This window comes from Streptomyces sp. PsTaAH-124, from assembly GCF_000373685.1.
Classification (GTDB): Bacteria; Actinomycetota; Actinomycetes; order Streptomycetales; family Streptomycetaceae; genus Streptomyces; species Streptomyces andamanensis.
In genome coordinates this window covers 171,533-229,203 of record NZ_KB892161.1, presented here as the reverse complement: position 1 = coordinate 229,203, position 57,671 = coordinate 171,533, and the positions used below count along the sequence as shown (strand labels likewise).

Genomic DNA, 57,671 nt, shown 5'->3' with positions numbered 1-57,671 from the left:
CGGACCAGCCCTGTCCGGAGGCTGCCGGGGAGCGCCGGTCCCGCGCCGGCCTGGACCGCTTCCCGGTCGCCGCCCCGCTCTACTTCATCCGCCTGCTCACCGAGGAGGGCGAGCACGTCGTGGACCCCTTCGCGGGGATCGGCTCCACCGCTCTGGCGGCCGAGAAGTCCCGCCGCAGGTGGTCCTGCAACGACATCTCGGCAGCGGCGATCAGCATCGCGAAGCAGCGCATCGACACCTTCCGGAAGTGATGGCGATGGACTTACAGGCACGTGAACCAGCGGCCGCGGCGGACGCCGCCGCGGCACCACCGCTTCCCCCGGGACTGCGGGAACGCTCCTTCGACATCGCGGGGAAGCGGGTCCGGGTCGTCCTGGGCGAGCACATCGGGGCGGAGATGGCCGCCGCGCTGGCCGAACTGGACGCCGACCGGTTCGTGGTGGTGACCGACGCCACGGTGGCGGAGCTGGCCGCCGGGGCGCTGGTGGAACGGCTGGAGCGCACCACCCCGACCCTGCTCCTCTCGCACCCGCCCGGTGAGGAGTTCAAGAACCTGGCCACCCTCTCCCGGTTCGTCGACCTGGCCCTGGACTTCGGGGTGACCCGGCGTTCGGTGGTGGTGGCGGTCGGCGGCGGTATCCCGGGGAACATCGCCGGTGTACTGGCCGGACTCCTCTTCCGGGGGCTGCGGCTGGTCCATGTGCCGACCACCGTGATCGCCGCCTGCGACTCGGTGCTCTCGGTCAAGCAGGCCGTGAACACCGGGCACGCCAAGAACACCGTCGGCCTCTACCACATCCCCGAGGCCGTCCTGGTCGATCTCGCCGTGGTGGCCACCGGCTCACCGCGCGACCTGCGGTCGGGGACGTGCGAGACGGTGAAGAACGCGCTCGCCATCGAGCCCGCGCAGATTCCCCGGCTGCGGCGCCTGCTGCGCCGGGAGGCCGACTACTCCCCCGCCGACCTGGGCGAGATCTTCGAGCTGAGCCTGGCCGTGAAGGGCCGGCTGCTGCGGGAGGACCCGTACGAGAAACACGCGGGCGTCCTGCTGGAGTACGGGCACACCGTCGGCCACGCCCTGGAGCTGGCCGGGGCCGGGCGCGGGCCCGGCGGCGCCGACATGGTCAAGCACGGTGAGGCGGTGGCCCTCGGCATGACCGCCGCCGCGGACGTCGCCCACCGGGCCGGGCTGCTGGACGCGGAGGGCCTCGCCGTCCACGAGGAGCTGGTCGACCGGATCGGGATCTGCCGCTGTCTGACGGTGGGCATCGCGCCCGAGACCGTGCTGCACCACATCGCGTACGACAACAAGCGCGGCTACCGGTCGTGCGACGGGTCCGAGGTGGCCATGGTGCTGCTGCGGGCGGTCGGGGCTCCGCTCAACGCCGAGCAGCGGTATCTGACCCCGGTGCCGCAGACCCTGGTGACCGCCGCCGTGCACGACCTGCTGCGCCGGGGCAAGGAGTGCACCGCCGGGCACGGTCCGTCATGACCGGCCTCACGTCCCGGCTGCCGGAGCCGGCCCTCGCGGCGTCGGCGGCCCACCCGCCGGACGGACCGGCCGTGGTGACGGTCCGCTCGCCGCTGCGCATCTCGCTGGCGGGCGGCGGCACCGATCTGCCGAGCTACTCCTCCCGGTACGGCGGGCTGGTCGTCGGCTGCGCCATCGACCGCTACGTGGGGGTGACGCTCTTCCCGCGTGACTTCCGGGGCCGGCTGCGGACCGCGGTCGACACCACCGTCGAGTGCGACCGCGCCGGGAGCCACCCCCATCCCATGGTCCGGGCCTGTCTGCTGCGGGCCGGGCTGGACGAGGGCTGCCAGCTCGCCTCCTTCAGCGACGCGCCCAGCGGCAGCGGGCTCGGTGGTTCGGCCGCCTTCGCCGTCTCGGTGCTGCACGCGGCGGCCCCCGGGGCGTCCGCGCGGACGCTCGCCGAGACGGCCGCCGCGGTGGAGATCGACGACCTCGGGCGGGCGGTGGGCAAGCAGGACCACTATCTGGCGGCGTACGGCGGCATACGGCTGCTGCGCTTCCACCGCTCCGGACGCGTCGACCCCCAGCCGCTGGAGCTGCCCGCGGCGGTACGGGCCGGCCTGGAGGCCCGGCTGCTGCTCTTCTACTCCGGCACCAGCCGGGACGCGGGTGCGGTGCTGGCCGAGCAGAACGAGCGCACCCGCAGCGGCAACGACGACGCGCTGCGGCGGCTGCACGCCATCCGGTCGATCGCCGACGAGATGGTGAGCGCGCTGGAGCGGCGCGACCTGTCGGCGATCGGACACCTGGTCAACGAGCACTGGTCGCTGAAGTCCGGACTCGGTTCGCGCATCAGCAGCCCGCGTCTCCAGGCGCTGCACGACCGGGCGCGGGAGGCGGGGGCGAGCGGGGCCAAGCTGCTCGGGTCGGGCGGCGGCGGCTTCCTGCTGCTGGTGTGCCCGCCGGAGCGGCATGCGGAGGTACGCCGGTCGATGGCCGCGGCGGGCCTGCGGGAGCTGCCGTTCCGGCTGGCCGAGGGCGGTACCCGGGCGATCCGGATGCCGCTGTGAGCGCCGCCGGAGCCCCGCGCCCGGCGGCGGAGCACGGGCCTGGGGCACCTGATGCGGGTGCGGGTGCGGTGGCCGGGCCCGCGGGGGCCGCGGCGGTGGCTCCCGGGCGGCGTACGCCTGTGGCGGTCACCGTGGTCACCCTCACCCGCACCCGGCCGGCGCTGCTGGCGCGGGCGCTGGCCAGCGCGCAGACCCAGTCCCCGCCCGGCGGCTTCGAGCACCTCGTGGTGGCGGACGACTGCGACGAGACCCACGCCCTGCTGCGCGGCCGCGAACTACCGGGGAACGTCCGCTGGTTGCTGGCCGGACGGGGGCCCGGCGAGGTCTCCGGTCCGGGCCGCTCCTCGCGGCTGCGCAACATGGCCGTCCGGATCAGCGAGAGTCCCTGGATCGCTTTCCTGGACGACGACAACGAGTGGGAGCCGGACCATCTGACGAGCCTGCTGGAGTGCGCCCGCCGGACCGGGCACCGCGCGGTCCACTCCCAGCTCAGGATGTTCCACCCGGACGGCACGCCCTACCTGGAGCAGCTCGACCCGTGGACGGCCGACGAGGAGGCCGCCCGCGCCGAGTACGCGCGGATGCGGGCCAGGGGCGTGGTGGCGCCCGGCACCTGCGTCCGCCGGGACCGGCTCGACCCCCTGGACACGCCGGACCCGGTGGTCTCGGTGGACACCGGCGAGTGGCTGCTCGCCCGGGAGCTGCTGCTGCGGCTGCCGTTCCGGGACGACTTCGACGCGGCCGACGAGGCCACCAGGACCGGCGAGGACGACAAGCTCGCCGCCGATCTGCGCAGCGCCCGGGAGCCGGTCTCCTGCACCGGCCTGCCCACACTCCGCTACTACCTGGGGGGCTACTCCAACAACTTCGCCTCCGCTTTCGACCCGACGTTCTCCTGGCAGGCATGAGGTACCTCCGATGAGTTATGAACTCGTCGACGGAAAGGTCGTCAGCCCCGAGGGCTGCGAGCTGAACGTCGCACACCACTGCAACCTCGGCTGCGCGTCGTGCAGTCATCTCTCGCCGGTCTTCCGCCGGTCGCTGATCGCGACGGAGACCGCCGCGCGCGATCTGTCCCTGCTGGCCCGCTCGTTCCGCGCCCGGTTCGTCAAGGTGCTGGGCGGCGAGCCGCTGCTCCATCCCGAACTGGTGCCGCTGCTCGGCCTGGTGCGCGACTCCGGGATCGCCCCGCACACCACGGTCTGCACCAACGGGCTGCTGCTGCCGAGGATGCGGGACGACTTCTGGGCGGCGGTGGACGAGGTGGAGATCTCGGTCTACCCCGACCGGGAGCTGCCGGAGGAGAAGATGGCCGGGGTGCGGGCGTACGCCGACAAGCACGGCGTCCGGCTCACCCTGGCGTACTACTCCCACTTCCGGTACTCGTACGCGGAGCGCGGCACCGAGGACGACGGGCTGGTCCGGCACATCTACGACACCTGTCAGATCGCCCATGTCTGGCGCTGTCACACGCTGTACGAGGGCCACTTCTTCAAGTGCCCGCAGTCGGTCTTCCTGCCGCAGGTGCTGGCGGCGGGGGCCGGGGACCCGATGGCGGACGGGCTGCGGCTCAGCGACGCACCGGACTTCCCCGGACGGCTGCTCGCCTACCTGCGCTCGCCGAAGCCGCTGCGGGCCTGCCGCAACTGCCTGGGCAGCGCCGGGATGCGCATGCCGCACCAGCAGCGCAACCGCCGCACCTTCCGGGAGCTCCAGGACCACAGCTCGGAGGAGCTGACCGACCGTCAGTTCCTGCGGCTGCTGGACGAACGGCCGGACGCCGACGACGGATGCGCCGTCGAGGACCGGGACGCGTGGCGGGAGCGGCTGGCCGAACAGCCGCCCGCGGCGGTGGCCGCGTCCGCGCACACCGGGGACGGCCGGTCCGCCCCGTCCGACGCGTCGGGCCGCCGTGTCCGGCCCGCCCGCCACGCCCAGGAAGAGAGGTTCTGATGCGCTGTCTGGTCACCGGCGGCTCAGGGTTCATCGGCCGCCATGTCGCCCGCCGTTTCCACGAGGACGGCCACGAGGTCCTGGTGCTGGACACCCGGTGGACGCCGGGCGATCCGTTTCCCGGGGAAGCCGCCAGCGTCACCGACGAGCACCGGCTGCGCGAGCTGTTCGCCGACTGGCGCCCCGACGTCGTGGCGCACCTGGCGGGCATGGCGGACGCCCGTGCGGTGCTGGACCGGCCGGTGGCGGCCATGGACGCCAATGTCACCGGCACCGCCGCGGTGCTCGCGGCCGCCGCGGCGTCCGGAGTGTCCCGGGTGGTGATCGCCGGAAGCTGCTGGGTCTACAACGCCATGCCGGTCAACGCCGTGGACGAGGACGAGCCCTTCCTCCCCACGGGTGCGGGCCACTTCTACACCACCACCATGATCGCCAAGGAGCTGCTCGCCCGGGACTTCGCCCGGCTGCACGGACTGGAGTCCACGGTGCTGCGCTACAGCCCCGTCTACGGTCCGGGCATGTGGCCGGGCCTGGTCGTCTCCGCGTTCCTCCGGGCGGCGGCGGCCGGCGGGCCGCTCACCGTCTTCGGGGACGGCGAGGAGCGGCGGGCCTTCCTGCACGTGCACGACCTGGCCGAGGCCTTCCTCCGGGCCACCGCGCCGGTCGCGGCCGGCCAGGTCTACAACCTGGAGGGCCCCGAGATCATCACCACCGGTGAACTGGCCCGCAAGGTGTCCGAGTTGTTCGGTGGCGTGCCGGTGGAACACCGCGAGGAGCCGACGCGCCGGGGCGAACTGGTCTACTCCCAGCGGTTCGTCTCCACCGACAAGGTCCGCAGGGACCTCGGCTGGACCCCGGGAATCGGGATCGACGAGGGGCTGCGCACCCAACTGGCCGCGATGCGCGAGGAGGTGGCGGCCGGATGAGCGCCCCGCGTGTGGTTCCGGTCCGGCCGGACTTCTCGGCCGGGGACGTCGAGGAGATCCTCGGCGCGATCCGCACCAGCCTGGAGACCGGCATGCTCGCCCAGGGCGAGCAGGTGGCGGCCTTCGAGCGGGAGACCGCCGCCGCCACCGGGGCGCGCCACGCGGTGGCGACCGGCACCGGCACCGGCGCCCTGGTCTGCGGGCTGCGGGCACTGGCGGCCCGGGGCGAGGGCGAGGTGCTGGTACCGGCCAACTCCTTCTACTCCTCGGCCGCCGCGCCGCTGCTCGCCGGGCTGCGCACCCGGCTGGTGGACGTGGAGCCGGACACCCTGGCGCCCTCCGTCCGGACGCTGCGGGAGGCCGTCACTCCCGGCACGGTGGGGGTACTCACGGTGCACCTGGGCGGTCTGATCAGCCCGGAGCTGCCGGAGGTGGCCGCCTGGTGCGCCGAGCGGGGGCTGTGGCTGTACGAGGACTGCGCGCACGCCCACGGCAGCCGGCTGGACGGCAGGCACGCCGGCCGCTTCGGGGTGGCGGGCGCCTTCTCGTACTTCGCCACCAAGGTCATCACGGCCGCCGAGGGCGGCATGGTCGTCACCGACGACGACGAACTGGCCGCCGCGGTACGGCTCCACCGCAATCTCGGCAAGCCCGAGGAGTGGCGCAGCCATCACACCGTGCTGGGGGAGAACGCCCGGATGAGCGAGCTGCACGCGGCCGTCGGCCGGGCCCAGCTCCGCCGGCTGGACGAGTTCCTCGCGGTGCGCGACCGGCTGGCCCGGCGGTACACGGCGGGGCTCGCGCACCTCCCGGGGCTGACCCCGGTGCTGCCCCGGCAGACGGCGGCGAGCTGGTACAAGTACGTCGTCCTGCTCGACCCCGGCACCGACCGGGCCGCGCTGCGCGCCGCGCTGGCCGAGGCGGGTGTGCGGCTGGGCGGCGAGATCTACGAGAAGCCGCTGGACGCCCAGCCGGTCTTCGCGTCCCTGCTGCCGCCCGGCCGCCATCCGGTGGCGGACGACCTGTGCGCCCGGCACATCTGTCTGCCGCTGCACACCCGGATGACGGAGGAGGACGTCGACCTGGTGCTCTCCGTGCTCCCGGACGCGCTGAAGGCGGCCACCGGCTGACGCCGGTCCCGTCCGGCCCCGCGCCACCGGGCCGGACGGGCACCCGGCGGTGCCGCAGGTGGCGTGCCCGGCGGGGCCACCGCCCGGCCGCCGGGCCACCGTCGCCCCGTATCCCGTATCCCGTACTCCGTACTCCGTACTCCGTACCCCGTACCCCGTGCCTCGTGCCTCGTCCGCCGATCCGATCGATCCCCCGCCTCGCCGGGCCGTCCGGCCGGGGCCCGACGCCTCCGAGAGGTGACTGACGTGCCCGCGCTCACCCATGAGCAGCTGTACATCTTCGACACCACCGGGTTCCTGGTGATTCCCGGGGTCTTCGGCTCCGGGGAGGTGGAGTCCTTCCGCTCCGAGCTGGAGCGGCTGGACACCGTGGACCCCGGCTTCCCGCGCACCCGCCGCTATCCGGATCTGCCGGCCGCCAGCCCGGTCTTCGCGCGACTGGCCCTGGACGACCGGCTGCTGGCCCCGGTGCGGGACGTGGTCAACCAGCCGCTGCGGCTGCTGGAGGGGTACGGACTGCGCCGTACCAAGGACAGCGTGCTCTATCTGCACGGCGGCAACGCGGAGCTGCTGGACCTCGGTGACCGGCAGGTGGGCCGGGACCTGTCGATCACCCACACGTACCACGACGGCAGGCTCTACTGCCCCTACGTCAAGGCCCTCGTCTACCTCAGCGACATCCGGTCACCGGAGGACGGCTCCTTCTGCTACGTGCAGGGCTCGCACAAGGCCAACTTCCCACTGCTGCGGGAGCGCGCCGAGCGGGGGGAGGACACCTCCCTGGTGGACTCCGGATTCCCCACCCTCACCGATGTGTTCGTCCGCTCCGGGGACGTCCTGCTGCTCAACGAGGCGCTGATGCACGGCACCCGGCGCAAGCTCACCGAGGGAGACCGGCTGCTGACCGCCTTCGGCTACGGTCCCACCTTCTTCACCCAATGGCGCGAACTGGACGGAGAGACGGCGGACCTCCGGGGCTCGGGCTACGTCGACCACGACGTGGAGGAGGACTTCGTCCCCTGAGTCTCCTCCCGGCTCCCGTCCGTCCCTTCCCAGCTCTCGTCCGTCCCTTCCCAGCTCTCGTCCGTCCCTTCCCGGCTTCCGTCCGCGCCCACCGAACCCACCAGAACAGGTCTGGGGAACACACCGATGACACAGGATTCCTTCGCCCCCGCCGTCCGCCCCGGACGGGACGTGTGGGACGAGTACCTCGCCACCGCGGGACCGCTGCTCGGCTCGATGGGCGCCCAGGTGCGGTCGCTCATCAGCGAACTCGACGCGGTGCGCCACGAGGGCTCGACCGTCTACCTGGCCGGCAACGGCGGCAGCGCGTCCGCCGCCTCGCACCTGGCCCAGGACCTGCTGAAGGGCGCCTACGACGGCGGCCGGCCGCTGCGGTCGGTCGCCCTCACCGACAACCTCTCCATGCTCACGGCGTACGCCAACGACTGCGGCTACGACCGGGTGTTCGTGGAGCCCCTGGCACATCTGGCCGCCCCCGCGGACCGGTTGCTGGTGATCAGCTGCTCCGGCACCAGCGCCAATGTGGTCGCCGCCGCCGAGTGGGCCCGCCGGGCGGGGCTGCGGGTCATCGCCGTCACCGCGGGCGACGGCGGGCGGCTGCGCGAGCTCGCCGACGTGGAGGTCAACGCGCCGACCAAGGACGTGGGGCTGGCGGAGGCGATGCACAGCCTCGTCTTCCACTTCGTCACCCAGTGTCTGCGGGACGGCACGGGCGAGCGGTGAACCGGCCGGACCGCGAAGGGACGGGACGGGACGCCCCCGGGTGTCCCCGTCCCACGAACGGCCCGGGTCAGCCCACGAGGAAAGGCAGGCACAGCCCATGCGCGCTGCGGTACTGAACGGACCGCGGGACATCACCGTGACGGAGGTGCCCGGACCCCGGCTGCCCGAGGGCTGGGCGCTGGTCCGGGTCGCCTACAACTCGATCTGCGGCAGCGACGTCTCGCTCTACAACAACGCCTGGCACGGCACCGCCTTCCCGGCCGTGCCGGGCCACGAGTGGAGCGGTGTGGTCGAGCAGGCGCCGCCCGGCCAGGTGGTGCCGGGCGACCGGGTGGTGGCCGATCTCACGCTGAGCTGCGGGCAGTGCCGTTGGTGCCGGCGCTCCCAGCCGGTGATGTGCCCGGGGCTGCGCGAGTTCGGCTTCACCGACCCGGGCGGCTGCGCCGAGTACGTCGCGGTCCCGGCCGCCAACCTGGTGCGGCTGCCGCCGGACGCCGACCTGCTGGCCGCCACCCAGGCGGAGCCGCTCGCGGTGGCCCTGCACGCGCTCTCCCGGGTGCGTCTCGCGCCCGGGGAGACCGTGGCGGTGCTGGGCTGCGGCGGGATCGGGCTGACCCTGCTCCAGGCCGCCCAGGCGGCCGGGGCGCAGGTGGTACTGGCGGTGGACCCGCTGCCCGGCCGGGCCAAGACGGCCGGGCTGCTCGGGGCCGGTGCCGCGCTCGGCACCCCCGAGGAGGTGGCCGACTGGATCGCGGACGCCGGGCCGGACGGGCTGCCCGACGTCGTGCTGGAGGCGAGCGGCGAGCCCGACGCGATCCGTACGGCCACGGCACTCGTCGCCCCGGGAGGGCGGGTGGCCCTGGTCGGCTACCGGGTGGGACGGCAGGTGGAACTGGAGTCGGCCCGCTGGCCGCTGAAACTCATGGAGACGGTCGGGACGATGGGGCCGGGCCGCTTCATGGGCACGGCCGCCGCACTGGTCGCCCGCGGTGTCCTGCGCACCGACCTGGTCGTCACCGACGTGCTGGACCTGGCGGCGGCGGACGAGGCGTTCCGGCTGGCCGACGCGCCGGGGCCGGACACGATCCGGGTCGCGGTGCGGGCGGACGGGGCCTAGCCGGTGGAGACGGTCCGCACCCGGGTGGACCCGCTGACCGGGGCCCGGGTGGTGGTGGCCGGGCACCGGCAGCGGCGCCCCCGCACCCGGTCCGAGGACTGCCCGTTCTGCCCCGGCGGTCTGGAGGCGCCCGAGCCCTACCGGGTGCGGCGCTTTCCCAACCGGTGGCCCGCCCTGGGCGAGGGGCGGTGCGAGGTGCTGCTGTACTCGCCGGAACACCGGGCCTCCTGGGCGACCATGGACCAGGCGCAGGCGGAGCGGGTGGTGGAGCTGTGGCGGGAGTGCGCCCGGGAGCTCGGGGCGCGTCCGGACGTCGGCTATGTGCTGCTCTTCGAGAACCGGGGGGCGGACGCCGGGGCGACCGTGGACCATCCGCACGGTCAGGCTTTCGGGCTCGCCGAGCCGCCGCCGACGGCGAGGGCGCAGCTGGACCGGGACGGCGGGGACTGCCCGCTGTGCGTGCCGCCGGCCGCCGGCCTGGTGGTGGCGCGGACCGGCGGCTGGACGGCCTGGGTGCCGGAGGCTCCGCTCTACCCGTACGCCCTCCGTCTTGCCCCGGCCCGCCATCTGCCGGACCTCGGGGCGTGCGGGCCGGCCGACCGGCGGGCGCTGGCCTCGCTGCTGGTCTCGGTGGCGGGCCGGGTGGAGCGCTTCTTCGGCGGCCCGGCACCGTACTTCCTCTGGGCGCACCAGCGCCCGGTGGACGGCGGTGACTGGCCGTCGGCCCATCTGTACCTGGAGATCAACGTGGTGTGGCGGGCGCCGGGAGTCCCGCGCTATGTCGCCGCCGGGGAACTGGGCAGCGGCATCTTCTTCACCCCGCAGGAGCCCGAGGTCACCGCGCGCCGGCTGCGGGAGGCGCGGTGAACGCGCCGCGCCCGGACCGGCGGGCTCCGGGCGCGGGCGCCCGGTCAGGCGGCCAGTTCCTCGAACTGGTCGACCAGCAGGGCGATCGGGTCCGGCGGCAGCTGCTCGCGGACCGCCTCGGCCGCCCGCCGACCGATCGCCGGCCATTCGGCGCGCCGCTGCCAGGCCCGCTCCAGGGCCTCGTCCAGGCAGGCGGCGACCGGCCCGGCGGCGACGAAGCCGGTCTCGCCGTCGGTGAGCAGTTCGGCGTTGCCCGCCACATCGCTCACGACGACCGGACGGCCGCAGAGCATCGCCTCGATGATCACGGTGGGCAGTCCCTCGGCGCGGGAGCAGAGCACCAGGGCGTGATGGGTGCGCCAGACGTCCTCGATGTCCTTGACGTACCCGGCGAACTCCACGTTGCGCAGGTCCAGCCGGTCCCGCAGGGCGCGGAGCACCTGCTCGTACTCGCCCGCGCCGTAGAGCGAGAGGGTGACGGGGCGCGCCCGCCACTTCGGCATCGCCAGCACGTCGAAGAGCACGTCGTGGCCCTTGCTGTTGGGGTCGAGCCGGGCCAGGCAGGCGAGCCGTACCGGGGTGTCACCGGCCGGCCAGGGCGGCGCGGCGGTGTAGTCGACCTTGAAGTGGCAGCGCACCACCCGGGCGTTGGGCAGGGCCTCGCCCACCTGGCGCTCGGTCAGCTCGCGGTTGCTCTCGGAGACGAAGAAGGAGGCGCGGGCCCCGTGGTAGCCGGCGGCCAGCCGCCGCGCCACGTCGTCGGTGCACCACTCGTACTCCGAGGCGGAGTTGGCGTAGGCGACGTAGGGGTAGCCGAGCCGGGCGCACTCCTCCAGCCAGCCGAGTCCCTCGTAGTTGTCGCCCTGGGACACCACCACGAAGTCCGGCCGCACCTGGTGCAGGGTGCTGGTCCGCCGCTCGGACCAGGGCAGTTCGGCGATGGGCCGGGCGTCGAACGGCGGCAGGTCCCAGCGCCGGTGGACGACGCAGCCGGCCTGTTCCAGGGCGGCGAGTTCGCCGGGCACCTCCTCCCAGCCCTTGACGCTGGCGTGGACCTCCGCGCCCCGCCGCAGCCACTCGGCGGCGGCGAGGGCCCAGTTGGTCTCGCTGGGGCCCCAGGGCGCCGACTCGTTGGCGGATACGAAGAGCACGCGCGGACGCGCGGATGCGGTGTCGCTCATGTGCGTGACCACCTCGGGAAAATGCGGCCGAACTGCCGCGACCAATTCCGGGACGGCATTCGGAAAGACCCGCGCCGAATTCCCGGAGAGACAGCATCGAAGGTAACAGTGATTCGGTTCACGAGGAAGTACGGAGAATGCCGAGAACACGAGGGGGAAAAAGTCAGGCCACATTTTTCCTCGACCGGGACGGAACAGTGAACGCCGCCCCGCCGCCGGGTCTTTATGTGACGCGTCCCGAGGAGTTGCGGCTGCTGCCGGGCGCCGCGGAGGCGGTACGGACACTGAACCGGCGTGGCCACCGGGTGGTGGTGGTGACCAATCAGCGGGGGGTGGCGCGGGGCCTGGTGACCCCGGTGGAGCTGGCCGCGGTCGAGCGGAGGCTGGCCGAATTGCTCGGGGCCGAGGGCGCGCACTGGGACGGTTACTACGTCTGTCCGCACGCGGCGGACTCCTGCCGGTGCCGCAAGCCGCGTCCGGGGCTGCTGGAGGCCGCCGCCCGGGACCTGCCCCGGCTCTCCCTGCCGGACGCGGTGATGATCGGCGACAGCGAGACGGATGTGGGAGCCGGCCGCGCGGCCGGCTGCCGCACGGTGCGGCTGGCGCCGCCGGGCACACCGTCGGCGGCGGACCGGGTGGTGGCGGATCTGGGGTCCGCCGTACGGATGCTGACGGAGGGAGAGTGACGATGCGGCTCCTGGTGACGGGCGGCGCGGGGTACATCGGCAGTGTGGTGGCGCGGCGGCTGCTGGACGAGGGCCACCGGGTGGTGGTCGTGGACGACCTGTCGAGCGGCTTCGCCGACGCCGTGCCGCAGGGCGCGGAGTTCGTGCGCGGCGACATGGCGGCGGCGGCCGGGATCCTGGCCGGACCCGGCCGCTTCGACGGGGTGGTGCATCTGGCGGCGCGCTCGCTGATCGACGACTCGGTGCGCCGGCCCGAGCGCTACTGGCACGGCAACACCCAGCAGTCGCTGGTGCTGCTGGACGGCATGCTGGCCGCCGGGGTGGGCCGGATCGTCTTCTCCTCCACGGCGGCGACGTACGGGCAGCCGGAGCGGGTGCCGATCCCGGAGGACGCCCCGACCCGGCCCACCAATCCGTACGGCGCCTCCAAGCTGGCGGTGGACGGGGCGCTGGCCGACTACGCGCGGGCGCACGGTCTCGCCGCGGTGAGCCTGCGCTACTTCAACGTCGCCGGGGCGGTCGGCCGCCACGGGGAGCGCCACGAGCCGGAGACGCACCTCCTGCCGCTCGCCCTGGCCGCGGCGCAGGGCCGGGGGCCGGAGCTGCGGCTGAACGGCGACGACTATCCGACCCGGGACGGCACCTGCGTACGGGACTTCATCCATGTCGCGGACGTCGCGGACGCGCATCTGGCGGCGCTGGCCGGGGCGGTGAGCGGCAGGCACCGGATCTACAACCTGGGCAACGGCCGGGGGTTCACCGTGCTGGAGGTGCTGGAGGCGGTGGCCCGGGTCACCGGGCGGCGGGTGCCGTTCCGCCGGGCGGAGCGCCGGCCGGGAGATCCGGCGACGCTGGTGGCCTCCGCCGAGCGGATCCACGCCGAGCTGGGGTGGAAGCCCGGCCGCCCCACCCTGGAGGAGATGATCGAGGATGCCAGGGCCTTCCACGCCCGCCGCCGCTGAGCGCCCGCCGCCGGTCCTGCCCCGCGGGCCGGACCGCTCCGGACTCCTGCGTTCGCGGGGGCTCGCGACCTCCGGGCGGGGGCCGCCCGGGGCCGGTGGCGGCGCCGGGCGGCCCCGGGCCGTCAGGCGGCGGGTGCGGTGTCCGGCGGTCCCCAGAGGAACTGTGCCAGTTCCTCCGGATCGGTGAAGCCGGAGAGATCCAGCGGGGTCTCCTCGAACACCTCGAAGTCATGCAGGAAGGTGAAGGCGAGCAGCTCGCGGGCGAAGTCCCCGGTCCGCTTCCACTGCGCCCCGTCGAGCAGCGCGGCCAGGATCCCGCGGTCGCCCCGGAAGGCGTTGAGATGCAGTTGCACCAGGCTGTAGCGGGGGTCGCCCGCGTAGACGTCGGTGAAGTCGACGATCCCGGAGACGGCGGTCGCCGCCAGGTCCACGAAGATGTTGGTCCCGTGCAGGTCGCCGTGGACGAACCGGGGTTCGCGCCCGGCCAGCAGCGTGTCCACGTCCGGCAGCCAGTCCTCCAGGCGGTCCAGGAGCCGGGGCGAGAGGTAGCCCCACTCGCGGTGGTCCTCGACGGTCGCCGCGCGCCGCTCCCGCAGCAGCTCCGGGAAGACCTCGGAGCCGGGGGTGAGCACGGTGTCCCCGGTCAGCGGCACCCTGTGCAGCCGGCCGAGCACCCGGCCGAGTTCGCGGGCCAGGGCGAGCAGAGCGCCCCGGTCGGCCGTGCCGTCCATCGCGGACCGCCAGGTGGTGCCGGTCATCCGGCTCATCACCAGATAGGGCCACGGCCAGGCCCCGGTGCCGGGTCGCAGCTCGCCGCGGCCGAGCAGGCGGGGCACCGGCACCGGGGCGTCCGCCAGCACCGCGTACGCCTCGGACTCCGACGCGAGGCTCTCCGGACCGCACCAGTGCTCGCCGAACAGCTTGATCACCGGGCCGGGTTCGCCGACCAGTACGGGGTTGGTGCTCTCGCCGGGCACCCGCAGCACGGGCGGCACCGGCAGCCCGAGCTCCTGAAGGGCCCGGCGGGCCAGCGGTTCCCAGAATTCCTGGTCGTTCCGCAGACTCGCGTAGGAATCATCCGAATCAATACGGTCGAGAAGTAACAGGGATTCTTGTGTCACAGCGGACCTCGATTCACAGCGCACGGGCCGGCGTAATTCCGCACGGCCGGTCGCGGCACGGCCTGTCCGCACCGCGGCTCGAAGAATTCGACGCCAGGCTAGCACGGACATTTTCCCGACCGCCGGTGAAGACCGGTCACACCATCTCCCCGAGGAGTGAATGGAATTGAGCGCGCCGCTCGCGGAACCGGCCGGGCCGCGTTCCTCCTGGACCGCCCTGCGGCGGGTCGGCCCCTATCTGCGCCCGGTCCGGCTGCCGGTGGGCGCCGCCGCCGCCGCGACGCTCGGCGCGCTGCTGTGCGGACTGGCCATTCCGCTGGTCACCCAGCGGATCGTGGACGGGCCGCTGAGCACCGGCGACGCGGGCGCGGCGGTCCGGCCGATCCTGCTGGTCGCAGTGCTCGGTACGGCCGAGGCGGCGCTGTTCTACGCCCGCCGCAAGCTGATCGCTCGTCCCACCGCGCTGGTGGAGTCGCGCATGCGGGCCGATCTGCTGGCCCATCTGCTCCGGCTGCCGGTCTCCTTCCACGACCGCTGGCCCTCGGGGCAGTTGCTCTCCCGGGCGGTGGGCGATCTGGTCGTGCTGCGGAAGTTCCTCGCGTTCGCCGCGCTGTTCCTGGTGGTCAACTCGGTGACCGTGCTGGCGGGTCTGGGGGTGCTGTTCCTGATCGACCCGTGGCTGGCCCTGGTGGGGCTGGCGAGCGCGGCGCCGCTGCTGCTGGTCTCCTACTTCTACGAGACCCGGTACAAGGTCGCCGCCCGCGCCACCCAGGACGAGGGCGGCCATCTCGCCACACTGGTCGAGGAGACCATGCTCGGCATCCGGGTCGTGCGCGCGTACGGGCAGGGCCGGGGCAGGCTGGCGCTCTTCCGCGCCCAGGCGGAGCGGCTGCGCACCGCGGAGCTGCGGGTGGTGCGCATCATGGCGGCCCTGTCCACCGCGCTGCTGGTCCTGCCGGAGCTGGGCATCGCGGGCCAACTGGGCCTCGGCGCGGCGGGGGTGGCCCACTCCACCCTGACGCTGGGCGATCTGGTGGCGGCCGTCACGGTCAGCACCTATCTGCGCTGGCCGACCGAGTGCATCGGCTGGGCCCTGGCCGAGACCAGCACGGCCGCCGCCGCCTGCGACCGCTACTGGGAGGTGCGCGACACCGCGCCGGGCCTGACCGACCCGGCGTGTCCGAAGCCGCTGGTGCGGCCGGCCCGAGGCGGTCTGCGGCTGGAGAACGTGGAGTTCCGCCACCCGGGAGCCGACCGGGCGGTGCTGCGGGACGTGTCCCTGGAGCTGCGGCCGGGCGAGACGGTGGCGCTGGTGGGCGCCACCGGGTCGGGCAAGACCACGCTGGCCGCGCTGGTGCCGCGGCTCGCCGATGTCACCGCCGGCCGGGTCACCGTGGACGGCGTGGACGTCCGGGAGCTGCGCCTGGCGGACCTGCGGTCCGTGGTGGGGTGTGCCTTCGACGACCCGCTGCTCTCCTCGCTGACGGTGCGCGAGAACGTGACCCTGGGCGCCCCGGAGGCGACCGACGAGGCCGTGTGGGAGGCGCTGCGGGTGGCGGGCGCCGCGGACTTCGTGGCCGCGCTCGGCCCGGACGCGCTCGCGGTGCGCATCGGCGAGCAGGGCATGTCGCTCTCCGGCGGACAGCGGCAGCGGATCGCCCTGGCCCGCGCGATCGTGGGCCGGCCCGCGCTGCTGGTGCTGGACGACCCGCTCTCGGCGCTCGACCTGCACACCGAGGCGGAGGTGGAGCAGGCGCTGCGCCGGGTGCTGCGCGGCTCCACCGCGCTGGTCGTGGCCCACCGGCCCAACACCGCGCGGATGGCCGACCGGGTGGTGCTGCTGGAGGACGGCCGGATCACCGCCTCGGGCACCCACCGGGAGCTGCTCGCCGCCTCGGCCGCCTACCGGACGCTGATGGCGGTGGAGCCGCGCCCGGCCGGGGACGCCCACGACGACGGGGCGGTGCTCCGGTGAGCGCGGACACCACCTCCCCGGCCGCCGGACCGGTGGCGGAGCGCCCGGCCGGGCCCGCCGGACCGCCGCCCGAGCGCCGGGAGGCCCGCCGGGTGCGGCGCGCGTCCCGGCAGTTGCTGTACGCGCTGCTCCGGCCCCACCGGTGGCCGTCCGGCGCGGCCCTGGCCGCCCTGGTGCTGGAGAACGCCTTCCAGCTGGCCGGCCCGCTGCTGGTGGCGCGCGCCATCGATCTCGGCATCCCCCGGGCGTCGGCGGGCGACTGGAACCCGCTGATCCGGTGCGTGGCCGGATTCACCGCCTGCGGGCTGCTGGCCGCCGGGACGCGCTACGCGTTCTTCCGGATCTCCGGTTCGGTGGGCCAGGCCGTGCTGCTGGAGCTGCGCACCCGGATCTTCGACCGGGCCCGGCACCTCCCGGTCGCCTTCCACGAGTCGTACACCTCGGGCGCCGTCATCTCCCGGCTCACCGCCGATGTGGACGCCGTGCGCGATCTGATCGAGGCCAGTCTGGACGGGCTGCTCACCTCGGTGCTGACGGTGACGGGCATCTCGGTGCTGCTGCTCTGGCTGGACGCGCCACTGGCGCTGGTCGTGCTGGCGTCCATCGTGCCGCTGGTCGCGATGACGCGCTGGTTCCGGCGCCGTTCCCGGATCGCGTACCGGCGCGCCCGCGACACGGTGGCGGAGATCATCGTGCGGTTCGGGGAGAGCATGAACGCCGTACGGGCCGTGCAGGCGTTCCGCGCCGAGCGGCGCAAGCACGCGGCGATGAACCGGCTCAACGACACGTTCCGGGACGCCCACACCGACGCCCTGGAGGTGGTCGCCCGGTACACCGCGGGGGTCCGGCTGACCGGCAACATCGCCCTGGCGGTGGTGCTGGCGCTGGGCGCCTGGCGGGTGTCGTCGGGCGCGCTGCCGCTGGGCGTGCTCGCCGCGTTCCTGCTCTATCTCCGGCGCTTCTACGATCCGTTGGACGAGCTGGCGACCTTCAACAACCTCTACGCCTCGGCGGCGGCGGCGCTGGAGAAGATCGCGGACTTCCTCGCCACCCCCTCCTCGGTGCCGGAGCCCGCCGCCCCGGTGCCGCTGCCGCGCGACCGGCCGGTGCGGGGGGCGCTCGCCTTCCGGGGGGTCGGTTTCCGCTACCGGCCGGACACCCCGCCGGTGCTGCGCGGTCTCGACCTGGACGTGCCGGCCGGACAGACCCTGGCGGTGGTCGGCGCGACCGGGGCCGGCAAGTCCACCGTCGCCAAGCTGGCGGCCCGGTTCTACGATCCGACCAGCGGCGCCGTGCTGCTGGACGGGGTGGACCTGCGCCGGCTCCCCGACCGCGCGCTGCGCCGCGAGATCACCCTGGTGACGCAGGAGAACTTCCTGTTCGACGGCAGCGTCATGGAGAACATCGCGCTGGCCCGTCCGGACGCGGGGCCGCAGGAGGTCCGGGCCGCCGCGCGGGCCGTCGGCGCCGACGCGTTCATCTCCGCGCTGCCCGAAGGCTATGACACCGAGGTACGCAAGCGGGGCAGCCGTCTGTCCGCGGGCCAGCGCCAGTTGGTCGCCCTCGCCAGGGCCTTCCTGGCGGATCCGGCGGTGCTGCTGCTGGACGAGGCGACCTCCAGCCTGGACATCCCCACCGAGCTGGCCGTCCGGCGCGCCATGGACGCGCTGCTGGCCGGCCGTACCTCCGTGATCATCGCGCACCGCCTCTCCACCGTCCTGGCGGCGGACCGGGTCCTGGTGCTGGCGGACGGTGCCGTGGTCGAGGACGGCCCGCCCGCCCGACTCGCCTCCGGCGACGGCCCCTTCGCCGCCCTCCACGCCCGCTGGATCCATGCGACGGGGTGACCGCGCCGGGGGCCTGAACCGGCCGGCCACCGGGCGGGGGCAGGCGGGGGAACGGCGCCGCGGAATCGGCCGGCGGGGAGTCGCGCGGACGCGGAACGCCCGCCGCCCGCCGTGAAGCAGGGCAAGACCTGCGGGCCGCGCCGGTCTGCGGATGGGCGGCGGCCAGCACGGTCGCCCGGATCACGGCCAGGGCCCAGCGCGGGTCGTCGAAGAACCGGCGGAACCGCGATCCCGGACCGAAGAGCGGTGCCTCCTCGGCGCCGTGGCCCTGCCGTGCGGAGCCCTTCTCGCCGACGGCGGTCTCGGAACCGGGGCTGCCCGAGGGGGCGGTGAGGCCCGGGGGGGGCGTCGGTCACGGCCGGAGTTCTCCGTTCGTGTCCGGTGTGATCCCGCCGAAGCGGAGGTCGCGCTGCTGATGGCTGCGCGGACACTCCACGAAGTGCGTCACACGGAAGTTGGGCCAGAGCGCCTGCGGGACGATCCACTCCGCGTGGGCGACCGGCCGGAGCAGGAAATCGGAGGTCCGCTCTCACCGGAGGTGCGGATGTCTCACCGGAGGTGCGGATGCCGCGCGCGAGCGGCAGTGGCGCCTGTTTGCGCACCACGTGCCGTGGGAGGCGCATGAGGAAGTCGACCTCGGTGCCGGACGTGCGCGGCAGCGATCTGCGCGCCGCCCAGCGACCGTTGCCGTCCCTCGCACAGGCGGCGTTCCGCGCATCGCGAGGGCCGAGTCGACCAGGTCGGCCGAGCCCGCCTCCGGGCGGTGCGACACCTGCGGGATCACCACCTCCAGATCCCCGTCGAACACTCCAGACGGCCTGCCGCCGTCTGGAGGCCGAGACAGGTCTCCGGCCGGGCCGGGACGAGCTCGGCGTACAGCTCGCCGGGGCCCGTGACGTGGTGGGCGAAGGCACCAGAGTCACCTTCGCCGACCGGCATCCAGGGATGAGGGATGACGGGGGTGGAGCTCACGCACTTCTTCGTGGTGCATGTCGCCCATGACAGACGTCTTGGCCGATGTCCCGACCTTGCCGGGACCGCCGTGCGCCCCGAGGGCAAAAACAAGCCGTTCGCGCACCGGTCATGACGGGGCGTCGGACCGTCCTCCCGTGCCGTCCGCGCCGCCGTCGTCCTGCGAGGGTCCGAGGTTCTGCACCTTGCGCGCCTCCTCGATGATGGTCAGCACCGCGTCCAGGGTGGCCGGTGACAGGCCCTCGGCGCGCAGCGCCAGGTTGCGGACCCGGGAGTCGCGGAGCGCGACGGCCAGCCGGAGCTGGGAGTTGACCCGTTCGGCGACGTCGTCGCTCAGGAAGTACTCGGGCGGGACACCGAAGTACTCGGCGAGCACGTCGAGTTGCTCCAGGGTGACGTTCCGCTTCTTGCCGGTGGCCAGCTCCCAGAGGTACGTACCGGAGATGGTCCCGCCCGTGGTCTCGCGAATCTCCTTGGCGAGCCGGGCGTATCCCGGGCGTTTGCGTTCGTCGGGGTACAGAGCGGCGATCAGCTCGTTGAGGCGCTGCCCGAACGCACGGAGCAGCGGACGGCCCTCCTGACCGCTTGCCGGTGTGTGGTCACTCATGCGCCCATCCTGCCTGCGGTGGTCCGGCGGGCGCCGCCGCCCCCAAGGGCGGTGACTCTACCGCGTCCACGTGCGCCCTTGTTCGCTGTTGACGCATGCACGTCCACTTGGCGTACGCTCACCACTCACTCTATCCGCTAGAGCTGATGACGCTGTCGGAACCGCGTGCGGTTCCGCGGATTCGGAGGTCCAGCACGATGAGAGCAACGGCAACGATCCCCCGTCTCCCCGGCCGCCGCCGGCCCGTCCTGGCGGCCGGCGCACTGGCCGTCGCCCTGGTGGCGGGCGCCGTCGTGTCCACGTCGGCCGATGCCGACTCCGGGCACCGCCCCGGCACGGCGAAGAACGTCATCCTGCTGATCGGGGACGGCATGGGCGACTCGGAGATCACCCTGGCCCGCGACTACACGGTCGGCGCGGGCGGGCGGCTGCACATGGACGGCTTCCCGAGGACGGGGACGTACACCACCTACTCGGTCGACGAGCACGGACGGCCGGACTACGTCACCGACTCCGCCGCGAGCGCCACCGCCTGGTCCACCGGCCGCAAGACCGTCAACTACCGCATATCCAAGACCCCCGACACCGACCGCCCGATGCCCACCGTCCTCGAACTGGCCCGCCGCGGCGGCCTGGCCACCGGGTCGGTCACCACCGCCGAACTCACCGACGCCACCCCCGCCGCGATGGCCGCGCACGTCGGTGACCGGGAGTGCGCGGGACCGGCCGACATGAAGGCGTGTCCCGGCGACACCATCGGGCGGGGCGGCCTCGGGTCGATCGCCGAACAGTCCGTACGGCTGCGGCCTGATGTCCTGCTCGGTGGTGGCTCGCGGCGCTTCGAGCAGCAGATCACCGAGGGTCCGTACGCGGGGCTGACCGTGGCGCAGCAGGCGGAGCGGCTCGGGTACCGCATCGTGACCGACGCCTCCGGTCTGCGGGCGGTCCGGCCCGGACGGCCGGTGCTCGGCCTGTTCGCGCCGGAGGACGTGCCCGTGGAGTGGACGGGGCGGCCCGCGGCCCGCGGCGGCACCGAGGCGCAGCGCTGTGTCACCGCCAACCCCCGCCGCCCGGCCGGTACCCCCACCCTGGAGGCGCAGACCCGCAAGGCCATCGAACTGCTGCACTCCGGGGCGCGGGCGGGCAAGGGCTTCTTCCTCCAGGTCGAGGGCGCCTCGATCGACAAGCAGGACCACGAGGCGGACCCGTGCGGCCAGATCGGTGAGACCGCGGCGTTCGACCGGGCCGTCAAGGTGGCCCGTGACTTCGCCGAGCGCCACCCCGACACCCTGGTGATCACCACCGCCGACCACGCGCAGAGCAGCCAGATCGTGCCGGTGGACGCGGAGCCGATGGGGCTGTCGGCCACGCTCGTCACCGACGAGGGCGGTCGTCTCAAGGTCAGTTACGCGACGACCAACACGCCCGAGGACGGACAGGAGCACACCGGCACCCAGGTGCGGATCGCGGCCCAGGGGCCGTTCGCCGAGCGGGTGTCGGGCGTCACCGACCAGACGGAGCTGTTCACGACCATCACCGGCGCGCTCGGCCTGCGCTGAGCCGCCCCCCTCCTCCCACGGCCGTGTCCGGCACGGGCCCTGCCTTCCGGGGGCCTGTGCCGTGCGGGCGTCGCCCGCCAGGGGGCGGGGACGGCGTGGGCCGCACCACCTCGGTTCTGTGTCGTCGGAATCGTACGCGCCGCCGAACACGTCCGGCCGGTCGACGTCGTCTCCTACGACGTGGTGCCCATCGAGCGGCTGCCGCGGACCCGGAGCCCCGTGCTGCGCAGCTTTGACCACACCGACGGCGGCTGACCTCCATCCTGCGGAAGACGGCGGCCTGGTCGGCGTGGGCATCGGGTCCTACCGCTTGCGCGGCACCAGCATGTGCAAGCAGTAGGACCCGATGGAAGGGCGGGGAGGTGCCGGACACGAGGCGGGCCGGCACCGGAAGGCAGGTCGACTTCACGGCGGCACGACCGTATACATGACATGACGTCGGCGGTCCGGTGCCGGCCTATCCACCCGAGCCATATCCTGTGCTCTTCACTGTCGGCCCTCTTCATGGCCGCCGGCTCCTCCTTCTTGGCCTTCACCCGCTTCGACAGCCGGATCGGCTTGCCAGTTGCGCTGACGAGCCGTTACGGATGTCGAGGTTACGATCTCTCAGGAGTCATAGGAGATCTTGAGGTCGCTGGTGTAAGGCGCGTCCTCGGTGCCGCCACTGCCCCGCCCGGTCATCGAAGGGCTAATCCCGTCGAACAGAGAATACTTGAAGCTGAAACCGAGGTTGGCCTTGCCGGTCCTGCCGCCGACCTTTACGGGGAACGCGCAGTTGCCGTACAGCGTGTAGTTTTTGTTGCGCCGATTGTTGGGGACTGACGAGTGCCAGAAATAGTTGACGGCGACATTGGCGTGACTGTCGTGGTAGGTCAGTTGCATGTGACCGGCCGAGCATGTCATTCGGCCTGCGGCTATGGCCTGTACTGCCGGGGACGTGCGGAACGACCAGGCCATGGGAGCGGCACGACCGACGGTACCAGCCATGTTCACCTGGCCGGTGAAGGTCCCGTTGGCGTCCGTCTTCTTGTAGTAGGGGTTTGACATCTTGAATGTGAACCTGCCCTGCTGCGTCCCGGCATGAGCGGGAACGGCACCCAGAGCGAGAACTGCGGCCAACGCAGCGGAGCTGACGCCAGCAATCCTTTTTGCGGATTTCGAAGACACGAGATTCCTGCCTGAAGCGCACAACAGCAGAGACCACGCCACTGCTGCGCATGCTGATAGGACAGATTCGGCCGGTTGCCGATACAGTGTCAGGAATCGAACCTGATGTTCAGGTCGGATGAATAGCCGGGCTGTTCGTGCTCATCGGGCGAGCGTCGCGCTCCGGATCCAGGCCAGACGGACACGGCACGCCAGCGGTACTCGTCCTGTTCAGCCTGCTCGACCGAGAAGGTGACGGACTGACCAGCGGTCAGCTCTCGATAGCCCTCGGCCTGGACGGCCGAATAGTGTGCCCACACCCTGTCCGGGAAGGCATCGGAAGCAAGAACTCCCCAGCCCTCCTCGCTGTGCCACTCAAGCACGCGGCCGGAAAACACCTCTGCAGACGTGGTGTCAGACAATTGCGGGTCCCCCTTGCAACACCGGTAATTCACTGCTCCGGCGTGCGCTGTGGTCAGCAGCGCTCGACCGAAGCGCAATCACGTTAACAGATGACCCGTAACCGCGCGATCTTGTTTCCCTGCGCTCGACAGTGCGGCGCTTCTCCCTCTGGCGCGCCCGACGGAAGGACCCTCGTCGACGCCGCCGAATTCCTCGTACTCGGCGTCGACGGAAGGGTCCTGGGCGGCCGGACCCCTCACCAGCCGGGTCCGCCGGCAGGGCAGGTCCGGAGGCATACGAACGAGCCCTGGACGCGATCACCACAGAGTTCGCTCCTCACCACTGATCGACTACCGGGGCCGCCTCCGCCCCCTTTTCGCTGACTGGGCACAGTCACCAGGCGCATGGCACCAGATCGCCGGCCGGCCGAATCCTGTCCCAGCCCATCTCGCTACGTCTCCGAGGGCCGCGCATGCCCCCCGCCGCGGTCGCTGGGCGAGGCGGCTCCCGAGCGGGTCGCCGCCGTACACCTGAACCTGGGATCCGTGGCGGCGGGCACGTTCGGCGACCCGACGCCCGCGGAACTGGCGAACCTCGAAGCCGAGAAGGAGATGCAGCGCACCGGCCGGGGGTACTCGGCGATTCAGGCGACCCGGCCGCAGACACTCGGCTACGGCCTCACCGACTCCCCGGCGGGGCAGGCCGCCTGGATCGCCGAGAAGTTCTGGGCGTGGACGGACAACGACGGCCGTACCGAGGACGCGTTGTCGCGGCAGACGATCCTCGACGAGATCTCGGTCCACTGGTTCACCGCGTCGGCCGCGTCGTCGGCGCGCCTGTACTGGGAGAGCTTCGCCCGCTTCCGGGACAAGGTGACCGCGCCGTCCGGGCTGTCGGTCTACCCGCGCGACATCACCCGCCCGTCGAGGCGCGAGGCCGAGCTGCGGTTCACCGATCTGCGCTGGTTCGAAAAGGTGCCGCGGGGCGGCCACTTCGCCGCGCTGGAGCAGCCGGAGTCGCTGGTCGAGCAGGTGCGCGGGTTCTTCCGCCTGTTCCGCTGACGGTGCGTGCCGCCGGCTGGGAAGCGCGTGCCCGGGGATGGTCCTGTCCGTCCCCCCTCCCCCAGGGATACCGGCGCATCACGTTGCGCGGCGGTGCATGGCCTTCCCGCGTCGCCGGCTTCCGTCGGCCTCGGTCCGGCAGTCTCTGGAGCCCCGTCCGCGTTGCTGGGGCAGAGTTCGGCTCGGTCCTCACCTCGGTCCTCGGCCCCGTAGTCGTCCTCTGCTGTGTCCGGGTCCCGGAAGGGGCGCGGGCCCTGGCCGAGGCCGCTGGCGGTGATGTCGAGCAGGCAGCGGCCCAGAAAGTCGATGTGCCGGCCCTTCGCTCCGGGACGACGGCCGCCTTGCCGCTGGACGTGCACGGCCCGGGGATCATGACGGTCCCGGGCGTCAGGCCCGGGTCGAGGCGGCTGTCCCTATCCCGTTCGAACCGGCCGTACGGATTGATGTGGGTCCAGAACAGCGGGGGCAGGGCCCGCCTGGCGGTGTCGGTGAGGGTGCCGACCCGCCTCTCATCGGCTGGAACTTGCTGCATCAGCAGCGTGGGTCCGCGTCGTCTGTTCCGCGTCGTCTGTAGTGACCGAGGCGGCTCGGTGCCGGCGTCGTCCTCGTCAGGGTGACCAGTAGCAGGGAGTGGTCCGCCAGCGCTGGGCAGGGGTCGGTCGGCCGGTGATCAGCCGGTGGTCGTCCTTGACCGCCGGGCGCCGTCGGCCCGTCCAGTGAGGCGACCGCGGTGGCGTTCAGTGCGGTGGCCGTCTCGGCTCGGGTCTGTGACCGGGCCGGAGATCTCCGGAGGCATGAGGCCCGGCGGTTGTTCCGTGGCCGGGCCAGGCGATGTCGTCGACAGCGAGGAACGGCTCACCGGCCAGGGTCGCGGGGGTCGCCCCGGTGAACGCCATGACGTCCCGATGCAGGTGGGACTGGTCGGTGTAGCCGGTGTCGGCCGCGACCCGGGCCGCGCCCTCGCCCGCGACCAGGCGGTGGGCGGCATGGTCGAAACGGACCAGCTTCACAGCGGACTTGGGGGGCAGGCCGAGCTGCGACCGGAACCGGGACCACAGCCGCTTACGGCTCCATCCGACCTCGGCCGCGAGCCCGTCGACCCGGATCCGGCCGCGGCTGACGACGATGCGGTGCCAGGCCCACGCCACCTCCGGGTCCACCGGCGGCCCTGCCGCACACCGGCGGGCCAGCAACGCCTCGGTCAACGCGAAGCGGTCCTGCCAGGACGGGACATCGCCCAGTTGCTCGCGGAGCCGGGACGCCTCCCGGCCCCACACATCGCCCAGCGGGACGGCGGCGCCGTCGAGGTCGGCCGGACAGGCACCCAGAACCGCGCGGGCGATCACCGGGGACAGGCGCACCTGCACGCACTCCACGTTCTCTCCCCGCGCCCGGACCGCACCGCCGGTCCCGAGTCCGGGCCCAGCGACGATGCTTCCCCGCTCCTGCCGCCCGGCGGCGCAGTCGAGGACGGTCGAGCCGGCGCCGAACTCCAGGAGCAGCGTCACGGCCGGGTGCGGAACCATCCGGAGCGGATCCAGGTCACGGACACGGAATCCGGCCATGGTGAGGCCGGCCACCCGGCTGGGACGCTGCGGGCAGGCGACGTCCCACACAGCCGTACCGTGCGTGAAAGTCCCCACCGTTGCATGCTACTTGAGTCGGCCGGGAGGAACATTTGTCCAATCCCGCGACGGGCAACGGCGGTGACAGTGGGCTCATGACTGCTTCTGACGGGGGGCCTCGCGCAGAGGGCGCCCCCGAGGCCACCGAGAGTTCGATCCTGTCGCTGGACCACGGCGACATCCATGTGTGCCAGGACGGCCCCCGCGACGCTCCGGCACTTCTGCTCGTCCACGGTTCCGCGTCCTCGACCCGCTCGTGGGACCGGCTGGTCCCGCTGCTGACGGGGTCTCACCGCGTCATCCGGATCGACCTGCTCGGGCACGGCCGGTCGGCCAAACCGGCCGACCGCGCATACGCGGTCCCGGACCAGGCGGACCAGGCCGGTGCGGCACTGGACCGGCTCGGCGTCGAACACGCCGTGGTCGTCGGTCATTCCAGCGGCGGCGTGATCGCCACCGCACTCGCCGAACAGCGACCCGACCTGGTGACCGCGCTCGCGCTCGTCAACACCGGTCCCAGCCTGGACGCCTTCATCGCACCGCGGACACCCGCGATCGAACCCTCGCAGTGGCCGCCGACCGACGAGCAGCTGCGCCGGTTCGCGCGCACCGGTTTCAGCCGCGAGGGCTACGAGATCCCGCCCGAACTCCTGGACGACGTACGCCGCATGACCCACCACTCCCTCACCGCGACGATGCGGGCCACCCGCCACTACCTGGAGCAGCGGGCACTCCCGGCACGGCTCGCGGCCCTCGCGAAGCCGGTCCTGGTGGTCTTCGGCGAGGACGACCGCAGGTGGCGGTCCTCGTCCGCCGCCGACTACCGCGCCGTGCCGGGCGCGGACGTCGTGTTGCTGCCCGGCCTCGGCCACTCACCCATACTCGAGGATCCCCCGCGGACCGCCACTGCTCTGCTGGCCTTCACCACGATCCACACCGTACGGGGGACTGAATGACGACGAGGAAGGGCGCCCTGCGGATCCTCGTGTCCGGGGCCGGTATCGCCGGTCCCGTCCTGGCGTACTGGCTCACCCGGCACGGCTTCTCCGTCACCGTCGTCGAGCGCGCACCGGGTCCACGCGGGACCGGCGGCCACGCGGTCGACCTGTTCCGGCCCGCGATGGACATCTCGGAGAAGATGGGTGTGCTCCCGCGCGTCGAGGAGCGGGCCACCGGCACCTGCCGGATGGCCGTCCACGGGGAGGGCGCACGGCGTCCCGTCCGGGTGGACCTCTCCAAGATCTTCGACGCCGCCTCGGACCGGCATGCCGAGATCATGCGCGACGATCTGAGCGCGATCTACCACAACGCCACGCGCGACGACGTCGAGTACCTCTTCGGCGACTCGATCGCCGCCCTCTCGCCCGACGGCGAGGTGCGGTTCGAGAACGCGGCGCCGCGCCGCTTCGATCTCGTCGTCGGTGCGGACGGACTGCACTCCACCGTGCGCCGCCTCGTCTTCGGCGACGAGTCCCGCTTCAGCGCCTTCATCGGGGCCCACTTCGGGGTGCTGACCCTGCCGGACGTCTCCGGACTCGACGGCGAACTCGTCCTCCACGTCGGCGTCGGCCGCACCGCCGGCATGTACGGCGCGCGGCATCTCAAAGGCGCACGGGTCCTGTTCCTGTTCCGGAGCGAACGCGCGCTCGACCGCCGCCACCACCACGACGTGCCCCGGCAGAAGGAGTTGCTGCGCGGTGCGTTCGACGGCATGCACCCGGAGGTGGACCGGTGGCTCCGTGAGCTGGACCGCGCCCCGGCGTTCTACTTCGACTCGATCACTCAACTCCGCATGGACACCTGGTCGCGAGGGAGGATGACGCTCGTCGGCGACGCGGGCTACTGCCCCGGCCCGGCCGTCGGCGGCAGCACCAGCCTCGCCGTCGTCGGAGCGTACGTCCTCGCCGGAGAGCTGGCGCGGGCGGGCGGTGACCACGAGCGGGCCTTCCCCGCCTACGAGCACGCGATGGCGGAACACGTACGCGGCAGCCACGCGGCCGCGCTCAGCGCGGCAAAGACCCTGATCCCCCGCTCACGCCTCGGTGTGCGCGGACTGGCCCAGGGCGCCCGCCTGATCGCCGCCCTGCCCGCCGGGCCCGGCCGCGCCCTCCTCCGCCTCACCACCAAGAGCGGACGCCTGTACAACTCCATGGCCGTCGACGACTACCCGCCGCTCACCACCGCGTCACGAGGCCGGCCCGGCCTCGTCGGCGACGCCGGGGACCGGCTCGGGTCGGAGTGAACGCCACGCGCCAAGATGTTCCTGGCCCCATGTGGTTCTTTGCCGCTGCCCCGTCGTCTGCGGACCCGATCCGGCCTCCCGGACGCACAGTTGGCAGGAGGATGCCGCGCCGTCCGTCCGCCGGTCGGCCCTACCGGGCAGTGGTGAAGCGCTTGTCGATGGTTCGGAGACTCCTCCGGGAGCTGGTGGAACGCCGTCTTCGCTGACCGGCGCCCAAGTACGGCAGGGGCAGTGCCCACGCACTTCCTCGCGCTGCCGCACATGACAGACGTCTTGGCTGATGTCGTCGACCGATGCGCGGTGGGCGCGGAGGGGCCGGGCGGCCCTGGGAGTACGGTCCCATGCCCGGCGCCGCCCAGGAGCACGTTCCCGGGTGCGGTTTCGTCCTCTGCGCGGACCGATCGGCGGGTCGTCGGATGGTCCTCTTGGAGGGCGCCGAGAAGAGCTCCGGCGCCCTGATCTGAGGGGCTTTCCCGTGAACGAGTACGCGCCGCAGCGCCACCGTCCGAACCGCCTGTGCGGTCGTCGACGCGGGGTGGCGGTGACCGTGACCGCGGTGGCCGCCGCCGTGGTGGCGGGCATCCTGGCACCGGCCACGGCCTCCGCCGGACCGCGGCCGAGCACCGTGCAGCAGCGCCTCGACGCGCTGGTCGAGAAGGACGGGGTGCCCGCCGCCCTCGCCACCGTCAAGGGCCGCGACGGCCGTACCCGCACCTACACCGCCGGGGTCGGTGACGCGGCCACCGGGTCCAGGGTTCCGGTGGACGGGCAGGTGCGGATCGGCAGCAACACCAAGTCGTTCACCGCCGTCGTCGTCCTGCAACTGGTCGCCGAGGGCAAGATCGGCCTCGACGCGAGTGTGGACACCTACCTGCCCGGCCTGGTGCGCGGCGCCGGCATCGACGGCCGTCACATCACGGTCCGCCAACTGCTCCAGCACACCAGCGGCCTGCCCGATTACGTCGACCACGAGGTCATCCTCAACGACCCCAAGCGCTACTACGAGCCGCGCGAACTCCTCGACGGGGCGCTGGCCCAGAAGGCCCACTTCGCGCCCGGCACCCGGTGGGAGTACAGCAACACCAACTACCTGCTGGCGGGCCTGATCATCCAGAAGGTCACCGGGCGCCCGCTGGGCGAGGAGGTCACCAAGCGCGTCATCGACCGGATCGGCCTGCGCCACACCTACTTCCCCGTCCCCGGGGACATGAGGATCCACGAGGCACACCCCAAGGGCTACCAGCCTGCCGCGGACGGGTCGCTGCGCGACTACACGGAGCTGGACCCGTCCTGGGGGTGGGCGGCCGGCGCGATCGTCTCGACCAACACCGATGTCACCCGGTTCTACGGCGCGCTGCTCGGCGGCCGTCTGCTGCCCGCCGCCCAGCTCGCCCAGATGCGCACCACCGTCCCCGCCGACGGGGTCGGCCCCGGGGTCCGCTACGGACTCGGCCTGCTGAGCCGTCCGCTCTCCTGCGGCGGGCTCGCCTGGGGGCACGGCGGGACGATCCCGGGCTACAACAGCTTCGGCGGCACCACCGACGACGGCCGTGCCGTGAGCGTCACCGTCACCACGATCGCGGACGACGCCACCGGCGAACACGTGGACCAGGCAGTGGACGAGGCGCTCTGCCTCTGATCGTCCGCGGGGTGGCCCGCGCCGGTCCGCGGCGCCGGCCACCCCGCCGCACCAGCTCGCACCTCCCCCATTCTCTGTTCTTTCCAGCAGTGGAGTCCCGATGAACGAACACACCCCGCGGCGCACGGCGCGCCGCGTCCGCATGGTGCGGTACGCCACGACGGCCACGGCCGCCGCCGGGCTGGCGCTGATCGCCATGGCCCCGACCGCGGCCTCCGCCGCACCGCGCCCGGACGCCGTGCAGCAGCGCCTCGACGCGCTGGTCCAGAAGGACGGGATGCCCGCCGCCCTCGCCACCGTCAAGGGCCGCGACGGGCGCAGCCGCACCTACACCGCCGGGGTCGGCGACCTGGCCACCGGGTCCAGGGTCCCGGTCGACGGGCAGATCCGGGCCGGCAGCAACACCAAGGCGTTCACCGCCGTCGTCGTCCTGCAACTGGTCGCCGAGGGCAAGATCGGCCTCGACGCGAGCGTGGACACCTACCTGCCCGGCCTGGTGCACGGCGACGGCATCGACGGCCGTCACATCACCGTCCGCCAACTGCTCCAGCACACCAGCGGCCTGCCCGACTACATGGAAGCCCCCGCGCTGTCCGACTTCACCACCATCCAGTACCGCTACTTCGAGCCGCGCGAACTCCTCGACGGGGCACTCGCGCAGAAGGCCCGCTTCGCGCCCGGCACCCGGTGGGAGTACAGCAACACCAACTACCTGGTGGCCGGCCTGCTGATCCAGAAGGTCACCGGCCGCCCCTACGGCGAGGAGGTCACCCAGCGCGTCATCGACCGGATCGGCCTGCGCCACACCTACGTCCCGGCCACCGGGGAGACCGCCCTCCGCGAGCCCCACCCGCACGGCTACCTGAACAGCGGCCCGGACGCGCCGCTGATCGACTACACCGCGATGGACTCCTCGATGGCCTGGTCCGCGGGGGCGGTGGTGTCCACCAACACCGACCTCAACACCTTCTACAGCGCGCTCCTGGCGGGGCGTCTGCTGCCCGCCGCCCAGCTCGCCCAGATGCGTACCACTGTCCCGGCCGAGCTCCTGGGCCCCGGTGTCCGCTACGGGCTGGGCATCCAGAGCAGGCCGCTGACCTGCGGCGGCCTTGTCTGGGGCCACGGCGGCACCTCCGTGGGCTACCGGACCCGGGGCGGCGTCACGGAGGACGGCCGTGCCGTCGACATCGCCGTCACCACCGTCCCGGACGGACCGGCCGCCGATCACCTGACCGACGCGGTCGACGCGGCCCTCTGCCGCTGACTTCCGCCCGCGCCCGGAGCGCGGAGGCTGTCTCCTCGGCAGTCCGGGCCGGGCCGTGACGGCCGGAGGGCGTCCTTCGCCGCGGCGACGGACAGGGGCGTGCTGCTCGCCGTCGGTGCGGTCGAGGCGGGACCGGCCGGGCACGTCCGCGGCGAACGCGTGCGCGCCCGGCCGGGCGGCCGGGCGTCGGCGCCGAACTACGCCGGAAAGGGGACGCGTTGAGCGGGGTCTGCGCGACGTGCCCGTCGTCTGGTGGCCGCCGTCACCCGAACCCGAAAGGAAGGCATTCCGTGGAACTCACCGTCGACCAGGACAAGTGCTGCGGCGGGGACGGCGGAGCCAACAGGCGCTCAGGGGCGGACGGTCAGGCCGACGCCAGGCCCGCGCTCCAGCTGGAGTACGGCAAGTAAGTACACCTGCCTCTGTAGGACGGTGCGAAGGACCCGAGGCCGATGCTCCGGAGGTGGAAGTGCCGACCTCGCGGGACCCGGTCGGGACGTGGTGGAGGCCCAGTGCCTGCTGCGCCATCAGCACCTGGGACCCGGCATCGTCGACGCGGTGTGCGGACGGCAGACCATCGCGGCCGTGGGCCGTGCTGCGCTCGCAGAGGAATGCCGGGCTGCCCGCGGACATCGGCGGGCCGGACGCCTGGCCGGTGCTGTGCGTCCGCCGTCGGCGGAGACCGCCTCCGCAAGGACCCGCGGGGGACTCGGAGTGGCCCCTCGGTGACATCCGCCTGCGCCGGTTGTGCGGGGCGTGTCGCCGACGGCAGCCGACCGGAAGCCGTTGGATCCTGAGACCATGACCGACCCGACGAAGGACCCCCGCATACTTCGGGACCCCGATGCGGCCACGCCCTCCGCGTGCCCGGTGCAGCCTCTGCCGGCCGGCTCCGGCGGGCGCCCCGGCTACCTGGTCACCGGCTACGCGGAAGCGCGAGAGGCCCTCGGTGATGCCCGGCTCTCGAAGGACACGGCCGCCTTCTTCGCCGGCGAGGAGTCACGACGCCGTCTGCACCCCGCGGTCGCCCACACCATGCTGGCCAGCGATCCACCCCGGCACACCCGGCTGCGCAAGCTGGTGACCAAGGCGTTCACCACCGGGGCCGTCGCCCGACTGCGCCCGCTCATCACCCGGGTCACCGACACCCTGCTGGACCGATGGCCCACCGACGAGCCGTTCGACCTCGTGGCCGGCCTGGCGAAGCCACTGCCGGTCATCGTGATCTGCGAGCTGCTCGGAGTGCCACCGGCCGACCGGCCCGATGTCCAGCGCTGGTCCGCGGAGCTGTTCGCGGCGGGGGATCCCGAGGTCATCGACGCGGCCTCGCACGCGGTGGCCGAGTACATGACGGGCCTCGTGGCCGCCAAGCGACGGGACCCCGGCGGCTCCCTCCTCGACCGGCTCATCTCGGCGCGCGACGGAGACGACCGCCTGAGCGAGGAGGAACTGGTCTCGCTGGCCGTGCTGCTGCTCGTAGCCGGGCACGAGACCACCACCAACGCCCTCGGCAACGCCGTCCTCGCGCTGCTCCGGCACCCGGCCGGGCTGGATCGCCTCCAGAGGAATCCGGACGAGATCCCCGCCGCGCTGGACGAACTGCTCCGCTTCGACTCGGCGGTGAGCACGGCCACCTTCCGGTTCACCACGGAGGCCGTCACGCTCGGCGGCATCAAGATCCCGGTCGGCGCCCCCGTCCTGGTCGCCCTCGGGGCGGCCAACCGAGACCCGGCGCGGTTCCCTGCCCCGGACCGACTCGACCTGAACCGCGACGCGGCTGCTCACCTCGCCTTCGGTCACGGCATCCACCGCTGCGTCGGCGCGCCCTTGGCCAACGCCGAGATGGAGATCGCTCTTCGGGCGGTGCTGACGCGATGTCCCGGGATCCGCCTTGCCGTCCCGGCAGACCGGCTGGAGTGGCGGCGCACCCGTCTCGTCCGCGGACTCGCGTCACTTCCCGTTCTGGCGTGACGGCGAGCCGATGAGGTCGGGGACCTACCGGCCCTGACCGGCCCTCCCCCACCCAGGCGAGGAACGCGCCGGAGGCGGCATTCGTGCGGTACGAGGTGGGGCGTTCTCGCCCCGGTGCCGCGCTCGGTGAAAGGGCGTGCACCTCGCCTGGAAGGGCGGCTCGTCGAGGAGTTCCAGCAGCCAGTCGGCGCTCTGCCGGGCACCGGGTGCGGGGCGGTCCGGGCCGGGGAACATGTGGCCCCAGAAGGCGGCGCGGCCCAGGGAGCTGAGCCGCCAGGCGAGGCTCGCGGGCCGCCGCAGTCCGGCCGTCGTGTGCCCGGCGCCGGGCGGAACAACTGACCGTCGCGCAGGTCCGCGTGGTCGAGGGTGTCGGCGATGCCGGCGGCGGCGAGTTCCGCGCACCACTCCGCCACGCGGGGCCGTGCGGCGGTCAGCCGGGCGCGGGCGTCCGGGCCGAGGGCGGTGTTCTCCGCGAGCAGCCGGTCGAACACCTCGGGCAGATCGAGGGTGTGGGCGGTGGGAACCCCGAGCCGCTCCGGTTCGCGGGCGTACGGGGTCAGGGTGTGTTGCAGCGTCGCGCACTGGCGCGGCAGGTCCTCCCAGGCGCCCGGTTCGACCGTCTCCCGGGCGAGCACCTGCCGGAACAGGTCGCCGCCGTCCGGGAGCAGCGTCCAGCGGGGTGTCCGACGCCGGGCAAGACCTTCCGGCACCCGCTGGTCGGACCGGTCACCGTCGACTGCGACGCGCTCGACCTGACCGGCCGCGACCAGCAGGTCGTCGTCTACTACCGCCGTATGCGGCTCCTCCTCCGAGGAGGCCCTGCGGCTGCTGTCGGTCATCGGCACGCAGCGCATGACCGCGCCGGGCTGAGCGCGGCCGGACGAGGGCGGCGTCCGCGTGAACTGCGCCCGGTTCAGCCCTTCTTGGCCGGGCGCAGGAACGAACTCCAGCCTCCGGCCGGTTTCTCGCCGACCTCCAGGGTGCGCAGGCGCGCGAGGACCGCCGGGTCCTGGGCGTCGAGCCAGTCGACGAACTGCCGGAAGGAGACCAGCCGGACGTGCGGCCGCGCGGCGATCTGCCGCAGGGTCTCCTCGACGGCGTCCATGTAGATGCCGCCGTTCCACTGCTCGAAGTGGTTGCCGATGAACAGCGGCGCCCGGTTGGTCTCGTACGCCCGGTCGAAGCCCGCCATGTACGCCTGGGACGTCTGGGCGCGCCAGTACGGGTAGTTGTACGACGGTGCGCGCGTTGTGTTCTGCGACTGGTTGGCCAGCATGTTCCAGTCCATGGAGAGCACTTCGAAGCTGTGCCCGGGGAACGGGATGCTCTGGAGCGGCAGGTCCCACAGCCCGTTCCGCTTGCGCGGCCAGCGCTGCACCCCGCCCGGTGACGAGGCGTCGTAGCGCCAGCCCAGTTGCCGCGCGGCGGGCAGCAGGTTCTCCTGGCCGAGCAGGCAGGGGGTGCGGCCGCCCACGAGTTCCTTGTCGTAGTCGAAGGGCAGCGGCGGCTCGTCGTGCCAACCGGTGTTGGTGCGCCAGGACTTGACGAACGACCTGGCCTGCTCGATCTCCGAGTGCCACTGCGCCGGGGTCCAGTCGGCCACCGTTCCCGAGCCCTCGCAGAAGTGCCCGTTGAAGTGTGTGCCGATCTCGTGTCCTTCGAGCCAGGCCCGGCGGACGTACTTCAGGGTCTCCTTGATGTGCGCGTCCGTGAGGTAGCCGATGTCCGAGGCGCCGACCGGGTTGTTCGGCGGCCGGTACAGCCGCTTCTTGTCCTCCGGCAGCAGATAGAGGCCGGACAGGAAGAAGGTCATCCGGGCGTCGTGGGCGCGGGCCAGTTCCAGGAAGCGCGGAAAGAGCCCGGTGCCGAGTTCGCCCGCGCCGTCCCAGGAGAAGACCACGAACTGCGGCGGGGTCTCGCCCGGTTCGAGCGCGGTGGGGGCGTCGGGCTGGTTCGGCTGCCGCCCGGTGTACGCCGTCGAGCCGTCGCCGATCAGCCGGGGCGCCTGCCGCGCCGCTCCCGGTCCCGGCGACCCGGAGCCTCCGTCCCGTTCGCATCCGGTGAGCGCGGCGGCGGCCAGCCCGAGGCCCGCGCCGACGCCCAGGCGCGCCACTCTTCGGCGGCTGATTCCACTCGTCGCCATGCCATCGCCTCCTCGACCGGTGAGCCCGACGCCAGGAACGATAAGGACGATAAGTGTATGAAAGTGAGTATTTGGCGCGGCGTGGTGGATAAAGGGCTGCCCAAAGAAGGGGGGCGGCGGGACGGCGGGGCGTTGCCGGTTACGACGAAGCCGCGCATCCGGCCAGCGCGGTTCGGGCCAGCCCGCGCAGCCAGGCGTGCGCCTGGTCGGTGTCGTAGCGCTGGTGCCATGACAGGTACACGGGGGCCGAGGGGAGGTCGAGGGGAAGGGGCAGCACGGCCAGGCCGTGATCGGTGACCGCCGGCCGGGTGGTGGCCTCGGGGACGCAGATCAGGAGGTCGGAGCCGCGGACGAACTCCAGCGCGGCCGCTTCCGTGGGCGCGGCCGCCACCACGCGGCGGGTGAGGCCGAGACGGGCGAGGGCGTCGTCGACGGCGTCGCTGAGGTTTCCCCGCCGCGAGACCGTGACGTGCTCGGCAGCGGCGTACTGCTCCGCGGTGACGGTGCGGCCGCGGGCGAGAGGGTGCCCCTGCCGCAGGACGACGACGAGGCGGGTCTCGCCCACGCTCTCGGCCCGGATGTCCGGCGCGCTCGGCCGGGTGGCGTTCGCCTCCAGGTCGACCTCGCCGCGCCGAAAGTCGGGGGTGTCGACGCTCGCCTCCGCGAGGAAGCGCAGGCGCACGCCCGGCGCCTGTCCGCGCACGGCGGAGAGCAGCGCGGGGCCGCACAGGGCGACCAGGGAGTCGTGCCAGCGGAGGGTGAAGGTGCGCTCCAGCGTGTCCAGATCGAGTGCGCGGCTCGGCGCCAGCACCCCCTGGACCTGGTGCAGCAGCTCATGCACCTGCTCCCGGACGGCGATCGCGTACGGCGTCGGGGTCATCGTCCGGCCGGTGCGCACCAGGATCTGGTCCCCGGTGGTGCGCCGGATCCGCCCCAGGCTCCGGCTCATCGCGGGGGCGGTGACATGCAGGCGGGCGGCCGCCCCCGCCACGCTTCCCTCCTCCAGCAGCGCGTCGAGGGCGGAGAGCAGATTCAGATCCAGTTGCATGGGAGTAATCCTAGCCGTGCTTGACATGCAGTTGTGGTTAATCATCGGCCTGGATACCTTCGAGGAAGAGCGCGGCACGGAACACACCGACCGGCCCGAACCGCTCAAGCCACCTTCTTCTCATGGGAGTACAGCCATGTCCGAAACGTTTCAGACCACGGGTGCCGCCGTCTCCGACGCCGACCTGCTCGACCGGACCGCGGACGCCGTGCGGGCGGCGGGTGCGGCGCTGCGGGAGCGTTTCGGTGACGTGGTCCCCTACGAGACCCGCGAAGAACTGATGCGGGCGCTCGCCGTCAACGACGATGCGGCCCTGGACATCCTGCGGCCCGCTCTCACCGCGCTGCGCCCGGACGCCGGCTGGGTGGAGGACGAGCTGGACGGCGGGGCGCTGCCGCCCGGCGAGTGGTGGGTGGTGGATCCGGCCGAGGGCAACGTCAACCACCTGCACGCCCTGCCGGAGTGGGCGGTGACCGCCACCCTCGTACGGGAGAACCAGCCGGTGCTCACCGTGGTGCACCTGCCGCTGACCGGCGAGACCTACACCGCGCTCATCGGCGAGGGCGCCCACCTCGACGGCCGCCCGCTGCGCGTCTCCCCCACCACGGACCTCGGTCTCGCCCTCGTGGCCACCAGCCAGGCCCGGCCGGACGAGGACGAGGCAGTGGTGCGGCGCGTCGGCTCCTCGATCACCGCGATGCTCTTCGGCGCGCTCGTGGTCCGTACCTCTGTGCCCGCGACCCTGCATCTGGTGAACGTGGCCGCCGGCCGGACCGACGCCTTCTGGCAGTTCGCCGGAGCCCGCGCGGATCTGCTGCCCGGGGCGCTGCTCGTCACCGAGGCAGGCGGCCGGATCTCCGACGCCGAGGGCCGTCCCTGGACGCCGCGGAGCGACAGCTTCCTGGCCGCCGCGCCCGGCGTGCACGCCGAGGCCGTCAGGACGCTCGCCCTCTGACCGCACACCGCTCTCTTCACACACGGAAGGACCAGATCGACATGACCACGATCGCAGTTCTCGGAAACGGCCGCGTCGGCGGCAACCTGGCCGCGGCCCTCACCCGGGCGGGGCACGAGGTGACCGCGGTGGACCGCACCCCGGGCGCCGCCGCAGCGGCGGCACGGGCAGCCCGGATCGTCATCAACGCCACCCCGGGCGCCGGCTCGCTGGAACGGCTCACCGCCCTGCGCGAGGAACTGCGCGGCAAGATCCTCGTCGACGTGTCCAACGCCACCACCGACGGGCCCGACGGCCTGCCCGCCGACCTGATCCACCCCGGCTCCAGCCTCGCCGAACAGCTCCAGGAAGCGCTCCCCGAGACGCGTGTCGTCAAGACGCTCAACACCATGCTCTTCCCGGTGATGACCGCGCCCGCCGCGCTCGCGCAGGCCCCCGACGTCTTTCTCTCCGGCGACGACCCGCAGGCCAAGCGGACCGTCCGCGAACTGCTCATGGACCTCGGCTGGCGCGAGGAGTGGATCACCGATCTCGGCGGCATCCCGACCGCCCGCGCGACGGAGGCCGCGATACTTTTCGTCCCCCATGTGATCCGGGCCAACGGCTTCACGCCCTTCGCGGTCTCCATCGCCCGCTGATCCGGGCCGGCGTCCAGGACGCCATGTGACGCGGCCGTGCCGCCGGGACATGAACCCCGGCAGCACGGTCCACGCGCTTGCGCGGGCGGCTCCCCGCACGCGGCGTCGAGCGGGGACTGCGACTCCTGGAGCCGGTCCCCGCGCAGCGTGACGTGGAAGCGCGGTACGCAAGTGTCGGCGGGACGTCTACCTGTCGTCGGCCAGGGCGTTCTTGACCACCTGTCCGTCCTTCACGATGACCAGCAGGTTTTGTTCGGGGTCGGTGAGGACGGACGGATCGTCCAGCGGGTTGCCGTCGACGAGGAGTACGTCGGCCAGCGCGCCGGGCTCGATCACGCCGAGGGTGCCGGGGTAGGGGTTGCGCATCCCCGCCAGGGCGACCAACCGGCCGTTGTTCCCGGTGGCCTGGCGCAGGATCTCGGCCGGGCTGAACCACTTGGTCCGGTGCACGAACTCTTCGTTGATCCCGGCGAGGGTGTCCGGCGCGCTGATGATGTCCGATCCGAAGCCGATGCGGTCGAACCCGGTCTTCTTCGTCAGCTCGAACAGCGTGTCCAGCCCTTCGCGGGCCTGGGCGAACTTCTCCTTCGTCACCTCGGCGAGCCCCGGCGGGTCGCTGACGTAGACGATGACCTGAGGGCACAGCCAGGTCCCGTGGTCCTTCATCAGCTCCAGCGTCTCGGCATCGACCAGGTTCCCGTGTTCGATGGTGCGGGCTCCGGCCTCGACGGCGCGGCGGATGCCGGTGGGGTTGTAGACGTGGGTGGCCACATACGTGTTCCAGTCACCGGCCGCCTTCACCGCCGCCTCGATCTCCTCGGCGGTGAACTCGGTGACGTCCAGCGGGTCCCGGTCGGAGGCGCAGCCGCCGCCCACCGCCAGCTTGACCTGCGAGGCACCGCGCCCCAGGACGTAACGCACCGCCTGGAGCATGTCCGAGACGCCGTCGACCACCAGCAGGTGTCCGTCCCGCTGCATGTTGTCGCGGTGCCCTCCCAGCAGGCGGGCAGGTTCGGACATCGGGGTGAAGTCACCGTGCCCGGCGGTCTGGGAGATGATCGGCCCCGACGGGTAGATCCGGGGGCCCTGATTCATCCCGGAGTCGATCGCCCTCTTCAGCGAGAAGGTGTTCCCGCCGGTGTCGCGGATCGTGGTGTAGCCGCGCGAGAGGTAGAGCTTCGCCATCGAGGCGCCGTACAGCGCGTGGTGGGCCAGGTCGGAGCCGGCCATTTCCGGGACCGTGGGTTGCAGCATGACGTGCGCGTGGGCGTCGATGAACCCCGGCGTCAGGGTCCGTCCGTCCGCGTCGATGGTCAGCGCGTGCGACGGGACGTCTTCGGTGCCGCCGACCGATGCGATCTTCCCGTCGACGATCAGTACGCTGGTCGGCGCGGTCAGCTCGTCCGAACGTCCGTCGAAGACCCGGGCGCCGCTGAACAGCACCGCCCGCGGGGAAGAGGCGTCCCCACCGGTGGGTGACGCCGTTTCCGGCGCCGGCTTCGGATCACTCATGCACGTCTTCCTTCACGATCGCGGGACCAAGGCACAGCGCTCACCATGCCGCCCACGTGGTCCGATCGCCCGGCCGCAGGCGCATACGGGTGGTCCGTCTCACGCCGTCACCGTGCTCCGTCGCGGACACCACGCTGCCGCGGCCGGGGCATCCCCGCCGTCGCCACACGGCCCCCACGTGGCAGCTCCAGACACTGGGGCGGCGAGGACGGCGACGGCCGCCCGACCCGCCACGAGCCCCGCCGACCGTGCCGCCGGGGTCCTGGGCCCCGGCGGCACGGCCGGCGGCCCGCGCACCGGCGCAGGCGGCGCCTCCCGCGAGGTGTCAGGCCAGGAGCGCGGTCGCCTCGACCTCGACGAGCACATCCGGCTCGAAGAGGTGGTCGACGCCGATGAGCGAGGCCGGAGGCAGAGGTGTCGGAAGGCCGATCTCGTCGGCGACGGCCTCCACGCCGGCCATGAAGTCGCCGATCTTCTCCGGGGCCCAGCGGGTCACGTAGAACGTCAGGCGCAGCACGTCCGAGAAGGTCGCGTCCGCGCCCGCCAGTCCGACGGCGGTGTTGCGCAGTGCCTGGGCGACCTGCCCGGCCAGATCACCGGGCGCGACAGGGGTTCCGTCGGGCCGTCGCGCGATCTGGCCGCTGACGTGTACGTGCCTGGTCCCGGTGCCCACGGCGACGTGGTGGTAGGGAACCGGCTGGAGCATGCCCTGCGGGGTGAAGCGGTGCACAGTCATGGGTCTCTCTTCCCTCTAGGTATCGTGACGCTACCTAGTAGCAGGAAGACACTTCAACGAGACCAGGTTTCGCCATGGATACCGCCGACGAGGTCCGCATCGACGCCCCGCACCGCGAACTGCTCGACCAGATCCTCGACAAGTGGTCGCTCGCCGTCCTCAGCGAACTCTGCGAGCGCCCGTGCCGCTTCAACGAACTGCGCCGGGCCATTCCTCAGGTCACCCAGAAGTCGCTGACCGCGACGCTCCGGCGCCTCGAACGCAACGGTGTGATCGAGCGCGAGGTCGTCTCCACCCGACCCGTGGCCGTCCGGTACCGGATCACGGAACTCGGCAAGACCCTCCGGCACCCCGTCGACGTGCTGCTGGCCTGGACCTCGCAGCACATGCCCGCCGTCGAGCGCGCACGCGAGGAATTCGACGAACGCGAGGAGGCCCGGCTGTGACCCGCCGCCGATCCCGGAGGAACGGCGGCGGACAGCCCGGTAGGGCGGCGGAGCCACGGGCCGGGCTCGGCTCCCCCCTGCGCCCTCGTCTGCCGGTTACCGGCTCGCCCGGGACGGGACGGGGCAGGACAGGGGGCAGGACGGGGCGGGACGACACCTGTCAGTGGTCGTCCCAGTGGCCGTTGTGGGCCGCGTGGCGATGGCCGTCGTGCACGTAGTCCATGTGGTCGCCGTGCGGAACGGCCACATGTCCGCACCCCTCGCCGTGCGCGTGATCGTGACCGGGGTGCTCCTGGTGCCCTCCGGCCTCGCACTCGTCCGCGTGGCCTTCGTGCTCGCGGTGCAGGTGGCCGTCGTGCGCGTAGTCGACATGACCGTGGTGCGGGACTGCCACGTGCCCACAGCCCTCGCCGTGCCGGTGCTCGTGGCCGGGGTGCTCCTGATGCTGCGCCGGTGTCGCCATGCTGCTCATCTCCACGGTCCAGGCCGCCGCCCGCCGAGGACGGCAGTACGCGATCCCCCTCCCGCTTCCTCTCCTCAGGCCAAGACTGCCACGGAGGACAGACCGCGACAAAAGGGATGCTCCTCGACCGTGGATCTCGGCGGCGAGGCTGCCTTCCCGATCACTCCCGGCGCCGTCGTTCCGCGGTGAACCGCAGATGGGGGGCGACGCTGCGCAGCTTCTCGCAGGTCTCCTCGATCTCACGGTCCGGGCTCGACTGGGCCGTGACTCCGGCGCCCGCGCGCAGCCAGGTCTCCTCGCCCTCGCCGATGACCGTACGCAGCACAAGGGCGGCGTCGAGGGCTCCGGCGGTGCTGCCCCGGAAGACCGCGCCGCCGTACAGGCCCCTGGGTCCCGCCTCGTGGCGGGCCAGGGCGTGCAGGGCGTCGCGTTTGGACACGCCGGTGGCGGTGATCGCGGGGAAGAGGGAGGCGAAGGCGTCCCACGGCCCGGCGCCCTCGCCGAGCCGGCCCGTCACCCGTGACGCCAGGTGCTGCACCGAACCACGCGGCCGGACCGCCATGAACTCCTCGGCCACGACGGAGCCGGGCCGGCACACCGCCGCCATCTCCTCCCAGGCCAGGCGTACGGACACGGCGTGCTCGTGTATCTCCTTGGGGTCGCGGAGCAGCTCCGCGCGCCGCCGGTCGTTCTCCGCGGGGTCGGGGCCGTACGCACGGGTGCCCGCGAGGGGCTGGGTGCTGACACGGCCGCTCTCCTCGACCTCCAGGACGGTCTCCGGGCTGAACCCGGCCGCCCGGTAGCCGCCGAGGTCCAGCAGGTAGGAGCGGGCCGGGGCGTTGGACCGGCGTCCCGCGAGATAGGTCGCGGGGAAGTCCACGGCCGCTCCGGCGGGCAGCGGGACCTTCCGGGAGACCACGGCCTTCTCCAGAAGTCCGGCACGGATGTCCTCCACCGTGCGGGCCACCGCGCGGCCGTAGGCGGCGGTGCCGGCCGCGATGAGGTGTTCGGCCCGCTCCGGCGACGTGCCCTGCGCCGGGGGCTGCCGGGGTGTCCGTTCGGCCAGCAGGTCCTCGACCTTGCGCAGCCATGCCTCGTCCACTGCCCGCACCACGGTCTCCGCCCCGGTGAGAGTCACCTCGACGGAGGGGATCAGGGCGTGCAGCAACGGTCCGTCCCCGGCGGTCCCGGGGTCGGCGTGGAGCAGGTGGGCGAGTTCGAAGGCCGCCCAGCCGTAGAAGTGACGTCCGCCGGCGGACGCGCCGTGCGCCGCGGACAGGGCACTCAGCGCGGCGGCGAACACGGTCGTCGGCCGGCCGTCGGTGCGGGAGCTCCAGGTCCGCCCGGCGGCCCGCGCGGTGACGGTGTCCGCATGGGCGGTGAGGCTGACGGCCGAGCCCGCCGCGAAGTGCCGGACGCCGCCCGCCGCCTCGTACACGATGTACTGGTCGGCCAGGCGCGCCTGAGCGAGGCGGGTCGCCGTCGCCGCGGGGTCGGGGCAGGGTGCCAGGGTGCTCTCACGTGCGAGGGAGGGGACGGAACGCGCCCAGAGGTCCCAGGTGTTCCGGGGGCCGGTGCTCATCGTGTCGTGCCTTTCCGCTGCGGCCGGGGCCGCCGGGTCTCGGTGGATCGCTGCCTGCGGGTGCGGGGTCATGACCGTGCCGCCCCCAGCCGCCAGCCGTGGGCGCGGGTGTGCCGCTCCCAGAAGGAGGCGTATGTGCCGCCCGCCGTGACCAGCTCGTCGTGCGTGCCGCGTTCGGTGATGCCGCCGTCCTCCAGGACGAGGATCTGGTCGGCGTGCACGACCGTGGAGAGCCGGTGCGCGATGACCAGGAGGGTCTTGCGGTCGGCGAGGGTGCGCACGGCTTCGGCGAACAGCGCCTCGCTCTCCTGGTCGAGGGCGGCGGTGGCCTCGTCGAGGACGAGGATCGGCGCGTCCTTGAGCAGGGCGCGGGCGATGGACACCCGCTGGCGCTGTCCGCCGGACAGCCGTGCGCCGCCCTCCCCCACCCTGGTGTCCCAGCCGTCGGGCAGCTCCCGGATCACCCGGTCGAGTCCGGACAGGGCGGCGGCCTCGGCCAGTTCGGCGGATCCGGCGTCCGGGGCCGCGATGCGGACGTTCTCCTCGATCGTGCCGTCGAAGAGGTAGACGTCCTGGAAGACGAGAGAGACATGGGCGGCCAGGCCGTCGGCGCTGATGTCGCGGACGTCGACGCCGCCGATACGGACGGTGCCCTCCGTCGCGTCCCGGAACCGGGCGATCAGCGAGGCGACCGTGGTCTTGCCCGCGCCGGAGGGGCCCACCAGGGCCGTCATGCTGCGCTCGGAAAGGCGGAAGGTCACGTCGTCCAGGACCGGGCGTGCCCCGGCCGCGCCCGCGTCGTGGCGGAAGGTCACCCCGGTGAACTCGACGCTCGCGTCACGGGGTGAACGCGGCTGTGCGGGCCGGGGGAACGGCGGCTCGTCGAGGACCGCGCCGAGCCGTTCCAGGGTGTTGCGGGCGATGCGCAGGGCGGCGCCCGCCTCGGCGGCGGACGACACGCTGTCGATCAGGCGGACCAGCAGGACCAGGAGCGCCAGCAGCGCGGGCACGGTGAGCGACCCGTCGAGCTGCCAGGACACGCCGAGGGCCAGCAGCAGGGCGAAGACGAGCCGGGTCGCGAAGGTGAAGGAGACCAGGCCGGGCAGGCCGCGGACGATGAGCCGCCGGTCGGCGCGGGCCTCGGCCGCCAGGGCGTCGTCCAGCGCCCCGTAGCCCTCCGCGGTCCGGCCGAACGCCCGCAGGACCGGCTGGTTGCGGGTGTACTCCAGGACCCTGTCGGCCGACTCGCCGATCGCGGCGTCACGCGCGAGGTCGAGCCGCCGCATCAGGGACGTGCTCACCTGCTGGACGGCGTACAGCACGGGCGCGCAGACCAGGAGCACCAGAGCGGTCCGGGTGTCGAAGAAGAAGGCGGCGGCCACCATGGTCGCCGGGGTGAGCACGGAACTGATGAAGGGGCGGAGCAGATGGGCCGGTGTGCTCATGACCTGGATGACGTTCTGTCCGGCGAGGCGGCTGAACTCGGCCGTGCGGGCGGCGGTGAACCAGCCCAGCGGCAGGCGCAGGGCCTGGTCGGCCATCCGGCGGTGCAGCGCCCGGGAGAGCCGGGAGCCGACGGTGAAGCCGCCGCTGAGGGCGGCGCCCTGGAGCACGGCGTAGGCGAGGACGCAGCCGGTGAACGCCGTCAGCCAGGGCCGGGCGTCCTCGGGGTGGGTGCCGAGCAGGGCCTTGAGGACGGGTACGAGGAGGGCGAAGGCGACGCCCTGGAGCACGGCCGCGCCGCACTGGAGGAACAGCAGCCGGTTCAGTGGGCGGGAGCCCTCCGGGCCCAGTACGCGGTAGAGCTGACGGATCATCGTGCGGTTCCCTCTCCGATGTCGTCCGCCGCGCGGTCCGCCCCCGTACGGGCGGGCCGCCGAAGCGGTGGGCGGCCGGTCTCGTCCGGGGCCGCGGCGCTCTGGGCCTTCCACAGCGCGGCGTAGCGGCCGCCGGCGGCCAGCAGGTCGTCGTGGCGGCCCTGTTCGGTGACGCGTCCGTTCTCCAGCACCACGATCCGGTCGGCGGAGCTGACCGTCGACAGCCGGTGGGCGATGACGAGCAGGGTGCGGTCGGCCGTGAGTGCCGAAAGGCCCTCCTGGATGAGCGCCTCGGAGTGCGGGTCGGCGTACGCGGTCGCCTCGTCGAGCACGACGACGGGTGCGTCGGCGAGCAGCGCGCGGGCGATGGACAGGCGTTGCGCCTCTCCGCCGGACAGGGTGACCGCCGTGCCGAGCACCGTGGCGTAGCCGTCGGGCAGCTCCGTGATCCGGTCGTGGACGCGGGCGGCGCGGGCGCACCGCTCGACCTCCGCGTCGGTGGCGTCGGGGCGGCCCAGGCGGATGTTGTCGGCGACGCTCGCCCGCAGCAGCCGTACGTCCTGGAGGACGAAGCCGACCCGGCGGTACAGCTCGGTCGCGGGGATGTCGCGCAGATCGGCGCCGCCGAGCGTCACCGTACCCGCCGTGACGTCGTGGAAGCGGGGCAGCAGCGCGGCCAGGGTGGACTTGCCGGAGCCGGAGGGGCCGACCAGCGCGGTGACGGTGCCGGGCGCGAGATCGAGGTCGACGCCGCTGAGGACGTCGGTGTTCCCGTCGTAGGAGAAGGACACCCCGCGCAGACTGATGTGGTGACCGTCGGGGAGGACGGGGGCCGCCGGCTCCGGGAGAGTGGGGGCGTCCAGGAGCGCGGTGACCCGCAGGGCTGCCGCCTGGCCGGCCCGGATCTGCTGGACGCGGGGGCCCACGACGCCCAGGGGAGCGGCGACGGCGGGGCCGAGCAGGAGGAAGGGCACGAGTTCGGCGCCGGTCATCCGGTGCTGGGTGACGAGCACCGCGCCCGGTACGGCGAGGAGCAGCAGGACCACGGCCGGGGTGACCACCAGGGTCGCGGCGGTGGAGGCGGCGAGGGTGGAGCGGACCCAGCCGGAGAAGAAGTCGGCGAAGCCCTCGGTGGCACGGACGAACCGCTCGTGGGCCTTGCGGCCGCGTCCGAAGCTCTTGAAGACGGCGATGCCGGACGCGAACTCCACGGCGGCGGCGGTGATCCGGCCCACCGCGGCACCGAACTCGGCCATCTGGGCCGCGGCCCCGGCCATGGCCCGGCGGAACAGGTACACGCCCAGCAGCAGCGGCACCACGCCGACCAGGGTGAGGCGCCAGTCGACGGTGAACAGGCAGGCCAGGGCGAGCACCGGGACGGTGAGCACGGAGACGACGTCGAGCAGGGTGTGGGCGAACAGGGTGTGCAGGGCGCTCACGTCGTCCTGCACGGCCTGCTTGACCTCGCCGGTGCCCCGTTCGGTGAGGCGGCCGAGCGGCAGCCGCCCGATGTGCCGGGCGAGCCGGCGGCGCAGGGTGAGCTGGAGGTCGTTGTCGGCGATGTGGGCGAGGGCGCCGGCCGCCGTGCCGCACACGAGGGCGACGAGGCCGGCCGAGCAGGCCAGCGCCACCAGCGGCCAGAGCGCGTCGCCGCCGGCCGGGGGATCTGCGGTGAGGCGCTCGGCGATGCGGGCGACGGCGATGAACGGCACCACTCCGGCGAGAGCGGCGGCGGCCTGGAGGCCGACGGCGAGGGCCAGTCGTCCGCGGACGGGGGCGGCCAGCGTGCGCAGGGGCCGCGGCGGGCGGTCGGGGGTGCCCGCGCCGTCGGCGGCGGTGTCCGGGGCTGCCGGGGCCGGGCCGGGCTCGGGCGGTTGTGACGTCACTTGACGAGTACTCCGATTTCGGGGATGGGCCTGCCGCCGGCCTCGGTGATGCGGCGGCTGGTCAGGCCGGCCTCGCGGGCCAGCGTGGCGACGTCGAAGGTGTGCCAGTCGTAGCTGTCGGCGACCTCGCGGACGGTGCGGCCGTCGCGCAGGACCTTCCAGGTGGTCGTGAACCGCATGGCGTCGCCCTCGGTGGGTTCGCCGCCGATCCACCACTCGTACGTCTGACGGCCGATGGTCTCCCGCAGGGACATGACCGGGGGGATGACGCGGGGCGCGGAGACCCCCATCAGTTCCACGACGACGGGTGCCCCGTCCGGCAGCCGGTCCGCGAGGCGTTTCCACAGCGCCACGCGTTCGGGGACGGTGAGGTGCCCGGCCACGCCGAAGACGACGACGGCGGAGAGCCGACCGGGCAGGACGAGGTCCTGGGCGGCCCCGTCCACGACGGTGACGCGCCGGCGCAGGTCCGGGTCGCGGGCGACCCGGGAGGTCAGCATGGCGCGCATGGTGGCGGACGGTTCGGCGGCGAGGATCTCCGCGTCCGGCAGGGCGGCGGCGATGACCTCGGTGATGCGGCCGGTGCCCGCGCCGATCTCCAGGACGGGGCCGTGGGAGACGTCGAGTCCGGTGAGGACCCGGGTCAGCGGGGGGCCGCTGCTGGCGGTGTGCCGGGTGGCGACCAGTTCGTAGAACTCGGCCGAGGCCGAGTAGTAGTCGATCACGATGCTCTCCGGGCTGGGGTGGCCGGGCGGGCGGACCCGTCGCGGCGGCTCACGGGGTGCTCGGCCAGGGGTGCGCGCCGCCGGTGGCCAGCGACGGGTCCAGCCTGCGCAGGACGGTGGCCACGACCTCACGGCGTCGGGGGGTGAGGTAGAAGTGCCCGCCGGGGAAGACGCGTACCTCGGTGCGGGCGGTGGTGAGCTCCGCCCAGCCACCCGCCCGGTCGCGGCTGCGTGTCTCGCCGAGCTCCGGGTCGGCGCTGCCGGTCAGGACGTGCAGCGGGCAGGACAGCGGCGCTCGGTCGGGGGGCTCGTACGTCTCTATGATCCGGTAGTCGTGGCGTACGGCCGTGAGGATCAGGGACCGCAGCCCGGGATCGTCCAGGATCTCCTGGCTGGTGCCGCCCAGCCGGGCCAGTTCGGCGCTCAGGGTGTCGTCGTCCTGGCGGTGGAGCAGGCCGGTGACGGCCGTACGGGGGGCGGCCCGCCCGGACGCGAACAGGCGGCGCGGGCCCGGGAGTCCGCGGCGGTGCAGCTCGTGGGCGAGTTCCCAGGCCACGGCGGAGCCCATGCTGTGGCCGAAGAGGGCGTACGGCCGGTCGAGCAGCGGCGCGACGGCGTCCGCCACCGCTGCCGTCAGCTCGCTCATGCCGGTCGCCCCGGGATCCTCCAGGCGGTCCTCGCGGCCGGGGTACTGGACGGCGAGGAGTTCGGCCTCGGGGGGCATCAGCGCAGCCCAGGGCCGGTAGAAGCTCGCGCTGCCGCCCGCGTGCGGCAGGCAGATCAGCGTGCACCGGGGTGCGGCGCCGCCGCTCCACCGTCTGATCCACGGGCTGTCGGCACGGGTGGCGCGGGCGGAGGGCCGGGCGGACGCCGTCGGCGGGAAGGGCGCGGTCACCAGGTGACCTTCAGTACTTCGAGGCCGAAGGTGGCGGAGTCGTGTTTGACCACGACGTCGTCCCGGCTCCCCGCGAGGCGGAGCGCGGGGACACGGCGGACGAGCGTCTCCAGGGCGATCTCCAGTTCCAGCCGGGCCAGGTGCTGCCCGACGCACTGGTGGACGCCGTGGCCGAACGCGACGTGGTGGTTGTCGGTGCGGCGGAAGTCGACCCGCCCCGGGTCGTCGAACTGCTCGGGATCGTGGTTGGCCCCGGCCAGCAGGGCGATGACGCCGTCGTCGGCGGGGATCGTCCGGCCGGACAGCTCGATGTCCTCGGCGGCCACGCGCAGGGGGATGGAGTCGGCGACGGACAGGACGCGCAGGAGTTCGTCGACGGCGGCCGGCATCAGGGAGGGGTCCCGGCGCAGTTCCTCCATCAGCTCCGGCCGTTCCAGCAGGAGCAGCGTGCTCAGGGCGATCATGCTGGTGGTGGTCTCGCGGCCGGCGTTGATCGTGATGCCCAGGGTCGACAGGAGCTGGTCCATGGTCAGACGGCCGGGTACCAGGTGCTCGGTGACGAGCCTGGAGATCAGGTCGTCGCGGGGCTCCTCCCGCCGTCTTGCGACCAGCTCGGCGAGCAGGCCGAAGAGGCCGCCGAGGGCCTCGGAGACCTGCTCGGCGGTGCTGTGGCGGGAGCCGGAGATCCGGGTGACGTCCCGGAAGAACTCCAGGTTCTCGCGGGGGACGCCGAGCAGTTCGCAGATCACCGAGGTGGAGACGGCGTTGGCGTACGCGGGGACGAGGTCCACCGGGCCGCCGGCGGCGAGCAGGCCGTCCAGGATCTCGTCGACGCGGGCCTGGACGAGCGGGCGCATCGCACGCACCCGGCGCACGGTGAACACCGGGAGGAGCATGCGCCGGTACCTGGTGTGCTCGGGGGCGTCGGTGCGGATGAACGGACGGAACCTCGCCCCGGCCTCCTGCTCGCCCTCTCCGAGGGCAGGGAAGGCGGGACGGCTGATGTCTGCGCTGATCCGGGGGTCGGAGAGCAGTTCGCGTACGTCGTCGTAGCGGGTGACCACCCAGGCTTCGCGCCCGGTCGGCAGGGTGACGCGGGCGACCGGCTCGTGGGCGCGCAGCGCGTCGTACTCCGCCGGTGCCGCGAAGGGGCAACCGCGCTGGACGGGGAAGTCCCGGGGCGGGGCCGCGGTGTCCGGGCGGGGTGCGCCGGGGGCCGGGGGCGCCGTCGGGGTGTCGGGGCTTGTCATGGAGGGTCCTAGCCGTCGGTGGAGGAGGAGGGGAGGAGAGGGGTGGCGCTCAAGGCTGCCGGGGCACCGGGGCCGCCGGGATCGCTGGGATCGCCGGGGCCGCCGGGGCCGCCGGGATCGCCGGGCGCGGTCCGCGCACGGGGCAGTTGCGGTCCGGCGGCCGGGGCGGACGTGTCCGGTGTCCGGGTGAGCACGGCCAGCGGGGGTGCTCCGGGCCGGGTGGGCAGGGTGCGTGCGGTCATGCCGGACTCGGCGACCACGTCCTTCAGCCCGAAGGGCTCCCAGCGGTAGGTGTCGTGGACCTCGCGTTCCGGCTGCGGGGCGCCGTCCCGGTGGACCCGCCAGGTGGAGTGCAGGCGCATCACGCCGCTCTCCGCCTCGTCGGGGGCGCCGCCGAACCACCATTCGTAGCGTCGGCGTCCGGCGGTCGCGGTGGCGAGCCGGGTCTCGGGGAGGGTCATCGGCTCCTGGAACTGCATGAGTTCGACGATCACGAGCCCGCCGGGCGCCAGCCGCCGGGTCACCCGCCGCCACAGCCCGGCCCGCTGCTCGGCGTCGAGGTGGCCGAGGACTCCGCAGAGCAGGACGGCGCTGATCCGGTCGGGGAGATCGAGGTCCGGAGCGGCGTCCGCGGTGACGGTCACCCGGGTCCGCAGGTCCTCGTCGCTGAAGACCCTGCTGGTGAGCACGGCGCGCATGCCGACCGACGGTTCGCAGGCGATGATCTCCGCGTCCGGCCGGGCCCTGGCGACCGCCTCGGTCAGCAGACCGGTCCCGGCGCCGATGTCGACCACCGGCCCGGCGCCGAGGTCCGCGCCGGCCAGGAGCGCGGCGACGGCCGGGGCGCTCGCGGTCGCGGTGTGCGCGGCGGCGACGAGGTCGAAGAACTCGGCCGACGGGGAGTACGCGGCCGCGTCCGGCGGCCGGGCCGGGGCCGTCTCCGGTCCGGGGCGGGCCGGCGCCCCGGTGGCGCCGGGGCCCGTCGTGGCCTGGGCGCCGGGCGGCGGGCCCGGCTCGGGGCGGGGCTGCCGGGACCGCTCCGGCGCGGGGAGGAGGTCGCTCACCGCGAGGGGGCGCGGTGTGCCCGGCCGGACGATCTCGGGAGGCCCGAGCCGGGCCGCGAGATCGGTCCAGATACGGCACACGGCCAGCTCGTACTGGCCCGCGCGCAGCGCGTCGCCGCCCTGTGCGACCGCGTCACGCAGGGCGTCGAGCGCGCTGCCGATCGCTTCCGGCCACAGGTCGGAGAAGACGGTGCGGAAGGTGCCCGTGCTCCCGAACACCGCCGTGGTCCCGAGTCCCAGGCGGCCGGTGCCGGGGCCGTCCAGGACGAAGCGCCGGTCGGCGTCGCGCCCGATGTGCAGCCGGGGGCTCCACAGGACGGGCCCGTGGGTGTCGGCGAGGGTGAGGACCCCGCCCTCGGTGCCGAGGGCGATCCGGTGCCAGTGCAGGGCGTGGTTGTCCCGGTCGGACGGGTCGAGCTGGTGGTGCACCCGCAGGGTGAGGGGTGCCCCGGCGAACACGCCGTGCAGGGAGCGGAACGGCTGGGGGCCGATGCCGGCGGGCAGCGGTGCCGGGTCCGCGAAGCGCCAGGGCCGCAGGGTGCCCATGGCCTGTCCGAGGATGTCCACCAGGGGGTGCATCAGATGGACCGGGGTGGCGGCGTCCAGGAAGAGCGGCCGCTGCCGTGCGACGAGCCGCCGGGCCGCCTCGATGAAGGAGCGGACCGGGGCGACGTGCGGGTAGTGGGTGTTGAGCCGGTACTGCACTCCTCGGCGGCGGGCGTGTCTGAGGTTGTCGGTCAACTCGGTGAGGTGCACGGGGTGTTCCTGGAGCACATGGATGCCCCGGTCCATGAGCGCGCGGGCCAGGTCGGTTCCCTGTCCGCCCGAGATGGACGAACTCACCGCCACACAGGCGGCGTCGATGTCGTCGGGGAGGTCGTCCGTGCCCGTGTGGAAGGGGACGCCCAGGCTCTCGGCGTACGTCCTGGAGGCTTTTGATCCCCGGCTCAGAAGGCCGGCCAGCGTGTATCCGGGGCGCCGGCGCACGGCTTCGGCGTAGAAGCGGCCGAAGTTGGTGCCGCAGACCAGCACCCGCAGTGGTGTCGGGTCGCTCACAGGATCCCCTCCTCCTGCTGCTCGGCACCGGCGGCCGTCCCGGTGAGCCGGAGGTCGGCGACCCCGTGGGAGCGCAGATGCCGCACCACCGTGCCGGGGTCCAGCACGTCACAGGCGAAGTGGACGCCCGCCGGGACCGCGCCGCGCAGCACCGCGTCCACCGCCAGGGCGCCGACGGCGGCGGTGAGCCGGTAGCTGCTGGCCGTGCGCAGGGTCAGTCCGGTGGTGGCGGCCGCCCCTGAGGCGGTGCCCGACAGCGCGAAGTCCATGACGTAGTAGGGCTTGCGCCCGGCCAGGTCGAGACCGGCGGCGCGGATCAGCCGCTGTGCCAGGCGGTCCCGGTCCTCTCCGGCCGCGAGGCGGGCGGGCAGGAGGCTGAGCAGGGCTCGTACGGCGGGGCCGGGGTGGACGTTGTACCAGTCGAGCCGGTCGACGCCCAGGCCGGCGGCGAGGCGTTCGCTCTCGCCGCTGAGGTAGGGCTGTAGGGCGATCCGGCCGGGGAACGCCGGGTGCACGGTGTCCTCGTCGGTGCGCAGGGCGCGCGGCACGCGGCGGCCGCCGCGGACGGCCGCCAGGGCCTCGCCGAAGGCCGCGCCGTCCGCGCCGCCCGAGCTGAGGGAGAGCATCAGGTCGTGCGCCACCGTCGGCGAACAGGGCTCCAGGCCGCCGCAGTGCGCGGTCAACGCGGCGACGCGTTGCAGGCCCTGCCCGGCCAGCCAGCGGGGCAGGAGCCCGGACAGGCCGGGCAGGGCGCCCGCGGACAGGACGACCGTGCGGGCGTCGCGGGCCGGATCGCCGCCCTTGAGGAGGTCTTCGGCGGCGGGGTCGTCGCCGGCCACGTCGACGCAGTGCGCCCCGGCGTCGAGTGCCGCGAACGCCACGGTGGCGCGGAGCCGGTAGGTGGGGCCGACGCAGTTGAGGACGATGTCGCAGCCCTCGGTGAAGGCGCGCAGGCCGTCCGGTGCGGTGGCGTCGGCCCGGACCGTCTCCCCATGGCCACCGGGGTTCTCGTCGGCGACCTCGCGCAGGGCGGACGCGGTCCGGCCGCCCAGCCGCAGGCCGCTGTGGCCGAGGGCGCGCAGTTCGCGTACGGCGGCGCGGCCGACCGCGCCGGAGGCGCCCAGGACCCCGATCACGGGCTCGGTCATCGGGTGATCGCCCCCTCGGTCAGCTCAGCGAGGGTCTTCAGGATGCCGGGCGCGTGCTCGACGGACAGGCAGCTGTAGTGGTCGCCGCCGATGTCGAGGATGTCCAGGTCGCCCAGGGTGAGTTCCTCCCAGTAGGCGGTGACGGCGTCCTTGCTGCCCGGGAAGGGGTAGGCGCCGTCGTGGCGCAGGAAGGTGATGTCACCGGCGTAGGGCTCGGCGTCGTAGCGGGTGATGGCGAAGACGCTCTGCCGGAAGGCGAGGAAGAGCCGTGTCATGTGGTCGGGTTCGTAGGTGCCGGCCGACGCGGGCACCGCCTCGCACATCCGCGCGATACGGGTGGCGCGGGGGATGCCCGCCAGTTCCCGGAAGCGCTCCGCGACATCCGCGAACTCCTCGGGCAGGGCGGCGAGTCCGCCGTCCGGCAGGACACCGGGGTCCGCGGCCAGGACCGCGTCGGCCGCCGCGGCCACCCGGTACTGGTCGGCCGGGAAGCCGAGGTCGGCCGGGTCGATGCCCATCATGACGGCGAAGGAGTACTCGGCGAGCAGTTCGTCGTCGAGCCGGAAGCGAGGGCTGTGGCTGCTGATGACGGTGAGGCTCTCCACCTCTGCCCCGGACTCGGCGAGGTTGCGGGCCACCTCGGTGGCGATCAGACCGCCCAGGCAGTAGCCGACCACGTGGAAGCGGCTGCGGCCGCCGGCGGTCAGGGCGCGGGCGTAGTCGGCCGCCATCTGCTCGATGAGCCCCTCCGGAGGGGCGGCGAGGAACCCGTTCAGGTCCGGGACCTCCACGCCCACGACCTCGGCGAGGCCCGGTGAGCGGCGCCGGATCTCGGTGATCAGCGCCCGGTACGGCATGATCGTCGCGGTTCCGGCGTGGACCAGGACGGTGGTCGGCTCGTCGTCGGAGCGGGCGCCGTGCAGATGGATCACCGGGTCGGTGCGCACGGCACCGGCGGCCGGCGCGTCCTCGGTGCCCGCGAGCCCGCGCACGAACGCGGCGAGCCCGGCGACCGTCGGGCGGCGCAGCATGTGGCGCAGCACGACCTCCCACTCCAGGTCCGCGGCCCGCGGTACGCGTTCACGCAGCCGCCCCACCATGCGGGCGACGAGGAGCGAGTCGCCGCCGAGGTCGAAGAAGTCGTCGTCGCGGGTGACGCGCTCCACCGCGAGGAGCTGCGACCACAGCTCGGCGAGGCCGTTCTCCAGGTCGTCCATGGGCTGGTCGTCCACGACGGCCGGGCCGCTCTCGCGGGGCAGCCAGCTCCGCAGGCGGGCACGGTCGGTCTTGCCGTTGGCCGTGCGGGGCAGGCGGTCGACGACCTGCCACACCGAGGGGAGCATGTACTCCGGGAGCCGGTTCGCCGCCGTGCGGGCCAGCTCGCCCACCGGGACGTGGTGGCGGTCGTCCTTCAGCGTGGCGAAGAAGACCTCCTGGCCGGTCGCGGCCAGCGCCTCTCCGGCGCCGGGCAGCGAGGTGACCTCGGACGCGCCGTGCGCGTCGAGGAGTTCGCGCCACTGGGCGTGGGTGAGGAAGGACTGCCCGGTGTGCTCGCGCGCATCGGTCCACGTCCGTCCCGCGACCTCGAGGAACTCCATGGAGACCAGCAGCGGCAGGTTCTCGTCGCGGGTGTTCTCCACGAACACGAGCTGTCCGCCCGGCACCAGCAGTTCCCGCAGCCGGCCCACGGCCGCGTCCGCGTCGGCGGCGGCGTGCAGGGTGTTGGCGCAGATCACCACGTCGAAGGTGTGGGGCAGCAGGTGCTGGGCGCGCGGGTCCTCGTCGACGTCGAAGCGCTGGTAGCGGACCCAGGCGTGGTCGGCGAAGCGCTCGCGGGCCTCGTTCAGGAAGAACGCGGAGGCGTCCGTGAACAGGTAGTCGACGCCGTACTCGGCGAGGACGGGCACCAGTTCGCCCGTGGTGCCGCCGACGCCGCCGCCCACCTCCAGCACGCGCAGCCGCTCCTCGCCGGTGTGGCCCGCGGCGATCTCGCGCAGCGCGGCGGCCACCGCGTGGTTGAGGTGCCGGATGGCGAGGTTGTCGCGGTAGGCGGCGTCGGCGGCCTCGGTCGCGGCGCCGGGGAAGAGCAGTTCCCGGATGCCCGTCCGGCCGCGGACCAGGTCGGGCAGCCGCTCGGCGCAGGTCCGCATGACGGTGAGCAGTTCGGTGCTCCAGCCGACCTCGTGTTCCAGTTCGGCGGCCCGCCGCCAGCGGTGTTCCGCCTCGCTGTCCGGGACGGTGACGAGACCGGTGTAGGTGTCGTCGCGGGACCGGTGGGTGAGGCGCCCGCGTGCCGCCAGGGCGCGCAGCCATCGCCGCACGATGTGCCGGTGGCGGGGTGTGGCGCGCAGTGCCGTGCCCACCTCCTCCGCCGTGCGCGAGGCGCCGTCCGCGAACGCTCCGCAGGCGTCGAGGACCCGGGCCATCTCCGCGAGGGCCACGTCGTCGAGGGCGGCCAGGAACTCCGTGAGCCGTGCGGCGTCGACGGCCGCCGCGGCCTCCCGTACGGCGTCGGCCGCGGCCGCGCGCGCCTGTGACCGCGTCGCCAGGGCGTCGGCGTGGCGGGCGTCCGGGTCCGTGCCGTCCCTGCGGGCCGTCTCCACGTACGCGGCGAGGCGCCGGCCTCCGGCCGCGGAGTCGTCGACGATGACGGCGCCCGCCGCGACCCGGGGGTGGGCCTGCACGGCGGCCTCGACCTCGGCCAGTTCGACCCGGTAGCCGCGGATCTTGACCTGGGCGTCCTGGCGGCCCAGGAACTCGATGGTGCCGTCGGGGAGGTACCGCCCGAGATCGCCGGTGCGGTAGCGGCGCTCGCCGGTGGCGGGGTCGGTGAGGAACCGCTCCGCGGTGCGGCCCTCGTCGCCGAAGTAGCCCAGGGCGACACCGGCGCCGCCGATGTACAGCTCGCCCGGGACCCATTCGGGCCGTGGGCGCAGGTGCCGGTCGAGCACGGCGAACGTCTGGTTGGTCAGGGGGGTGCCGTACGGGATGCTCGGGCGCGCGGTGTCCACCTCGCCGATCGGATGGGCGATGGACCAGATGGATCCCTCGGTCGCTCCGCCGAGGGAGACGATCTCCAGGCCGGGGAGGATGTCGCGGGCCTGGTCCGGCAGGGCGACCGGTATCCAGTCGCCGGATATCAGCGCAAGGCGCAGCGAGGTGCCGTCCGTGGGGGGCTCGGAGCGCAGCCAGTCGCACAGCATGTGGAGCTGTCCGGGTACGGAGTTCCACACCGTGACGCCGAAGTCGCGGACCAGTTCGGCCCAGTGGGAGGGGTCGCCGCGCCAGTCGGCCTGGGGCAGGACGAGGGTGGCGCCGACGGCGAGCGGTCCGAACAGGTCGTAGACGGAGAGGTCGAAGCCGAGTCCCGCGATGCCGAGGACGCGGTCGCGCTCGGTGACGGTGAAGCGGCGGTTGATGTCCTCGACCGTGTTGAGGGCGGCCCGGTGGCTGATCATCACGCCCTTGGGCATGCCGGTGGAGCCCGAGGTGTAGATGATGTACGCGAGGTCGTCCGGGCCGCGGCGCGCTCCGTGCGCACCGGGTGCGGCCGCGGTGTCCTCGGGGAGCAGGTCGACGGCCAGTGCCGTGACGTCCGCCGGGAGGTCGCCGATCTCGGCCAGCCAGGACTGGGTGAGGACCGTGCGGACGCCCGCGTCCGCGATGATCGTGTCCCGGCGGGCCGGTGGCTGGGCCGTGTCCACGGGCAGATAGGCACCGCCCGCGATGAGCGTGCCGAAGACGGCGACGACCTGCTCCCAGCCCTTGTCCGCCCAGATCGCCACGGGTTCCCCGGGGCGCAGTCCGGACGCGGTCAGCGCCTCGGCGAGCGCGCCGGCCCGGGTCACGAGCTGCCGGTAGGTGAGGGCCAGTTCGGGGGTGCGGACCGCGATGGCGTCCGGTGTGGCCCGTGCCTGGGCGAGTACGGGTTCGTGCAGCAGGGCGTCCGGCAGGGGCCCCTCGGTCGCGTTGACCGCGTCGCGGCGCACCGCCTGTGCCTCGGGGAGCGGGATGCGGGCCGGTGCGTCCCAGGCGGCGTCGCCGGGCCCGCCCTCGGCCGCCAGGGACCGTACGAGTGCCGTGTACGCCTCGAACATGGCGTCGGGCACCCCGTGGGCGAGCGCGCCCTCGCGGATGTCCCAGGACAGGCTGAGGGTGTCGCCGCGGTGCATGACCTGGCAGTCGAGCCACACCTGCGGGGTCCGGGTCACCGCGCGGGCCACCTCGGGGGGCACGCCCTCGGAGGTGGCGCCGGTACCGAGGGCGCTGGTGAAGACGACCGGCATCAGCACCGGGGCGCCGGCCCTGCGGGACAGTTCGGCGAGCACGTCGGAGCCGGTGAACAGGGGATGCGCGAGGTCTTCCAGGAGTTGTTCCCCGACGGAACGCGTCCGCTCGGCGAAGGCGGCGGGGTGGTCCAGGTCCACGGCGAGCAGTTCGAGCGCGGTGAAGTCGCCGACGAGGCGGCCGATGTCCTCGTGCAGGCCGGGCCGGTCCACCGTGGGCACGTTGAGTGTGAACCGGCCGGTGCGCGACCAGCGGCCGACCGTCTCGGCGTACGCGGTGAGCAGCACCGTGGAGAGGGTCAGTCCACGCCGCGCGGCCCGCTCGGCGAGGCGGTCCCGGTCGGCCGCGGGCAGCAGGACCTCCAGCCGGCGGAAGGTCACCGGGTCCGCGGGGGCCGGGGTGCGGGCCGCCTCCCCCGGGCCGCCGACGCCCGCCTCCCAGGCTTCGGCGAGGGGCAGTTCGGGTGCGGGCGGCAGGGTGTCGAGCCGTTCGGTCCAGTAGGCGCGGTCGCGGGTGTGCGCGGCGGAGTCGGCGAGGGCGCGGCGGGCCAGGACGTAGTCACGGAAGGTGATCCGGGGTGCCTCGGAGAGGGGTTCGCCGCCGTAGCCGCGCCGGAACTCGGCGAGCAGGATGCGCAGACTGGCGTGGTCGACGACCAGCATGTCGAAGGAGAGGTGGAGCACGGCCCGCTCCACGGTGCGGCTCACGTGCACCTCGAAGAGCGGCCACCGGTCGGTGGGTGCCTCGCGTGCGGACAGCCGCGCACGGGTGCGTTCGACCGCCGCCTCGGCGGCGGCCGGTGCCAGGGCGGTCAGGTCGTCGGCCTCGACGGCGAGGGCGGGCACGTCGGCCAGGACCTGCTGGTAGCCGTCCTGGTGGACGACCGCGCGGAGCATGTCGTGCCGCCGGACCAGTTCCCGCCAGGAGGCGGTGACGCGGTCCACGTCCAGGTCGGGGTATTCCAGTTCGACGTAGGCGTGGCAGCCGACACCGCCGTAGGCGTAGGCGTCGGTGCGGCCGATCAGGTAGGCGGCCTGGATGTCCGTCAGCGGGAAGGGCTCGTGGCGGTGGTCCGGGTCGGCCCGCAGCGCCGGTTCCCGCGCCTCCAGATGGCGCAGGACGGCCTCCTTGTGCGACCGCAGTTCGGCCCGGTGCGCGTCGGTGAGGCGGCCCTGGGGGGCGCGGAAGCGCAGGTGTCCGTCCTCGGCCCACAGCACGATGCCCTCTTCGGCGTAACGGGCCAGCAGTTCGGCGATGTTCACAGCTCTCCGGTCTCGTAGGCGGTCCCGTGGGCCGCGAGCGTTCGGGTGATGTCCGCGGCGAGCGCGGCGACGGTCGGTGCGGCGAAGAAGCGCCGGGCGGGCACGGCGGCCCCGAGGCGGCGCTCGATCGCGGTGAGCAGGCGCAGGGCGGCGAGGCTGTCGCCGCCCGCGGTGAAGAAGTTGGCGTTGCGGTCGGGTGTCCAGTGCGGCAGGTG

At 73.4% G+C, this 57,671-nt stretch carries 47 protein-coding genes and 1 pseudogene (2 of these 48 running past the window's edge); 26 read left to right on the top strand and 22 right to left on the bottom strand.

Going from position 1 to position 57,671, the window contains the following annotated elements; all coding sequences use genetic code 11:
- The 11 genes from B086_RS39485 to B086_RS39455 form a co-directional block, all read left to right on the top strand.
- On the top strand, positions 1 to 251 hold the 3' portion of the coding sequence (locus tag B086_RS39485) for a DNA methyltransferase (protein WP_018565922.1). It extends 67 nt beyond the left edge of the window; only the last 251 of its 318 coding nucleotides appear in the window; its start codon lies beyond the left edge, outside the window; it ends in the stop codon at positions 249 to 251.
- A gap of 5 nt (positions 252 to 256) precedes the next feature.
- Positions 257 to 1,492 carry an iron-containing alcohol dehydrogenase gene (locus B086_RS0108160; protein ID WP_158679312.1) on the top strand — a complete coding sequence of 412 codons (1,236 nt, stop codon included), beginning with the start codon at positions 257 to 259 and terminating at the stop codon, positions 1,490 to 1,492.
- On the top strand, positions 1,489 to 2,544 hold the full coding sequence (locus B086_RS0108155) for a hypothetical protein (RefSeq protein ID WP_018565920.1): 1,056 nt from the start codon (positions 1,489 to 1,491) through the stop codon (positions 2,542 to 2,544). The genes B086_RS0108160 and B086_RS0108155 overlap by 4 nt, the downstream gene beginning before the upstream one ends.
- A gap of 119 nt (positions 2,545 to 2,663) precedes the next feature.
- Complete coding sequence (locus tag B086_RS39480) at positions 2,664 to 3,452, top strand: glycosyltransferase family 2 protein (protein ID WP_018565919.1); 789 nt, start codon at positions 2,664 to 2,666, stop codon at positions 3,450 to 3,452.
- Positions 3,453 to 3,462: 10 nt separating this feature from the next.
- Positions 3,463 to 4,497 carry a radical SAM protein gene (locus B086_RS44540; RefSeq protein WP_018565918.1) on the top strand — a complete coding sequence of 345 codons (1,035 nt, stop codon included), beginning with the start codon at positions 3,463 to 3,465 and terminating at the stop codon, positions 4,495 to 4,497.
- Positions 4,497 to 5,423: an NAD-dependent epimerase/dehydratase family protein gene (locus tag B086_RS39475; protein WP_018565917.1), complete on the top strand. Its 927-nt coding sequence runs from the start codon at positions 4,497 to 4,499 to the stop codon at positions 5,421 to 5,423. The genes B086_RS44540 and B086_RS39475 overlap by 1 nt, the downstream gene beginning before the upstream one ends.
- Entirely contained in the window at positions 5,420 to 6,553 is a 1,134-nt protein-coding gene (locus tag B086_RS39470; protein ID WP_018565916.1) for a DegT/DnrJ/EryC1/StrS family aminotransferase, read from the top strand. Before B086_RS39475 ends, B086_RS39470 begins: the two co-directional genes overlap by 4 nt.
- A gap of 246 nt (positions 6,554 to 6,799) precedes the next feature.
- Positions 6,800 to 7,576, top strand: a complete 777-nt coding sequence (locus B086_RS0108130) for a phytanoyl-CoA dioxygenase family protein (protein ID WP_018565915.1) — start codon at positions 6,800 to 6,802, stop codon at positions 7,574 to 7,576.
- 126 nt (positions 7,577 to 7,702) lie between these two features.
- Positions 7,703 to 8,299 (top strand): SIS domain-containing protein, encoded by a 597-nt coding sequence (locus B086_RS39465; protein ID WP_018565914.1) that lies wholly within the window; start codon positions 7,703 to 7,705, stop codon positions 8,297 to 8,299.
- A 97-nt stretch (positions 8,300 to 8,396) separates the two neighbouring features.
- Positions 8,397 to 9,416: a zinc-dependent alcohol dehydrogenase gene (locus tag B086_RS39460; protein WP_018565913.1), complete on the top strand. Its 1,020-nt coding sequence runs from the start codon at positions 8,397 to 8,399 to the stop codon at positions 9,414 to 9,416.
- Between the two features lie 3 nt (positions 9,417 to 9,419).
- A complete protein-coding gene (locus tag B086_RS39455; protein WP_018565912.1) occupies positions 9,420 to 10,283 on the top strand; it encodes a hypothetical protein in 864 nt (287 codons plus the stop codon).
- Positions 10,284 to 10,327: 44 nt separating this feature from the next.
- Here B086_RS39455 and B086_RS0108110 read toward each other — a convergent pair whose 3' ends face one another.
- Entirely contained in the window at positions 10,328 to 11,464 is a 1,137-nt protein-coding gene (locus B086_RS0108110; RefSeq protein WP_018565911.1) for a glycosyltransferase family 4 protein, read from the bottom strand.
- A gap of 137 nt (positions 11,465 to 11,601) precedes the next feature.
- Here B086_RS0108110 and B086_RS0108105 point away from each other — a divergent pair, with 137 nt between their 5' ends.
- Entirely contained in the window at positions 11,602 to 12,150 is a 549-nt protein-coding gene (locus B086_RS0108105) for a D-glycero-alpha-D-manno-heptose-1,7-bisphosphate 7-phosphatase (RefSeq protein ID WP_026252215.1), read from the top strand.
- The gene (gene galE / locus B086_RS0108100; protein ID WP_018565909.1) at positions 12,147 to 13,112 is read left to right on the top strand and encodes a UDP-glucose 4-epimerase GalE; all 966 of its coding nucleotides are present in this window, start codon (positions 12,147 to 12,149) and stop codon (positions 13,110 to 13,112) included. Before B086_RS0108105 ends, galE begins: the two co-directional genes overlap by 4 nt.
- Before the next feature lie 122 nt (positions 13,113 to 13,234).
- Here galE and aph(7'')-Ia read toward each other — a convergent pair whose 3' ends face one another.
- Positions 13,235 to 14,233 carry an aminoglycoside O-phosphotransferase APH(7'')-Ia gene (gene aph(7'')-Ia / locus B086_RS0108095; RefSeq protein WP_026252213.1) on the bottom strand — a complete coding sequence of 333 codons (999 nt, stop codon included), beginning with the start codon at positions 14,231 to 14,233 and terminating at the stop codon, positions 13,235 to 13,237.
- A gap of 160 nt (positions 14,234 to 14,393) precedes the next feature.
- Between aph(7'')-Ia and B086_RS0108090 the strand changes: the two genes are divergently transcribed.
- Together B086_RS0108090 and B086_RS0108085 are read left to right on the top strand one after the other, a co-directional pair.
- Complete coding sequence (locus B086_RS0108090) at positions 14,394 to 16,208, top strand: ABC transporter ATP-binding protein (RefSeq protein ID WP_051115781.1); 1,815 nt, start codon at positions 14,394 to 14,396, stop codon at positions 16,206 to 16,208.
- On the top strand, positions 16,205 to 18,055 hold the full coding sequence (locus tag B086_RS0108085) for an ABC transporter ATP-binding protein (RefSeq protein ID WP_018565906.1): 1,851 nt from the start codon (positions 16,205 to 16,207) through the stop codon (positions 18,053 to 18,055). Before B086_RS0108090 ends, B086_RS0108085 begins: the two co-directional genes overlap by 4 nt.
- A 352-nt stretch (positions 18,056 to 18,407) precedes the next feature.
- Here the strand turns inward: B086_RS0108085 and B086_RS46070 are convergent, their stop codons facing one another.
- A complete protein-coding gene (locus tag B086_RS46070; protein ID WP_324604687.1) occupies positions 18,408 to 18,536 on the bottom strand; it encodes a hypothetical protein in 129 nt (42 codons plus the stop codon).
- A gap of 600 nt (positions 18,537 to 19,136) precedes the next feature.
- Complete coding sequence (locus B086_RS39450; RefSeq protein WP_018565904.1) at positions 19,137 to 19,634, bottom strand: hypothetical protein; 498 nt, start codon at positions 19,632 to 19,634, stop codon at positions 19,137 to 19,139.
- Positions 19,635 to 19,831: 197 nt separating this feature from the next.
- Here B086_RS39450 and B086_RS0108070 point away from each other — a divergent pair, with 197 nt between their 5' ends.
- Positions 19,832 to 21,193: an alkaline phosphatase gene (locus tag B086_RS0108070; protein WP_018565903.1), complete on the top strand. Its 1,362-nt coding sequence runs from the start codon at positions 19,832 to 19,834 to the stop codon at positions 21,191 to 21,193.
- 606 nt (positions 21,194 to 21,799) lie between these two features.
- Here the strand turns inward: B086_RS0108070 and B086_RS39445 are convergent.
- Positions 21,800 to 22,360: a hypothetical protein gene (locus B086_RS39445; RefSeq protein ID WP_158690371.1), complete on the bottom strand. Its 561-nt coding sequence runs from the start codon at positions 22,358 to 22,360 to the stop codon at positions 21,800 to 21,802.
- An 89-nt stretch (positions 22,361 to 22,449) separates the two neighbouring features.
- Positions 22,450 to 22,761, bottom strand: coding sequence for a cold-shock protein (locus B086_RS0108060; protein WP_106436038.1), 312 nt, complete (start codon positions 22,759 to 22,761; stop codon positions 22,450 to 22,452).
- Positions 22,762 to 23,286: 525 nt separating this feature from the next.
- Between B086_RS0108060 and B086_RS39440 the strand changes: the two genes are divergently transcribed.
- Complete coding sequence (locus tag B086_RS39440; RefSeq protein WP_018565900.1) at positions 23,287 to 23,802, top strand: hypothetical protein; 516 nt, start codon at positions 23,287 to 23,289, stop codon at positions 23,800 to 23,802.
- Positions 23,803 to 24,539: 737 nt separating this feature from the next.
- On the opposite strand, the gene B086_RS39435 is transcribed toward B086_RS39440, so the two are convergent.
- Positions 24,540 to 25,445: an AraC family transcriptional regulator gene (locus B086_RS39435; protein WP_078531010.1), complete on the bottom strand. Its 906-nt coding sequence runs from the start codon at positions 25,443 to 25,445 to the stop codon at positions 24,540 to 24,542.
- A 77-nt stretch (positions 25,446 to 25,522) separates the two neighbouring features.
- On the opposite strand from B086_RS39435, the gene B086_RS0108045 reads away from it, so the two are divergent.
- The 6 genes and pseudogenes from B086_RS0108045 to B086_RS45365 all read left to right on the top strand — a co-directional run.
- Positions 25,523 to 26,383: an alpha/beta fold hydrolase gene (locus B086_RS0108045; RefSeq protein WP_078531009.1), complete on the top strand. Its 861-nt coding sequence runs from the start codon at positions 25,523 to 25,525 to the stop codon at positions 26,381 to 26,383.
- Complete coding sequence (locus tag B086_RS0108040) at positions 26,380 to 27,669, top strand: FAD-dependent oxidoreductase (protein WP_018565897.1); 1,290 nt, start codon at positions 26,380 to 26,382, stop codon at positions 27,667 to 27,669. Before B086_RS0108045 ends, B086_RS0108040 begins: the two co-directional genes overlap by 4 nt.
- Positions 27,670 to 28,204: 535 nt before the next feature.
- On the top strand, positions 28,205 to 29,308 hold the full coding sequence (locus B086_RS0108030) for a serine hydrolase domain-containing protein (protein WP_018565895.1): 1,104 nt from the start codon (positions 28,205 to 28,207) through the stop codon (positions 29,306 to 29,308).
- Between the two features lie 100 nt (positions 29,309 to 29,408).
- Entirely contained in the window at positions 29,409 to 30,572 is a 1,164-nt protein-coding gene (locus tag B086_RS0108025; RefSeq protein ID WP_018565894.1) for a serine hydrolase domain-containing protein, read from the top strand.
- 801 nt (positions 30,573 to 31,373) lie between these two features.
- A complete protein-coding gene (locus tag B086_RS0108010) occupies positions 31,374 to 32,543 on the top strand; it encodes a cytochrome P450 family protein (protein ID WP_018565891.1) in 1,170 nt (389 codons plus the stop codon).
- A 683-nt stretch (positions 32,544 to 33,226) separates the two neighbouring features.
- A pseudogene (locus tag B086_RS45365) lies at positions 33,227 to 33,413 on the top strand (transcriptional regulator); the annotation flags it as partial.
- A gap of 43 nt (positions 33,414 to 33,456) precedes the next feature.
- Here the strand turns inward: B086_RS45365 and B086_RS0108005 are convergent.
- Positions 33,457 to 34,686 (bottom strand): lipoprotein, encoded by a 1,230-nt coding sequence (locus tag B086_RS0108005; protein WP_037873040.1) that lies wholly within the window; start codon positions 34,684 to 34,686, stop codon positions 33,457 to 33,459.
- A 139-nt stretch (positions 34,687 to 34,825) separates the two neighbouring features.
- Positions 34,826 to 35,734 carry a LysR family transcriptional regulator gene (locus B086_RS0108000; RefSeq protein ID WP_018565889.1) on the bottom strand — a complete coding sequence of 303 codons (909 nt, stop codon included), beginning with the start codon at positions 35,732 to 35,734 and terminating at the stop codon, positions 34,826 to 34,828.
- A gap of 136 nt (positions 35,735 to 35,870) precedes the next feature.
- Here B086_RS0108000 and B086_RS0107995 point away from each other — a divergent pair, with 136 nt between their 5' ends.
- Together B086_RS0107995 and B086_RS0107990 are read left to right on the top strand one after the other, a co-directional pair.
- On the top strand, positions 35,871 to 36,689 hold the full coding sequence (locus B086_RS0107995; RefSeq protein WP_018565888.1) for an inositol monophosphatase family protein: 819 nt from the start codon (positions 35,871 to 35,873) through the stop codon (positions 36,687 to 36,689).
- A gap of 41 nt (positions 36,690 to 36,730) precedes the next feature.
- A complete protein-coding gene (locus B086_RS0107990) occupies positions 36,731 to 37,327 on the top strand; it encodes an NADPH-dependent F420 reductase (RefSeq protein ID WP_018565887.1) in 597 nt (198 codons plus the stop codon).
- 186 nt (positions 37,328 to 37,513) lie between these two features.
- Here B086_RS0107990 and B086_RS39430 read toward each other — a convergent pair whose 3' ends face one another.
- Positions 37,514 to 38,839, bottom strand: coding sequence for a metal-dependent hydrolase family protein (locus B086_RS39430; RefSeq protein ID WP_106436036.1), 1,326 nt, complete (start codon positions 38,837 to 38,839; stop codon positions 37,514 to 37,516).
- A 325-nt stretch (positions 38,840 to 39,164) separates the two neighbouring features.
- Entirely contained in the window at positions 39,165 to 39,575 is a 411-nt protein-coding gene (locus B086_RS0107980) for a RidA family protein (RefSeq protein WP_018565885.1), read from the bottom strand.
- Between the two features lie 74 nt (positions 39,576 to 39,649).
- On the opposite strand from B086_RS0107980, the gene B086_RS0107975 reads away from it, so the two are divergent.
- Positions 39,650 to 40,021, top strand: a complete 372-nt coding sequence (locus B086_RS0107975; protein ID WP_018565884.1) for a winged helix-turn-helix transcriptional regulator — start codon at positions 39,650 to 39,652, stop codon at positions 40,019 to 40,021.
- Between the two features lie 160 nt (positions 40,022 to 40,181).
- Here the strand turns inward: B086_RS0107975 and B086_RS0107970 are convergent, their stop codons facing one another.
- The 11 genes from B086_RS0107970 to B086_RS0107920 all read right to left on the bottom strand — a co-directional run.
- A complete protein-coding gene (locus B086_RS0107970; RefSeq protein ID WP_018565883.1) occupies positions 40,182 to 40,493 on the bottom strand; it encodes a hypothetical protein in 312 nt (103 codons plus the stop codon).
- Positions 40,494 to 40,644: 151 nt separating this feature from the next.
- Positions 40,645 to 42,066, bottom strand: coding sequence for a salicylate synthase (locus B086_RS0107965; protein WP_018565882.1), 1,422 nt, complete (start codon positions 42,064 to 42,066; stop codon positions 40,645 to 40,647).
- A 68-nt stretch (positions 42,067 to 42,134) separates the two neighbouring features.
- Entirely contained in the window at positions 42,135 to 43,883 is a 1,749-nt protein-coding gene (locus B086_RS0107960; protein ID WP_018565881.1) for an ABC transporter ATP-binding protein, read from the bottom strand.
- On the bottom strand, positions 43,880 to 45,769 hold the full coding sequence (locus B086_RS0107955; RefSeq protein WP_018565880.1) for an ABC transporter ATP-binding protein: 1,890 nt from the start codon (positions 45,767 to 45,769) through the stop codon (positions 43,880 to 43,882). The genes B086_RS0107960 and B086_RS0107955 overlap by 4 nt, the downstream gene beginning before the upstream one ends.
- Positions 45,766 to 46,494 (bottom strand): class I SAM-dependent methyltransferase, encoded by a 729-nt coding sequence (locus tag B086_RS0107950; protein ID WP_018565879.1) that lies wholly within the window; start codon positions 46,492 to 46,494, stop codon positions 45,766 to 45,768. Before B086_RS0107950 ends, B086_RS0107955 begins: the two co-directional genes overlap by 4 nt.
- Before the next feature lie 49 nt (positions 46,495 to 46,543).
- A complete protein-coding gene (locus B086_RS0107945) occupies positions 46,544 to 47,389 on the bottom strand; it encodes a thioesterase II family protein (RefSeq protein WP_018565878.1) in 846 nt (281 codons plus the stop codon).
- Positions 47,386 to 48,639, bottom strand: a complete 1,254-nt coding sequence (locus B086_RS0107940) for a cytochrome P450 (RefSeq protein WP_018565877.1) — start codon at positions 48,637 to 48,639, stop codon at positions 47,386 to 47,388. The genes B086_RS0107945 and B086_RS0107940 overlap by 4 nt, the downstream gene beginning before the upstream one ends.
- A gap of 8 nt (positions 48,640 to 48,647) precedes the next feature.
- Entirely contained in the window at positions 48,648 to 50,759 is a 2,112-nt protein-coding gene (locus tag B086_RS39425) for a Gfo/Idh/MocA family oxidoreductase (RefSeq protein ID WP_018565876.1), read from the bottom strand.
- Positions 50,756 to 51,907 carry a saccharopine dehydrogenase NADP-binding domain-containing protein gene (locus tag B086_RS0107930; RefSeq protein ID WP_018565875.1) on the bottom strand — a complete coding sequence of 384 codons (1,152 nt, stop codon included), beginning with the start codon at positions 51,905 to 51,907 and terminating at the stop codon, positions 50,756 to 50,758. The genes B086_RS39425 and B086_RS0107930 overlap by 4 nt, the downstream gene beginning before the upstream one ends.
- On the bottom strand, positions 51,904 to 57,456 hold the full coding sequence (locus tag B086_RS0107925; RefSeq protein ID WP_018565874.1) for a non-ribosomal peptide synthetase: 5,553 nt from the start codon (positions 57,454 to 57,456) through the stop codon (positions 51,904 to 51,906). Before B086_RS0107925 ends, B086_RS0107930 begins: the two co-directional genes overlap by 4 nt.
- On the bottom strand, positions 57,453 to 57,671 hold the 3' end of the coding sequence (locus B086_RS0107920; protein ID WP_026252208.1) for a non-ribosomal peptide synthetase. 6,501 nt of this gene lie beyond the right edge of the window; the window shows 219 of its 6,720 coding nt (coding positions 6,502-6,720); its start codon lies beyond the right edge, outside the window; it ends in the stop codon at positions 57,453 to 57,455. The genes B086_RS0107925 and B086_RS0107920 overlap by 4 nt, the downstream gene beginning before the upstream one ends.

Excerpts from the sequence above, each read along its gene's own strand:
- B086_RS0108160 (WP_158679312.1), top strand. The coding sequence starts at position 257 with ATGGACTTACAGGCACGTGAACCAGCGGCCGCGGCGGACGCCGCCGCG.
- B086_RS0108155 (WP_018565920.1), top strand. The coding sequence starts at position 1,489 with ATGACCGGCCTCACGTCCCGGCTGCCGGAGCCGGCCCTCGCGGCGTCG.
- B086_RS44540 (WP_018565918.1), top strand. The coding sequence starts at position 3,463 with ATGAGTTATGAACTCGTCGACGGAAAGGTCGTCAGCCCCGAGGGCTGC.
- B086_RS39475 (WP_018565917.1), top strand. The coding sequence starts at position 4,497 with ATGCGCTGTCTGGTCACCGGCGGCTCAGGGTTCATCGGCCGCCATGTC.
- B086_RS39470 (WP_018565916.1), top strand. The coding sequence starts at position 5,420 with ATGAGCGCCCCGCGTGTGGTTCCGGTCCGGCCGGACTTCTCGGCCGGG.
- B086_RS39465 (WP_018565914.1), top strand. The coding sequence starts at position 7,703 with ATGACACAGGATTCCTTCGCCCCCGCCGTCCGCCCCGGACGGGACGTG.
- B086_RS39460 (WP_018565913.1), top strand. The coding sequence starts at position 8,397 with ATGCGCGCTGCGGTACTGAACGGACCGCGGGACATCACCGTGACGGAG.
- B086_RS0108110 (WP_018565911.1), bottom strand. The coding sequence starts at position 11,464 with ATGAGCGACACCGCATCCGCGCGTCCGCGCGTGCTCTTCGTATCCGCC.
- B086_RS0108105 (WP_026252215.1), top strand. The coding sequence starts at position 11,602 with ATGCCGAGAACACGAGGGGGAAAAAGTCAGGCCACATTTTTCCTCGAC.
- B086_RS0108090 (WP_051115781.1), top strand. The coding sequence starts at position 14,394 with ATGGAATTGAGCGCGCCGCTCGCGGAACCGGCCGGGCCGCGTTCCTCC.
- B086_RS39450 (WP_018565904.1), bottom strand. The coding sequence starts at position 19,634 with ATGAGTGACCACACACCGGCAAGCGGTCAGGAGGGCCGTCCGCTGCTC.
- B086_RS0108070 (WP_018565903.1), top strand. The coding sequence starts at position 19,832 with ATGAGAGCAACGGCAACGATCCCCCGTCTCCCCGGCCGCCGCCGGCCC.
- B086_RS0108045 (WP_078531009.1), top strand. The coding sequence starts at position 25,523 with ATGACTGCTTCTGACGGGGGGCCTCGCGCAGAGGGCGCCCCCGAGGCC.
- B086_RS0108040 (WP_018565897.1), top strand. The coding sequence starts at position 26,380 with ATGACGACGAGGAAGGGCGCCCTGCGGATCCTCGTGTCCGGGGCCGGT.
- B086_RS0108025 (WP_018565894.1), top strand. The coding sequence starts at position 29,409 with ATGAACGAACACACCCCGCGGCGCACGGCGCGCCGCGTCCGCATGGTG.
- B086_RS0108010 (WP_018565891.1), top strand. The coding sequence starts at position 31,374 with ATGACCGACCCGACGAAGGACCCCCGCATACTTCGGGACCCCGATGCG.
- B086_RS0108005 (WP_037873040.1), bottom strand. The coding sequence starts at position 34,686 with ATGGCGACGAGTGGAATCAGCCGCCGAAGAGTGGCGCGCCTGGGCGTC.
- B086_RS0108000 (WP_018565889.1), bottom strand. The coding sequence starts at position 35,734 with ATGCAACTGGATCTGAATCTGCTCTCCGCCCTCGACGCGCTGCTGGAG.
- B086_RS0107995 (WP_018565888.1), top strand. The coding sequence starts at position 35,871 with ATGTCCGAAACGTTTCAGACCACGGGTGCCGCCGTCTCCGACGCCGAC.
- B086_RS0107990 (WP_018565887.1), top strand. The coding sequence starts at position 36,731 with ATGACCACGATCGCAGTTCTCGGAAACGGCCGCGTCGGCGGCAACCTG.
- B086_RS39430 (WP_106436036.1), bottom strand. The coding sequence starts at position 38,839 with ATGAGTGATCCGAAGCCGGCGCCGGAAACGGCGTCACCCACCGGTGGG.
- B086_RS0107980 (WP_018565885.1), bottom strand. The coding sequence starts at position 39,575 with ATGACTGTGCACCGCTTCACCCCGCAGGGCATGCTCCAGCCGGTTCCC.
- B086_RS0107975 (WP_018565884.1), top strand. The coding sequence starts at position 39,650 with ATGGATACCGCCGACGAGGTCCGCATCGACGCCCCGCACCGCGAACTG.
- B086_RS0107970 (WP_018565883.1), bottom strand. The coding sequence starts at position 40,493 with ATGAGCAGCATGGCGACACCGGCGCAGCATCAGGAGCACCCCGGCCAC.
- B086_RS0107965 (WP_018565882.1), bottom strand. The coding sequence starts at position 42,066 with ATGAGCACCGGCCCCCGGAACACCTGGGACCTCTGGGCGCGTTCCGTC.
- B086_RS0107960 (WP_018565881.1), bottom strand. The coding sequence starts at position 43,883 with ATGATCCGTCAGCTCTACCGCGTACTGGGCCCGGAGGGCTCCCGCCCA.
- B086_RS0107940 (WP_018565877.1), bottom strand. The coding sequence starts at position 48,639 with ATGACAAGCCCCGACACCCCGACGGCGCCCCCGGCCCCCGGCGCACCC.
- B086_RS0107930 (WP_018565875.1), bottom strand. The coding sequence starts at position 51,907 with ATGACCGAGCCCGTGATCGGGGTCCTGGGCGCCTCCGGCGCGGTCGGC.